Origin of the sequence: Streptomyces sp. NPDC046870, assembly GCF_040704595.1 — a bacterium.
GTDB lineage: Bacteria > Actinomycetota > Actinomycetes > Streptomycetales > Streptomycetaceae > Streptomyces > Streptomyces argyrophylli.
On sequence record NZ_JBEYXM010000017.1, the window covers coordinates 1 to 57,671 of the forward strand.

General features: G+C 72.5%; 40 protein-coding genes and 1 pseudogene (1 of these 41 running past the window's edge). 5 read left to right on the top strand and 36 right to left on the bottom strand.

Annotated elements, in window-relative coordinates; translation table 11 throughout:
* Positions 1-218 precede the first annotated feature (218 nt).
* From AB0946_RS28925 to AB0946_RS29000, 16 genes are all read right to left on the bottom strand, one after another.
* Entirely contained in the window at positions 219-1,127 is a 909-nt protein-coding gene (locus AB0946_RS28925; protein WP_366763607.1) for a helix-turn-helix transcriptional regulator, read from the bottom strand.
* Between the two features lie 242 nt (positions 1,128-1,369).
* Positions 1,370-2,077 (bottom strand): 4'-phosphopantetheinyl transferase superfamily protein, encoded by a 708-nt coding sequence (locus AB0946_RS28930; RefSeq protein ID WP_366763608.1) that lies wholly within the window; start codon positions 2,075-2,077, stop codon positions 1,370-1,372.
* A gap of 4 nt (positions 2,078-2,081) precedes the next feature.
* Positions 2,082-2,681: a nitroreductase gene (locus AB0946_RS28935; protein WP_366763609.1), complete on the bottom strand. Its 600-nt coding sequence runs from the start codon at positions 2,679-2,681 to the stop codon at positions 2,082-2,084.
* 40 nt (positions 2,682-2,721) lie between these two features.
* A complete protein-coding gene (ddaH, locus tag AB0946_RS28940) occupies positions 2,722-3,564 on the bottom strand; it encodes a dimethylargininase (protein ID WP_366763610.1) in 843 nt (280 codons plus the stop codon).
* The gene (locus tag AB0946_RS28945) at positions 3,498-4,070 is read right to left on the bottom strand and encodes a VOC family protein (protein ID WP_366763611.1); all 573 of its coding nucleotides are present in this window, start codon (positions 4,068-4,070) and stop codon (positions 3,498-3,500) included. The genes ddaH and AB0946_RS28945 overlap by 67 nt, the downstream gene beginning before the upstream one ends.
* A 39-nt stretch (positions 4,071-4,109) precedes the next feature.
* Entirely contained in the window at positions 4,110-4,370 is a 261-nt protein-coding gene (locus AB0946_RS28950) for an acyl carrier protein (protein ID WP_225808342.1), read from the bottom strand.
* The gene (locus AB0946_RS28955; RefSeq protein ID WP_366763612.1) at positions 4,363-6,288 is read right to left on the bottom strand and encodes an HAD-IIIC family phosphatase; all 1,926 of its coding nucleotides are present in this window, start codon (positions 6,286-6,288) and stop codon (positions 4,363-4,365) included. Before AB0946_RS28955 ends, AB0946_RS28950 begins: the two co-directional genes overlap by 8 nt.
* On the bottom strand, positions 6,285-7,331 hold the full coding sequence (locus AB0946_RS28960; RefSeq protein WP_366763613.1) for a ketoacyl-ACP synthase III family protein: 1,047 nt from the start codon (positions 7,329-7,331) through the stop codon (positions 6,285-6,287). Before AB0946_RS28960 ends, AB0946_RS28955 begins: the two co-directional genes overlap by 4 nt.
* A gap of 58 nt (positions 7,332-7,389) precedes the next feature.
* Positions 7,390-8,214, bottom strand: a complete 825-nt coding sequence (locus AB0946_RS28965; protein WP_366763614.1) for an aspartyl/asparaginyl beta-hydroxylase domain-containing protein — start codon at positions 8,212-8,214, stop codon at positions 7,390-7,392.
* 1 nt (position 8,215) lies between these two features.
* Entirely contained in the window at positions 8,216-9,058 is an 843-nt protein-coding gene (locus AB0946_RS28970; RefSeq protein WP_366763615.1) for a DUF6202 family protein, read from the bottom strand.
* A 15-nt stretch (positions 9,059-9,073) separates the two neighbouring features.
* A complete protein-coding gene (locus AB0946_RS28975) occupies positions 9,074-12,970 on the bottom strand; it encodes an amino acid adenylation domain-containing protein (RefSeq protein WP_366763616.1) in 3,897 nt (1,298 codons plus the stop codon).
* 225 nt (positions 12,971-13,195) lie between these two features.
* Positions 13,196-14,167, bottom strand: coding sequence for a hypothetical protein (locus AB0946_RS28980; RefSeq protein ID WP_366763617.1), 972 nt, complete (start codon positions 14,165-14,167; stop codon positions 13,196-13,198).
* Positions 14,164-18,921, bottom strand: a complete 4,758-nt coding sequence (locus tag AB0946_RS28985) for a hypothetical protein (protein WP_366763619.1) — start codon at positions 18,919-18,921, stop codon at positions 14,164-14,166. The genes AB0946_RS28980 and AB0946_RS28985 overlap by 4 nt, the downstream gene beginning before the upstream one ends.
* A 50-nt stretch (positions 18,922-18,971) precedes the next feature.
* Positions 18,972-21,371, bottom strand: coding sequence for a non-ribosomal peptide synthetase (locus tag AB0946_RS28990; protein ID WP_366763620.1), 2,400 nt, complete (start codon positions 21,369-21,371; stop codon positions 18,972-18,974).
* Positions 21,372-21,421: 50 nt separating this feature from the next.
* On the bottom strand, positions 21,422-27,955 hold the full coding sequence (locus tag AB0946_RS28995) for an amino acid adenylation domain-containing protein (protein ID WP_366763621.1): 6,534 nt from the start codon (positions 27,953-27,955) through the stop codon (positions 21,422-21,424).
* 34 nt (positions 27,956-27,989) lie between these two features.
* The gene (locus AB0946_RS29000) at positions 27,990-29,171 is read right to left on the bottom strand and encodes a cytochrome P450 (protein ID WP_171152077.1); all 1,182 of its coding nucleotides are present in this window, start codon (positions 29,169-29,171) and stop codon (positions 27,990-27,992) included.
* Between the two features lie 205 nt (positions 29,172-29,376).
* Between AB0946_RS29000 and AB0946_RS29005 the strand changes: the two genes are divergently transcribed.
* Positions 29,377-30,630, top strand: a complete 1,254-nt coding sequence (locus AB0946_RS29005; RefSeq protein ID WP_366763622.1) for an MFS transporter — start codon at positions 29,377-29,379, stop codon at positions 30,628-30,630.
* Positions 30,631-30,673: 43 nt separating this feature from the next.
* A complete protein-coding gene (locus AB0946_RS29010) occupies positions 30,674-31,588 on the top strand; it encodes an alpha/beta fold hydrolase (RefSeq protein ID WP_366763623.1) in 915 nt (304 codons plus the stop codon).
* 70 nt (positions 31,589-31,658) lie between these two features.
* Here the strand turns inward: AB0946_RS29010 and AB0946_RS29015 are convergent, their stop codons facing one another.
* From AB0946_RS29015 to AB0946_RS29080, 14 genes are all read right to left on the bottom strand, one after another.
* Complete coding sequence (locus AB0946_RS29015) at positions 31,659-35,555, bottom strand: amino acid adenylation domain-containing protein (protein WP_366763624.1); 3,897 nt, start codon at positions 35,553-35,555, stop codon at positions 31,659-31,661.
* Positions 35,556-35,640: 85 nt separating this feature from the next.
* The gene (locus AB0946_RS29020) at positions 35,641-36,741 is read right to left on the bottom strand and encodes a zinc-binding dehydrogenase (protein ID WP_366763625.1); all 1,101 of its coding nucleotides are present in this window, start codon (positions 36,739-36,741) and stop codon (positions 35,641-35,643) included.
* On the bottom strand, positions 36,738-37,553 hold the full coding sequence (locus AB0946_RS29025; protein WP_366763626.1) for a phytanoyl-CoA dioxygenase family protein: 816 nt from the start codon (positions 37,551-37,553) through the stop codon (positions 36,738-36,740). The genes AB0946_RS29020 and AB0946_RS29025 overlap by 4 nt, the downstream gene beginning before the upstream one ends.
* A gap of 30 nt (positions 37,554-37,583) precedes the next feature.
* Positions 37,584-38,408, bottom strand: a complete 825-nt coding sequence (locus tag AB0946_RS29030) for a putative 2OG-Fe(II) oxygenase (RefSeq protein WP_366763627.1) — start codon at positions 38,406-38,408, stop codon at positions 37,584-37,586.
* Positions 38,405-38,617 carry an MbtH family NRPS accessory protein gene (locus tag AB0946_RS29035; RefSeq protein WP_366763628.1) on the bottom strand — a complete coding sequence of 71 codons (213 nt, stop codon included), beginning with the start codon at positions 38,615-38,617 and terminating at the stop codon, positions 38,405-38,407. Before AB0946_RS29035 ends, AB0946_RS29030 begins: the two co-directional genes overlap by 4 nt.
* Entirely contained in the window at positions 38,610-40,706 is a 2,097-nt protein-coding gene (locus AB0946_RS29040; protein WP_366763629.1) for a SidA/IucD/PvdA family monooxygenase, read from the bottom strand. Before AB0946_RS29040 ends, AB0946_RS29035 begins: the two co-directional genes overlap by 8 nt.
* Positions 40,707-40,824: 118 nt before the next feature.
* Complete coding sequence (locus tag AB0946_RS29045) at positions 40,825-41,928, bottom strand: DUF6421 family protein (protein WP_366763630.1); 1,104 nt, start codon at positions 41,926-41,928, stop codon at positions 40,825-40,827.
* A gap of 103 nt (positions 41,929-42,031) precedes the next feature.
* Positions 42,032-43,054: an AsnC family transcriptional regulator gene (locus AB0946_RS29050; RefSeq protein ID WP_366763631.1), complete on the bottom strand. Its 1,023-nt coding sequence runs from the start codon at positions 43,052-43,054 to the stop codon at positions 42,032-42,034.
* 74 nt (positions 43,055-43,128) lie between these two features.
* Complete coding sequence (locus AB0946_RS29055) at positions 43,129-43,422, bottom strand: hypothetical protein (protein ID WP_366763632.1); 294 nt, start codon at positions 43,420-43,422, stop codon at positions 43,129-43,131.
* Positions 43,423-43,453: 31 nt separating this feature from the next.
* Positions 43,454-43,645 (bottom strand): hypothetical protein, encoded by a 192-nt coding sequence (locus tag AB0946_RS29060; protein WP_366763633.1) that lies wholly within the window; start codon positions 43,643-43,645, stop codon positions 43,454-43,456.
* Between the two features lie 240 nt (positions 43,646-43,885).
* Entirely contained in the window at positions 43,886-44,782 is an 897-nt protein-coding gene (locus tag AB0946_RS29065) for an LLM class flavin-dependent oxidoreductase (RefSeq protein WP_366763634.1), read from the bottom strand.
* Between the two features lie 503 nt (positions 44,783-45,285).
* Complete coding sequence (locus AB0946_RS29070) at positions 45,286-45,804, bottom strand: hypothetical protein (RefSeq protein WP_171152111.1); 519 nt, start codon at positions 45,802-45,804, stop codon at positions 45,286-45,288.
* A 206-nt stretch (positions 45,805-46,010) separates the two neighbouring features.
* Positions 46,011-48,359 carry a hypothetical protein gene (locus AB0946_RS29075; RefSeq protein ID WP_366763635.1) on the bottom strand — a complete coding sequence of 783 codons (2,349 nt, stop codon included), beginning with the start codon at positions 48,357-48,359 and terminating at the stop codon, positions 46,011-46,013.
* Positions 48,360-48,378: 19 nt separating this feature from the next.
* Positions 48,379-48,807, bottom strand: coding sequence for a hypothetical protein (locus AB0946_RS29080; RefSeq protein WP_366763636.1), 429 nt, complete (start codon positions 48,805-48,807; stop codon positions 48,379-48,381).
* A 366-nt stretch (positions 48,808-49,173) separates the two neighbouring features.
* Between AB0946_RS29080 and AB0946_RS29085 the strand changes: the two are divergent.
* Positions 49,174-49,466, top strand: a pseudogene (locus AB0946_RS29085) (IS5/IS1182 family transposase); the annotation flags it as partial.
* A gap of 245 nt (positions 49,467-49,711) precedes the next feature.
* Here the strand turns inward: AB0946_RS29085 and AB0946_RS29090 are convergent.
* Both AB0946_RS29090 and AB0946_RS29095 read right to left on the bottom strand, forming a co-directional pair.
* Entirely contained in the window at positions 49,712-51,040 is a 1,329-nt protein-coding gene (locus AB0946_RS29090; protein ID WP_171152116.1) for a TRAM domain-containing protein, read from the bottom strand.
* 97 nt (positions 51,041-51,137) lie between these two features.
* Positions 51,138-53,186, bottom strand: a complete 2,049-nt coding sequence (locus AB0946_RS29095) for an APC family permease (RefSeq protein WP_366763637.1) — start codon at positions 53,184-53,186, stop codon at positions 51,138-51,140.
* A 374-nt stretch (positions 53,187-53,560) separates the two neighbouring features.
* Here AB0946_RS29095 and AB0946_RS29100 point away from each other — a divergent pair, with 374 nt between their 5' ends.
* Together AB0946_RS29100 and AB0946_RS29105 are read left to right on the top strand one after the other, a co-directional pair.
* A complete protein-coding gene (locus AB0946_RS29100) occupies positions 53,561-54,232 on the top strand; it encodes a TrkA family potassium uptake protein (protein WP_089104280.1) in 672 nt (223 codons plus the stop codon).
* Positions 54,232-54,900 carry a TrkA family potassium uptake protein gene (locus tag AB0946_RS29105; protein ID WP_014675525.1) on the top strand — a complete coding sequence of 223 codons (669 nt, stop codon included), beginning with the start codon at positions 54,232-54,234 and terminating at the stop codon, positions 54,898-54,900. The genes AB0946_RS29100 and AB0946_RS29105 overlap by 1 nt, the downstream gene beginning before the upstream one ends.
* Positions 54,901-55,000: 100 nt before the next feature.
* On the opposite strand, the gene AB0946_RS29110 is transcribed toward AB0946_RS29105, so the two are convergent.
* The 4 genes from AB0946_RS29110 to AB0946_RS29125 form a co-directional block, all read right to left on the bottom strand.
* Positions 55,001-55,750: a DUF3159 domain-containing protein gene (locus tag AB0946_RS29110; RefSeq protein ID WP_366763638.1), complete on the bottom strand. Its 750-nt coding sequence runs from the start codon at positions 55,748-55,750 to the stop codon at positions 55,001-55,003.
* A gap of 3 nt (positions 55,751-55,753) precedes the next feature.
* Positions 55,754-56,152, bottom strand: coding sequence for an OB-fold nucleic acid binding domain-containing protein (locus AB0946_RS29115; RefSeq protein ID WP_171152122.1), 399 nt, complete (start codon positions 56,150-56,152; stop codon positions 55,754-55,756).
* A gap of 79 nt (positions 56,153-56,231) precedes the next feature.
* The gene (locus AB0946_RS29120) at positions 56,232-56,951 is read right to left on the bottom strand and encodes a response regulator (protein WP_366763639.1); all 720 of its coding nucleotides are present in this window, start codon (positions 56,949-56,951) and stop codon (positions 56,232-56,234) included.
* Positions 56,945-57,671 carry the end of a sensor histidine kinase KdpD gene (locus AB0946_RS29125; RefSeq protein ID WP_366763640.1) on the bottom strand. The gene runs 1,832 nt beyond the window's last position, so only the last 727 of its 2,559 coding nucleotides appear in the window; the start codon falls outside the window, past its right edge; the stop codon is at positions 56,945-56,947. Before AB0946_RS29125 ends, AB0946_RS29120 begins: the two co-directional genes overlap by 7 nt.

Below are 57,671 nucleotides of genomic sequence, written 5' to 3' on the forward strand. Positions count from 1 at the left end.
GGTGGCCGCCTCGGTCGGGCCGTACGGGGCGATGCTCGCGGACGGCTCCGAGTACCGGGGCCGGTACGGGCTGGGCCGCCCGCTCCGGCCGCACATCGTCGCCGGTCCCGGGTCGCCGCCCTCGGGGCGGCGACCCTCGCGCGTCGCCGTGACTCCTAGGGTCTTTCGTTCGGATCAGGCCGGTCCCCGCGAGCCCGGCATGATCCGAACGAGAGTCCCTAGGACAGCCAGCCCGCGCGGGCGGCCAGGACCCCGGCCTCGAAGCGGCTGCGGGCCTCCAGGCGGGCCATGAGGTTGGAGACGGTGCGGCGGACCGTACGGAGGGAGACGCCGAGTTTCTTGCTGATGGCCTCGTCGGTGTGGCCGCTCGCCAGGAGGTACATCAGTTCGCGTTCACGGCGGGAGAGGCCGGTGGGGTCGGGGCCGTCCTGTTCGTACCAGGGGAGGCCGGCGTCCCAGAAACGGGTGAAGAGGACGTGGAGGGCCTCGACGACACCGCGGCTGCGGATCTCCAGGGCGCCCTTGCGCACGTTCTCGGGGTCGAGGGGGACGAGGGCGATCTCACGGTCGACGAGGACCATCAGCATGGGAAGGCTGGGGACGGTGCGGGTCTCGCCGCCCAGGGTGGAGAGCCAGTGGACGTACTCCCGCGTGCCGGGGTCGTTGCGGAAACTGTCCTGGTAGAGCGTGCGGAGGGAAACACCGCGTTCCAGGGCCATTTGATCGAGCGGTTTGCTCGATTCCATGACATCGGGGCGCTGGGCCCCGCCGGGGAAGAAAGAGAGACATTCCGTGCGGGCGGTCGCGGCGAGCTGTTCGAGACGCAGACGCACCGCTTCCAGGCCGAAGAGCTGCCGAATGATCTCCGGCGCGTGCCGCTGCCGGCCGTACCGTGTGATCAGCGCGGCCACCGAGGAACGGGCCGTCTCCAGCTTGCGCTGTTTCGCGCCCAGTTCCAGCTCGATGCGGTTCAGCAGGACGCTCAGTCCGACCTCGGGGCTCACCGTCAGGTGCTGCTCGTCGCTCTCTCCCGGGCGGAGAAGGTGCAGGTCGGCGAGGTCGTCCAGCGCGTGGCGGACGGATTTCTCCGGCAGGCCCAGGTGCGCGGAGATGTCCCGCACTCCCATATCGGGCCGTTCCAGTAGCAATCGGTACACTGCCTCGACATCCGGCTCCAGACCGAGCACTTCCAGCAACAGCCACTCCTCCCCCTGGGATGGTCAAATGCCTTTCACAGCTCCCAGGGTCGAAGCGCGACCGGCCCCCGAAACTGGTCAGGTGTGAGACCATAACTGAAAGCGCATTTTATCGCTCCGCCAGAGAAACGTTCCTCCTGATCTCGCCAAAAATCGGGGCCCTTAACGGGACATCAGCGTGCGGATACGGCGACCGCGGCGCGATATCCCGCGAGCGTCCGCACATCCGCGAGACGCCAGCCCGCCACCGCTCCCGGCACCCGGCCGCCCCCCACCCACGGCTCCTCGATGCCGTGCGTCAGGCCCGCCCCCGATCCCTTCAGGCACGCCTCCTTCCGCGTCCAGCACCGCAGGAACGCCTCCCCGCGCTCCGCCGGCGGCAGCGCGGCCAGCTCCGCCCGCTCCCGGGGGTGCAGCATCGCCGCCAGTTCGCCGGCCGTGCCGGGGGGCGGCGCCGCCTCCACGTCCACCCCGACCGGGGCGCGGGCGAACGCGTACAGCGCCAGCTCACCGCTGTGTGAGAGCGAGAAATGCAGGTCCGTCCCGCGCAGCGCCGGCCGGCCACCGGGCCGCCCGCAGCGCTCGCACGGCAGGCGGACAAGCGCCACCCCGGCCGGATCCTGCCCCAGGTACGCGCCGAGCAGCCGGCGCAGGACCACATGGGCCACGGTGTAGCGGTGCCGGTCCGTCGCGTGCGCGAACCGCGACCGCCGCGCCGTCTGCTCCCCGGCGAGCAGACGGGCGGCGTCCGGCCCGACGGCGTAGGCGTCGGCCCGGACCACCCACAGCTGCGGCGGGCCGCCCGCCTCCGGCGGATCGAGCCCCCCGTCGGGGAACCCCTCCCCGACGGGACGCGGGACCAGCGGCGCGGGCGCCCCCATCGTCCTAGGCCACCGCGTGCCCGGCCGGCACCCGGCCCGCCGCGCTGCGGGACCGCAGGTCGGCGAAGGACGTGATCAGGCCCGATACGTCCTCCATCGGACGGCGGTGGCGCGTCGCCGTGGGGTCGGGCGTCCCGATGTCCAGGGAGCCCAGCAGTCGCTCCCCCGGCTCCAGGCAGAGCAGTCCGGCCGCCGTCGCGCTGCGCGCCAGCGCGCCGGTGCGCCAGATGCTCCCGTAACCGCGCGAGTGCAGCAGCAGCATCAGCGCGTGCGTCATGCACGTGGCGGCCGCCAGCTGCTCCCACTCCGGTATCCGGCCCTCGCGCGGCGAGAAGACCAGCGCGGCGACCAGCGGCGCCCGGCGCAGCTTGGCCCGCATCCGCTCCACCGTCACCTCGTCCCCGCCCGCCTCGTCCGCCAGGCAGCGTCCCAGGGCGTCGCGGTCCTCGTCCCGCAGCAGCACCCAGCGCCAGGGCCGCAGCCGCCCGTGGTCCGGCGCGGTGCTCGCGCCGCGGAGCAGATAGGCGAACTCCCCGTCGCTCGGGGCCGGGCCGTGCAGGGTCTGTTCGCTGCGCCGGGTCATGACCGCCGTCATCACGTCCATGGGGAATACCTTCCTGAGTCGGTACGGCTGGTACGGGTGCTCAGTGCCGGATCTCGAGGGTGCAGCACTTCACGCTGCCGCCGCCCTTGAGGAGTTCGGACAGGTCCATGCCGATGGGGTTGAAGCCGCGTTCGCGCAGTTGGCCGGCGAGGAGCCGGGCCGCCTCCGGGAGGACGACGTTGAGGCCGTCGGAGACCGCGTTCAGGCCGAAGACCTCCGCGTCCGCCGCCGAGACCTCCACGGCGTCGGGGAAGAGCGAACGCAGCACCTTGCGGCTGCCGGGAGCGAACGCCTCCGGGTGGTACATGATCTCGTCGCCGTCGAGCACGGCCAGCGCCGTGTCGAGGTGGTAGTAGCGCGGGTCGACGAGTTCGAGGCTGATGACGGGACGGCCGAAGAAGGACTGCGCCTCCTGGTGGCTGCGCGCGTCGCTGCGGAAGCCGTGGCCCGCCAGGACGAAGCGGCCGGTGACGAGGAAGTCGCCCTCGCCCTCGTTGACGTACGCCGGGTCGTGCCGCTCGGTGAAGCCGTTCGCCCGGAACCACTCCAGGTACGCGGGGCCCTCGGCGCGGCGTTCGGCGTTGCGGAAGCTGGCGCCGAGCACCCGGCCGTCCACGACCGTGGCACCGTTCGCCGCGTACACCATGTCGGGCAGACCGGGCACCGGGTCGATCAGGTCGACGGTGTGGCCGAGCTCCAGGTACAGCTCGCGCAGCCGCTCCCACTGGAGGACGGCGAGATGGGTGTCGACCGGCTTGGCCGGGTCCATCCACGGGTTGATGGCGTACACCACCTCGAAGTGGGAGGGGCGGCACATCAGGTAGTGACGACGGCGCTGGACGCGGGTCTTCGCGGGAGCGGCGGCGGTCGTGTCGGAGGACATGTTCTCCCCAGGGTGTGAAGGCCATGTGGTGGTGGCGGATGTACGGGAACGGGACGTGCGCGCCCCGCTTCAGCGGGGCGGGGCGGGGCGGGCGGCGCGTAGTGGACCAGCTCCACCAGGAGTTCGGCGGGCTCGGGCAGGTACAGGAACGCGACGCTCATACCGGGGCGGGCGCCCCGGCACGGCTCGGCGTCCAGGGCGAGGAAGCCGCTTCGGCGCAGGCGGGCGGTCTCGCCGGCGAGGTCGTCGACGACGAGGGCGAGGTGGTACAGGCCCGGTCCCTGCCCGGCGAGCCGCCCGTCGACCGCCGACCCGGCGCGCGTGGGCGACACCAGCTCGACGGCGGTACCGGCCCGGTCCCCGGGCAGAGTCCAGAACTCGCAGGCGACTCCGTAGGCATCGGCGTGCCCGTGGTCCGTGCGGACCATCCCGAGCGCGGCGAGCTGCTCCCCGGCCCGGGCGGGCTCGGCGGTGGCGAGGCCGACGTGGTCGACACCGAGGATCACGGCGGGCCGCCCGCGCGGGGGCCGGCCCGGCCCGCAGGCTCACCCCGCATGGGTCTCGGCCCCTCCGGAGAGGCGGGTGGAGATCTCCGACGCCAGCTCGCCGACCGTCTCCAGCTTCATGTACGCGCGCAGGTCCAGCTGCACGCCGTACGTCTGCTCGACGGCCGCCAGCAGGCGCATCGCCGCCAGGCTGCCCCAGCTGCCGAGGGCGGTGAAGCGGGTGTCGGGGGCGAGGGACTCGGCGGGGTGGTGGGAGACGCGGGCGACGAGGGGTCGCAGGGTGGTCATCGTGTCAGACATGGGCCGGGGCCTCCTTGGCGACCAGGGTGATCCAGTCGGGGGTCAGGGTGGGGAGCCGGTCGAGACGGGCCTCGTGGCGGACGGTCTCGTCGTCGCCGGCGGGTCCTTCGGCGCGGGTGAGGCCGGCGGAGGGGTAGAGGGTCGCGGCGGGCGCGTTGCGGGCGGTCGGACGGAACCGGGCCTCCAGGACGGCGGCCCCGGCGGCACGGGCGGTGTCGGCGACGTACTGCAGGACGGCCCGCTCGACGCCCCGGGCGAGGACCCGGCAGCTGAGGACCAGGTTGCGCACGGTCCACCGGTCCGGGCCCCGGTCCAGCCAGACACCGCCGACCACGCCCTCGCCGCCGAAGCGGTCGGTGACCTCGACGGCGAGCACGAGGTGCCCGGGGTCGCCGGCGAGCCGCCGGGTGAGGGCCTCTCCGTGGGCGCGGCCGGTCATGTTGAACTGGTTGGTGCGCTGTTCGAGCTGGACGAGCCGGGGCAGGGTGTACGCGTCTGCGGGACCGACGGTGACGTGGATGCCGAGGGCCCGCAGATACTCCTCCGCCGTCTCGTGCGTGGTGCTCAGCCGGTGGCGTTCGCGCCGGCCACGGTAGAGCGCGGTGCGTTCGGCGTCGGTGGCGGTGACGCCGAGCTGGGCGAAGCGGGCGGGTTCGAGGAGCCTGGCCGAGTGGCAGGCCGGGTCGCCGTCCAGGGCCACGACGTCGACCTGGGGCAGGGAGCCGGCCACCATGCCGCACTCGAAGGGGCTGTCGTCGGCGAAGACGAACGCGTCGAGCCCCAGGGCGAGTTCCTCGGCGAGGGCGGCGACGTGCAGGTCCTTGCGCTGCCAGTCGGCGACGACGGCGACGAAGTCGTCCGGACGCAGCACCATGTCCGGGTGGCCGGCCAGGGTCTCCTCCACGAGGGCGCGTTCGTTCTTGCTGCACACGGCGAGGAGCACGCCCTGGCGCCGCAGGGCCAGGGCCCGGCGCTGGAGGTCGGTGTAGCAGTCGCCGGGGTAGACCGTGCCGAGTTCGATGCCGGCGGGGCCGTCGTCGCCGAGGACGCCGCCCCACAGCGTGTTGTCGAGGTCGAGGACGAGGACCTTGCGGCCGAGGCCCGCGACGGCCCGGCAGAAGGCGGCGGCCTCACGGGCGTGGGCCAGTTGCGCGGCCGGTGTCCACGCCAGCCGGCCGAACCGGTACTGCCGTTCGTCGCGGACCGGGCCGGGCACGTCGGCGAGGAGTGCCTCCAGGTCGACGGTGTAGACCCCGTCGTGGGTCTCGCCGGCGGCGAGGAGCGCGATGTTCGCCTCGCGCCAGATCCGGCCGAGGGCCGCCCCGCCCCGGAAGCTGATGACGCTCCGCCGGTCGGGGCGGGGCAGTGGCACGGTGTGGAGGAGGACGGCGGAGCCGGTGCGGGCGGCGAAGCCGGCGGCGGCGGCCGTGTGGGCGTCGACGCGGTCGCACACGGCGGCGCGGACGCCGTCCAGGGCGGACGGGTCCCAGTCGCGCGGCAGCAGGGCCCCGGCGTCCAGGAGGCAGAGCGTCACCTCGGGCGCGAACTCGGCGAGGGCGGAGGCCGGGTCGGTGAGCTGGACGCCGAGCTGGTCGTAGGGGCACAGGTGGAGCTCCGCGTCGATACCGCCGGCCAGCAGCGCCGCGCGCAGCAGGGGGACGACGTCGTCGGCGGTGAAGGTGGCGGCGACGGCGACCCGCAGGGTGCTGACGCGGGTGGCCGGCGCGCGGGTCAGCCGGGCCGCCGCGACGCCCTCCAGCAGCCGGCCGGCCTCGTGCAGCAGCAGGGGGTCCGTGACGACGCCGAGCTCGTGCCCGAGTCCCGTGTCGGTGGCCGCGGGCGAGTCGCGCAGGGCGCGGATCCGGTCCAGAAGGTCGTCCCCGGGGAGGGACGCCGGGGCGTACGGCGGTCCGGTCATGACGCGGCGGCCTCCCACCGGGGCTGTTCGAGGATCTCGACGACGGCGCAGGCGTACGTGAAGCCCATGCCGATGCCGCAGAGCGCCACCCGGTCGCCGGGGACGACCTGGCCGGTCTCCAGCAGGTGGGTGAGTCCGGCGATCTGGTCGGCGGCGCCGATGTGCCCGACCCTGCGGCCCCACTCCCAGGTGGTCCTGGCGTCCTCGATGCCGAACATGGCCCGGAAGTCGACGTCGTCCAGGGTGCGGCCGACGTTGGTGAGGACCCAGCGGTCGATGTCGCCGGCGCTGAGCCCGGCGTCGGCGAGCGCCACGGAGACGCTCTCCTGCTGGCGTTCGGTGAGCGACTGGACGATCTTCAGGAGGAGTTCGCCGTTCTCCAGGAGGTACTCGTCGCGGCGGGCGCGGAGGTCGACCGGCCCGTCGCCGTCGGCCGGTGCGTCCTCGAAGGGCTTGTTGCCGAGGTAGACGGCCCCGTAGGTGCCGTCGCTGATGACGGCGGTGGAGAGCAGCCGGGCCACGCCGCCCCGCCGGGAGAGCACCAGCCCGGTGCCGCCGTCACCGAAGACCACGCCCTTGTCGGACCGGTAGCGGTCGAAGGCGGGGAGGGCGAACACGTCGCTGGTGGTGAGCAGGGCGGCGGACTTCTTCGGCCGGGTGGTCAGACAGGCCGCCGCGATCTCCAGGGCGGCCAGGCCGCCGTTGGAGTACTGCTTGACCTCCACGGCGGCGGCCCGGCCGCCGATGGTGCGGCCCTGGACGTAGGAGGCGGGGGCGAAGTGGTCGAGGCCCTGGTGATGGCAGCTGGAGTGGACGACGAGGTCGATGTCGTCGGGCTCCACGGTGGCGCGTCCCATGGTGAGGTCGGCGGCCTTGACCGCGAGTTCGACGGCGGGGCCGTCGTCGGCCACGCTGATGGAGAGGAAGCCGTCGGCCTCCGCCTCCGCCGCGTCGTACCGTCCCTCGGCCACCGCGACCGAGGTCTCCTCGCCGCGGCCGAGAACCGCACCGCAGGCGTTGAGATAGATTCCGTTCCACCGCATGGAGTGCGGTCCCCTTCCGTCGTGCGGTCCCAGGGCCTGGCGTGTGCGACGCGTCGGGCTACCGGCTGACCATGCAGTACTCCTCGTGGGCGGTGACGCGGCCGAGCAGGTCGTCCCGGCCGCTGCCGGCCGCGATCTCCTTCAGCAGTGCGAAGACGTCGTCGCCGGATATGCCGGTGGTGAAGTGCTGCTTGATCAGGAGGGTCTGGATCTCCTGGTAGTTGTGCTCGTCGACGACGTCGGCGAGGCCGAGCAGCGCCTTGCGGCCCGCGTCGTCGAGGGGCGGGCGCTCGGCGATGTTGCCCGCCGGGATGTCCGGCTCGTCCGGGGTGTCGAAGGCGAGGACCTGCCGGAGGCTGTCGGCGGTGAAGTCGCAGACGATGTGGACGCGGTCGCGGTCGGAGAAGGAGCCGACGGAGTGGGTCCGGGTGGCGTCGAGGCACCACAGCTCGCCCCGGCGCATCCTGAAGACGGTGTTCTCCTCGGAGGCGTAGACGTTGTCGTCGGTCTGGAGCGGGAGGTGGACCCGCACCATGTCGGCCTTCAGCTCCAGGAAGTCGCGGTGCGGCACGTAGAGGCTGCCGCCGGCGAGCCGCATGAAGCGCGCGTACTTGAGGTACCGGGTGTGGAAGAGCCGGCCGATGAGTTCGCTGACGTAGGTCAGCGCCTCGCCGTGGGGGGTGGGCCGCGCCGAGCCCTCGTAGTCGCCGAGGGAGTCCTCCTCCAGGCTGCCGCTGCGGTTCCACAGCATGGTGCTGCGCAGCAGGCCGGTGCTGACGAAGTCGGCGTAGGAGTCGTTGTAGGCGAACCCCTCGGAGACGGCGAGGTCGGCGGCGAGCCGCTCCTCGTCGAGGGTGAGCGCGGCGATGCGATGAGAGCGCATGTCAGGCCGCCCGGGTCGCGGCGACGGTGGGGGGCAGGCCGAGGGAGTCGGCGAAGGCGTTCAGCGCGCCGGCCCAGCTCGCGGAGTACTCGGCGGTCATCTCGGCGAAGGTGCGGGCCTCGGCCTTGGTGGTGACGAGGAAGGTCATGCCGGTCTCGTCGTCGCTGACCTGGGCGGCGTGCATCGTCTCGGCCTTGATGTGCGAGTCGATCCAGGCGAGGTCCTCGGTCTCGGGGAAGAGGCGCTCGCCGTTCACCTCCAGCTTGCCGTAGACGCGGCGGAAGGCGACGGCGATGTCCAGCGCGATCGTCTCGACGACCCGCAGCTGGACGGCGGCGCCGAGCGGCGAGTCCGCGAAGCGCTCCATGTTCTCGATGAGGCGCACGACGCCCTCGGGCAGTTCGGCGGCGGACTTCCGGCCGGCCTCGTCGACGTGCTCCGACAACGGCGTGATGATGGAGTCCTCCCACCACACGTAGTGGGCTCCGGCGGGCCCCTTGGGGGCGACCGCGCCGAAGACCGGGGCGAGGTTGTCCAGGTCGTCGCCGATGACGCGGAAGATGGTCTGGAAGGCGGCCAGGACGTCGCGGGACGGGGACTGCTGAGCGGTCAGGGCGCGAGCTGTCACGCCGAGTCCGGCCAGGGTGGTGAACATGAACGCCTTGGTCATCGCGCGCCACTGGTGGGCGACGGCGAGCGGGCCGCGGAAATCCTCCGTTTCGAATCCCCGGGCGAAGCTGAAGAAGCGGTTGTCGGCGCGGCCGAGTCCGGCCTCGGCGATCTCCAGATCGACTCGCTCGTCGAGTGCGCCGCGCGCGTCTGCGCTGATTTCGATATCAGTCACGACTACTCCAGATTCCTAGATTTCGCTGAACGAGAGCGTCTCGTCGACGATTTCGTGGATGACATCGGCGAGGTCCGCCGAATTCTTCTCGGAGACGAGGGTGAAGTGGTTCCCGGGGATCTCACGGAAGGAGAGCCCCGAGATCCGTTCCCGCCATCCGTGGTCCTCTCCGCGCAGGATCGCGGGGAAGGCGATCCGGGGATCGGGGTACGGGTCGGCCGCCCGCAGCAGACGCACCTCGCCCTTGTACGGCTCGGGCGCGTAGGCGAGGAAGGCGGCGCGGTGCCGCTCCAGGAGGGCGGGGATGTGCCCGGCCTCCTCGGGGAGCCCGGCCGGCCGGGCCGTCACGTCGCCCTCCCCCTTCAGCAGGTCCATGGCCGTGAAGGCGGCGCGGGCCTGCTCGGCGGCGGGCGGGTCGCCGATGGCGGCGGGCGGCAGCCAGGAGTCGAGCAGGGCGACGCCGGCGAGTTCCACGTCACGCTCCTGCCACCGCCGGGCCATCTCCAGGGCGACGCAGCCGCCGACGGACCAGCCGGCGAGGAAGACCGGGCGGGTGCCGCGTACGGCGTCGGCGGCGGCGACGTACCGGTCCGCCATCTCCTCGATGGTCGTGACACCGCGCGGGTCCTCGGCGGCCTGGAGGCCGTACACGTCGTAGTGGCCGGCGAGGCCCCGGGCGACCGCGTGGAAGGGCAGGACGGAGCCGCCGGCGCCGTGCACGAGGAGGACGACGGGCCGGCCCTGGGGGCGGACGAGCGGGACGAGCACGTCGTCGCCGGGGCCCTCCTCGCGGGCCGTGCCGAGGCGGACGGCGAGTTCGCGGACGGAGGGCGCGGCGAACACGTCGCCGACGGTGGGCCGGACGCCCAGCTCCCGGCCGCAGGCGGCGATGAGCTTGAAGACCAGCAGGGAGTGGCCGCCGAGGGAGAAGAAGCCGTCGGTGACGCTGAGCGTCTCGATGCCGAGCACCTCGCGGAAGACGGCCGCGAGCCGGGTCTCCGTCTCGCCCTCGGGCCCGACCAGCTCCGTGGAGCCGCCGGCGGCCTCGCTGCCGAGCTGTTCGAGCAGGGCCTTGTCGTCGATCTTTCCGTTGACGTTGTACGGGATGTGGTCGACGGTGACGACGGCCGCGGGCACCATGTGCGTCGGCAGGTGGTGGCGGGCATGCCGCTCCAGTTCGCGCGGGACGGGCTCGTGGCCCGGCTCGGGCACGACGAAGGCGGCGATGCGGCCGTCGAAGGCGCCGGGGGCCAGGGCGACGCAGGCGTGGACGTCGGGGTGGTCGCGGATGACCGACTCGATCTCGGAGAGCTCGATGCGCAGGCCCCTGACCTTGACCTGGCGGTCGATGCGGCCCAGGTGCTCGATCACCCCGTCCTCGCGGTAGCGGCACAGGTCGCCGGTGCGGTACATCCGCTGGCCGACCGGGCCGAAGGGGTCGGGCAGGAACCGTTCGGCGGTCAGGGCGGGGCGGTTGTGGTAGCCGTGCGCGAGGCCGGTCTCGCCGCCGATGTACATCTCGCCGGGGACGCCGACCGGGAGGACCTCCAGGTCGGGGCCGAGGATGTAGACGCGGAAGTTGTCGCAGGGCCGGCCGAGCGGCAGGACCGGGACGCCGGGCTCCCGGGGGATGACGCCCTCCACGACGGTGCCGGCCTCCGTGGGGCCGCAGCAGTTGACGAGGTCGGCGTCGAAGTGGGCGTGGAAGGCGTCGCGCAGCCGGGGCTTGACCTCCTCGCCGCCGATGACGACCCGGCGCAGGGAGCGGCAGCTGCCGGGCGGGGCGGCCGCCAGGAAGACCTCCATCATCGTGGGGACGAAGAAGAGGGTGGTGACCTGGTACCGCTCGGTCAGGTCGAGCAGGTGCTCGGGGTCGCGGTGGCCGCCGGGGCGGGCGACGACGAGGCGGGCGCCGTAGTACAGCGGCCAGTACAGCTCCCAGGTGGAGACGTCGAAGCCGTACGAGGTCTTGAGGATGTTGCCGTCGCCGGGGCCGAAGGGGTAGTACCGCTGGAGCCAGAAGATGTTGGCGAGGGCGCCGTCGACGGGGTAGGCCACGGCCTTGGGGCGGCCGGTCGAGCCGGACGTGTAGAGCAGGAAGGCGAGCGCGTCGGGCCGGGTCGGCACCGTGAGGTTGTCGCTCGGGCACTCCTCCCAGGGACGCTCGTCGCCGGTGAGGCGCAGCACGGGCCAGGGCCCCTCCGGGAGCTGTCCGGCGCCGAGTTCGTCGGCGAGGACCAGCTGGGGTTCCGTGTCGGCGAGCATGAACTCCATGCGGCCGTCGGGCAGCTCGGGGTCCATCGGCACGTAGGCGGCGCCGGTCTTGGCGACGGCGTACAGCGCGATCACCATGGCGAAGCCGCGGTCCATGCAGACGGCGACCTTGCCGCCGGGCCGTACGCCCCGGTCGCGCAGGTGGTGGGCGAGGCGGTTGGCGCGCGCGTTCATCTCCGCGTAGGTGACCTCGCCCTCCTCCCCGATGAGGGCGACGGCGTCGGGGGTGCGCAGGACCTGCTCCTCGAACGGCTCGGCCAGCGTCCGGTACGCGATGTCCGGCTTCGCGTACGCGTTGAGGCCGTGCAGGACGTGGCGGCGGCCGTCCTCGGTGAGCAGCGGGGCGTCGGCGACACTGGTGCCGGGTGCGTCGAGGAGGGCGTCGAGCAGGTCGAGGTACATCTGCCCGAACCGCTCGACCGTCGAGCGGTGGAACAGGTCGCAGGAGTACTCCAGCAGGCCGCGCAGGCGCCCGCCCTCGTCGGTGACGGACAACGACAGGTCGGTGCGGGCCGACTTGGTGTCGAGGGACGCGAGGGAGCCGCCGCCGGCCTCGGCGTCGACCATGACGCCGTCCTGGAAGCCGAAGATGGTCTGGAAGACGGGGTTGACGCCGGGGGTGCGGACGACGCCCAGCTCGGCGACGACCCGCTCGAACGGCACCATCTGGTGGTCCTGGGCCTCCAGCACGGTCCGCTGCGTCTGCTGGACCAGCGTGCGGAAGGCGGGCGCCGCCGACAGGTCGCCGCGGAGCGCGACCGGCTTGACGAAGCAGCCGACGATCTTCTCGGCGGTCTCGTCGTCGCGGCCGGCGAGCGGCGAGCCGACGACGACGTCCTGCTGGCCGGTGAGCCGGGAGAGGAAGGTCTGGTAGGCCGCGAGCAGGACCACGAACACCGAGGTGTTCTCGGCCGCGGCGAAGCGGCGCACCCGGTCGGCGAGCGGCGCCTCGACGTGGAAGCCGACCAGCTCGCCGCCGCGCGTCTCGGTGGCCGGCCGGGGCCGGTCCTTGGGCAGGTCGAGCACGGGCAGCTCGCCGCCGAGCCGCTCCTTCCAGTACGCCAGCTCGCGTTCCTCGCGGGCCGGGTCGAGGCTCCGGGCCTGGGCGGCGGCGTAGTCGAGGTAGCCGATGCCGTGGGCGGGCGGCAGCTCGTGCCCGGCCAGCAGGCGGGTCAGCTCGCCCATGACCTGGCCGACCGACCAGTGGTCGATGATCACGTGGTGGAAGCCGAGGGCGAGCACGGCGCGGCCGTCCGGCAGGAGCAGCGCGAGGACCCGGAACATCGGCGCCTCGTCCGTGCGCAGCGGACGCGCCGCCGCCTCCTGGACGATCGCGGCGGCACGGGCCTCGGCGGCCTCCTGGCCGAGGTCGCGCAGGTCGTGCCAGAGCACCGGCGGCGCGGGGACGCCGCAGTCCTCCTGCACGGGCTCGCCGTCCACCTCGACGATCCGCAGCCGCAGCGCGTCGTGACGCTCGGTCAGCGTCCGGACGGCGGCGGTCAGCCGCTCCCGGTCGGGAGCCTTCGCGAGGGTGACGGCGTCGAAGAGGTTGTATTCCGTGCTCTGCGGGAAACGCCTGGTGAAGTACCAGATACGAGCCTGTGCGGGAAGCAGCGGAACTCTGGCGCCCTGCTCCACTTTCGGAATCGAGACCTCGGCCTTTTCCGCTTTCCGATTGCGGAGCATTTCGAGAAGCTGGGCTTGTCCGGCACTGAGCTGACTCACCTGTTCACACCCCACACAGGAAACGGAAGCACTTCTGGAAGACGAGAAAGAAGCTATCCGATCCCCGGTCGAATTCGACTGGCCAAGCTTTTCAGTCGAACAGCGCGGACAGGGGGCGCCACGGCGCCGGCGGCGGAATCAGTGGTGTTTCACGGGAACGTCGCCGACGCGGAAGCGCAGGCGCGGCCCCTCACCGCTCCACCCGCCGCCGTCGAGGCGGCGCAGAGCGGCGAGGAGGTCGAGGGTGAGCCAGCGGCTCAGTTCCGGATGGGCCGGGTGCTCCCAGAGTCCGGCCGGGCCGCGCAGCCCCTCCAGGAAGGCCGTCAGGCCGGCGACCCGGGGGTCCCGCGCGGAGACGCCCGTACGGGAGACCAGCTCCAGGACGAAGGCGAGGTCGAAGCGGGAGTGCAGGGAGATGAAGCCCGCGGCGCGCTCCCGGCCGTGGAGCCGGGCGATCTCGGTGCCCAGCGCCCATTCGTCGCGGGTCTCGCGGCGCAGCAGCAGGTCGGCGGCGCGGCGGGCCGGTTCGGAGCGGGCGCGCCCGGGGTGGTGGACGAGGGCGGCGAGGGCGGCCTCGGTGTTGGCGCGGCAGCCGGGCGAGCCGGGCAGCCTGCGGTAGCCGGGGACGCTGCCGGGCTGGCCGGCGACGAGGCCCGTGGGCCACGAGCCGTCCTCGGCGCGCTGGGCGAGCAGCCACTCGTAGGCGCGTTCGGCCCGGGGGTCGGTCGCGGCGCCGACGGCGCCGAGGCCCCGCAGCGGTACGGACACCTGGAGCGGGATCATCGTGTAGCGGTCGTCGGTGCGGAACTCCGCCAACGGGAAGGAGCCGTCGGCGCTCTGCCGGGCGAAGACCCGCTCGACCAGCTCCGCCACCCGGGGGTGGCCCCGGTCGAAGCCGAGCCGGCCGAGGCGGCCGAGGAGGTGGGCCAGCGGCTGGAGCCCGTCGGGCTCCTCCGCCAGCAAGGCGCGCGCCTCCGGGTCCTCCGCGCGGCGCGGCAGCAGGTCGGCCAGCTCCGGGTCGTCGTCCGCCACGTCGAGCAGCTCGGTCAGGACGCGGCAGCGCAGCGCCGGGGAGGGGTCGCACAGCAGCGGCCACGCGCCTTTGGTCATGACAGCACCTCACGCAGGTACGGGGCGGTGGGCGTGTCCCCGGCGGCCACTTCCTCGGGGGTGCCCTGGGCGACGACCACGCCGCCCTCCGGCCCGCCGCCGGGGCCCAGTTCGAGCAGCCGGTCGCAGCAGGCGAGGAGCCGGGGATCGTGGTCGACGACGAGGACGCCGTGCCCCCGGGCCACCAGGCCGTCGAGGGCCTCCACCAGGAGTTCCACGTCGGCGTCGTGGAGACCGGTGGTGGGCTCGTCCAGGATGTGCAGGGCGGGCCGGCCGGGCGCGCCGGTGATCTCGCGCACCAGCTTGAGCCGCTGGCGCTCGCCGCCGGAGAGGGTGCCGGGGCCCTGGCCGAGAGTCAGGTAGCCGAGGCCCAGCTCCACGGCACCGCGCAGCGGGGCGGCGACCGCCTCCACGTCCGGCCACAGCCCGAGCACCTCCTCGATGCTCAGCCGCTCCAGTTCGGGCAGGCTGTGGCCGCGCACGGACAGTTCGCGCGCCTCGGCACGGTAGCCGGTCGCGCCGCAGGCGTCGCAGGGCCGGTGGACGGTCGGCATGAAGCCCATGTCCTCGGCGACGCTGCCCTTTCCCTTGCAGCCGTCGCAGCGGGGCTGGAGGTCGGCCGCGACCAGGCCGCGTTCCCGGGCCGGGGCACAGTCGGCGTACGCCTCGCGCAGCGGGCCGAGCACCTTCAGGAAGGCGCCGGGCGAGGTGATCCCGACGCTGCTCTGGTCGGTGTGCCGGACCTGCTTCGGGGCGCCGTCGATGCCCTCGTGCGCTCCGGGCGCCACGGGTGTCGCGGCGGCCGAGGTGGTCAGCCTCCTGGGGGCCAGCGCGCGGGCCACGATGCCGAGGGCCAGCGTCGACTTGCCGGAGCCGGAGACCCCGCAGACCCCGGTGAGCACGCCGAGCGGGATGCGCACGTCCTGGCCGTCGAGGTTGTTCTCGGCGGGTTTGCGGACGGTCATCCAGCCGGTGGGCTCGCGACGCGGCCCGGCGGCGCGTGCGGGCAGCGGGCGCTCCAGAAGGAGGCGCGCGATGGGGTCCTCGCGCACCCGGTCCGCGCTGCCGGCCGCGACGACGGTGCCGCCGTGCCGGCCGGCCCCGGGTCCCATCACGATCCGGTGGTCGGCCCGGGCGACCAGGCGCGTGTCGTGGTCGACCAGGATCACCGTGTTGCCGTGGTCGCGCAGCTCCTCCAGGACCGCGCCGAGCACGTCGACCTCACGCGGGTGCAGACCGCGCGAGGGCTCGTCCAGCAGGATGGTCATGCCGGTGAGTTCGGCGCCGAGGAGGGCGGTCAGCCGGACCCGCTGGAGTTCGCCGGCGGAGAGCGTGTTGGCCATCCGGTCCAGGTGGAGGTGGCCGATGCCGACGCGGCCGAGGAAGCCGAGGCGGCGCAGGACGACGGCGTGCGAGCGGACCGCCCAGCCCGGCGCGCCGTCCGGGAGCCGCAGCCCGGCGAGCGCGTCGCGTACGGCGTCGACCGGCTGGTGGTGCAGGTCGTAGCGGTTCATCCCGGCCACCCGCCGGTCGAGGAACTCCGGGCGCAGCCGGCCGCCCGCGCAGGAGGAGCAGGGCACCCGCTCGGTGTAGAGGCCGCCGACGTCCCAGCCGTCCATGATGCGGAAGACGCCGCGCCAGACGACCGTGGCCGAGGGGGTGACCCGGGCCTCGGAGGAGAGGGTGACCTCCTCCTGGCCGAAGAGGAACGCCTCCTGGGCCCGCGGGCTCATCTCCCGCCACGGTGTGCGCTCGGGGTCGAAGCCGTACCGCTCGCCGAGGGCGAGGAGCATCCAGTAACCGCCGTTGGCGGGCTTCGAGAGGTACGAGCGCGGATAGAAGCCCGGGGAGTACATCGCGCCGTCGCACAGCGCCCGTTCGGGCCGGTGGATCAGGCGCTCCACGCGGGGCACGGCCATGGTGCCCATGCCGTGGCAGCGCAGGCAGGCCGCCTCGTAGCGCAGGGGCGAGAAGTCCGGTGGTTCGGCCGGCGGGCCGGGGTGCCCGCAGTCCGCGCAGGTCCAGGGGCTGGCCGGCCGGTGACTCGAACGCCGTTGCTCACCGCCGCAGTCGGGACAGCGGCGGACGCCCGCGTAGGCGAGGAGCACGCCGAGGTGCGGGCTGAGGTCGGTGGTGGAGCCGACGGTGCTGCGCAGGCCGGGCGCCCGCCCGTCGGCGCCGACGGCGAGGGTGGGGCCGAGCCCGGTGAGGGAGGCGGCCCCGGCCTCCGGGCCCTCCCGCACCGACTGGCGCTCGTAGAGCGAGAGGGACTCCAGCAGCCTGCGCGTGGCCTCCGCTTCGAGGACGTCGCGGACGAGGGACGACTTGCCGGAACCGGAGACGCCGACGACGGCGGTCATCGCGCCCTTGGGGATGTCGACCGAGACGTCACGGAGGTTGTTGGCGCGGGCGCCCCTGATCTCCACGGCGGTACGGGCGGGGCGCGGGCGGCGGGCCGGGGCGGCCGGCGGGCGGACCGGCGGCGCGTCGGGCGGCTCGGGCGGTCCCGCGTGCAGCAGCCGTCCGCCGTCCGGGCCGCTGCCCGGGCCGATCCGGACGGACCAGTCGGCCATCGCCGCGATGTCGCGGTTGTGCTCCACGACGACGACCGTGCAGCCGCGGTCGGTGAGACGGCGCAGCAGGGCGGCGAGCCGGGGCACGTCGGCCGGGTGGAGTCCCGTGGTCGGCTCGTCCAGGTAGACCAGCTGCGCGGGGCGGGTGGCGGCGATCTGCTTGGCCAGCTTGACGCGCTGGGCCTCGCCGCCGGAGAGGGTGGGCGAGGGCTGCCCGAGCCGCAGGTAGCCGAGGCCCACGTCGAGCAGGGCCTGGATGATGCGGCGGGCGCGGGCGTCGTGGCCGAAGAGCGGCAGGGCGTCGCGCACGCTGAGGTCGTGGATCTCGTCCACGGAGTAGGCGTTCCCGTCGGGCAGTTCGGCGCGCACGGCGAGCGCCTCGGCGCTGAACCGGCGTCCTCCGCACGCCTCGCACAGCACCCATTCCGAGGGCAGGAAGCGCAGTTTGACCTCGACGGATCCCATACCGGCACAGGCGGGGCAGGCGCCCTCGGAGCGGTTGAACGAGAACGTGCCGGCGGCCAGCCCGGTCGCTTCGGCGAGCACGGCCCGCACGCGGTCCGCGAGCCCGGTGTACGTGGCCGGGTTGGAGCGGGGGTTGACCCCGATCGGCGACTGGTCGACGGTGAGCGGGACGATCGCCTCCCCTTCGAGGGCGGCGCACCCGCGCGGCTCCCCCGCCTCCAGGGAGGCGACGAGCACGTCCCGTACGAGCGTGGTCTTCCCGGCCCCGGAGGGCCCGGTGACGACGGTCAGGGCGCCGACGGGGAAGGCGCAGTCGAACCCGGCGAGATTGTGGTGGCGGGCGTCGCGGACGGTGAGCCACCGGGTGCCGGTCCCCGCCGCCTGAGGCGCCGTCAGGCGTTCGCGGCCCGAGAACCAGCGGCCCGAGACCGTGTCCGCGCGCCAGAGGTCGGCCGGAGTGCCCTCGAAGACGACGCGGCCGCCGCCGGAGCCGGCGGCGGGGCCGATCTCCACGACGTGGTCGCAGGAGGCGACGGCGGTGCGGTCGTGTTCCACCAGGACGACCGGGCCGGGGAGTCTGCACAGTTCGTCCATCAGGCGGGCGACCTGGGCGGCGCCGAGGCCGATGGTGGGTTCGTCCAGGATGTGCAGGAGGTCCTCGACGTCGTTGGCGAGGAGGACGGCGATGCGCAGGCGCTGGGCCTCGCCGCGCGAGAGGGTGGGCGAGGAGCGGTCGAGGGCGAGGTAGCCGAGGCCGAGGGAGACGAGCGCGTCGAGGCGGCGCAGGACGTGCCGCAGGGCGGTGCCCGCGTGGGCGGGGAGCGCGGCGCCGGCCAGCGCCTGCCGGGCCCGGTCGGCATCGAGCCGGAGCAGGGCGGGCAGCGTCAGGCCGGCCAGTTCGTACGCCTCGGTGTGCGGACCGCCGGCCCGGAAGTCCTGCGGCCGGACCGAGGGCAGCGGCGCCCCGCAGGAGGCGCAGAGCCGGGCGCGGGACAGCGTCCGCGTCCCGGCCGCCGTACGGAAGGAGACCTGGACGCAGCCGAGCGCGGCCACCTCGTCCAGGAGCCGCCGGGCGGCCCGGGCGTCGGCGGCGGCGGTGAGCGAGCCGACCCGGACGGCGATGTCGTGGGGCCGGCCGGGGTCGAGCGGGTCGCCGGACCAGGGCCGGCCGTCGACGGTGACCTCCCCGGGCCCGTACCGCTCGCGCAGCCCGGCCAGCAGGCGGGTGTGGGTGCCGAGGGCGCCGCGCGTGAGCGGGGCGACCACCTCGACGGGTCCCGACGCGGCGGTGGCCCGGAGTAAGGAGAGCTGTTCCTCGGCCGTCACCGTCTCGGTGACCTCCGCGCAGCCCGGGCAGCGCAGCACGGCGAACCGGGCGAAGAGCACCCGCAGGAAGGGGTGGACGCCGGCGGCGGTGGCGACGGTGGAGCGGGGGTTGCGGTTGAGGACGTTCTGGCCGACGGCGACGGCCGGCCGCAGCCCGTGGACGGCGCGGACGCGGGCCGCCCGGGCCGCGGCGGCGGCCGGGGCACCCGCGAGGGTGGCCAGGAAGCGGTGCCTGGCCTCCCGGTGGAGCGTGTCGAAGACGAGGGAGGACTTGCCGGACCCGGAGGCGCCGACGACCGCGGTGACGCCCTCGGACAGGGTCACGTCGATGTCGCGGAGGTTGTTCTCCGTGGCGCCCTCGATCCGGACCCCGGGCCCGTGTGCACTCAAGACCAAGCCCTCCCGGCCGTTCTGTCCGCCGCCCGTCGTTCGCGAGCCGCTCAGAGCGTGCCGAGCAGCATAGCGGCCTCTTCGTCGGAGAGCCCGGCGACCAGTTCGGTCAGGGCCCGTTCGACGCCGTCCGCGATGCCCTCGACCGTCGGCAGGGCGAAGAAGTCGCGTACGGAGACCTGCACGCCGAAGGTCGCGTTGACGCGGTTGAGGAGCTGCAGCGACTTCAGCGAATTGCCGCCGACGGCGAAGAAGTTGTCGGTACGGCCGATCCGTTCCACGCCGAGCACCTCCCGCCACAGCTCCGCGACCTGCTCCTCCAGGGGAGTGTGCGGCGCGTCGTCCCCGGCGCGGGCCTGCCGGTCGTCCAGGGAGCGCGCGGGCAGCCGCAGCCGGTCCAGCTTGCCGGACGGGGTGTGCGGGAGCGCGTCGAGGCGGACGTAGACGGCGGGGAGCATGAAGCCGGGCAGCCGCGCTTCGGCGAAGGCGGCCAGTTCCTCGACGGTTCCGTCGCCGCCGATGACGACGTACGCGGCGAGCTGGTTGTCGTCAGAGTCGTCCCGGAAGACGGTGACGGCGCACTCGCGGACGGCGTCGTGGCCGGCGAGCACCGCCTCGACCTCGCCGGTCTCGACCCGGCAGCCGCGGATCTTGACCTGGTTGTCGACGCGGCCGAGGTACTGGACGAGGCCGTCGGCGTCGACGGTCACCAGGTCGCCGGTGCGGTAGAGCCGTTCGCCGTCCGCCACCGGGTAGGGGTGCGGGACGAACCGCTCGGCGGTCAGGCCGGCCCGGCCGAGGTAGCCGCGGGCCAGGCCGCCGGTGCCGGAGACGCACAGCTCGCCGGGGACGCCGGGCGGCACCGGACGCAGCGCCTCGTCCAGGACGAACAGGCGGTAGATGCCGAGCCGGCGGCCGATGGGCAGCCCGCCGGTGCCGTCGTACGAACGGCCCTCCCAGCCGGCCACCTCGGAGGTCTCGGTCTGCCCGTAGAGGTTGTGCAGCTCCGCGTCGAACCGCTCGGCGAACCGTTCGAGGAGACGGGTGCCGGCCGCCTCGCCGGAGAGCTGCACCCAGCGCAGGTCGGGGCAGTCCACCTCGGGGGCGAGGTTGAGGTAGGCGTTGAGCATCGACGGGACGAAGTGCGCGAAGACGGTGCGCTCGGTGGAGAGCAGCCGGCTCAGGTGCACCACGTCGGACTCGGCGCCCGGGTCGGCCATGAGGATGGTCGCGCCGGCGGCGAGCGGGCCGAAGATCTCCCAGATCGCCACGTCGAAGATGAGCGGCGTCTTGTGGACCACGCGGTCGCCCGGCTGGAGGCCGTAGCGGCGGCCCAGCCACTCCAGACGGCCCGCCGCGCAGCGGTGGTCGAGGACGGCGCCCTTCGGGGTGCCGGTGGAGCCGGAGGTGTAGTAGACGTACGCCGCCTGGTCGAGGGGCACCTCCGCCTCGGGCGCGGCCGGGGCGGAGCCCTCGGCGGGGACCGGGATCAGCGGCACGCCGAGCCCGTCGAGCGGGCCGGTGCCGGAGCCGTCCACGAGGACGGCGGCCACCCGCGCGTCACCGGTGATGACGGCCACCCGCTCGGCGGGCAGCGACGGCACCAGCGGGACGAACGCCGCGCCGCGCTTGAGGACGGCGAGCAGGGCCACGACCAGGTCGGCGGAGCGCTCGACCCGGACGGCGACGAGGCTCTCGGCGCCGATGCCGGCGGCGGCCAGCGTGTGGGCGAGCAGGTTGGCGCGGCCGTCGAGTTCGGCGTAGGTGGTGGCCCGGCCGCCCGCCTCCACCGCGACGGCGTCCGGGTGGCGGCGAGCCGTCTCCTCGAACGCGCCGTGCAGGGTGCGCAGGTCGCGGTACTCCTCGAAGGTGGCGTTGGCCTCGGCGGCCAGCGCGGCCTGCCGCTGCGGCGACAGCAGCGCCAGTTCGTCGATGCGGGCCCCGGGGCGCCGGACGGCGTCCGCGAGCAGGGTCAGGAAGCGGGCGGTCCACTCCTCGGCGGTGCAGCCGGAGGGCAGTCGCCCGCAGGCCAGGGCCCCTTCGACCGCGGGCTCGACGGCCCGGACCACGCAGTGCAGGTGGTCGCCGCCCGGGACCGGTACGGCAGCCTCCTCGTACTGGAGGACCATCCGCTCGACCGCCCCGCCGGAGGCCGTGTCGTCGGCCGGCTCCGCCGTGGGGCCGTCGGTGAGGCCCTTGTCGGCCGCGCGGAGCAGCTCCGCGAAGGTCAGCTCCCCGGCGACGGTCAGCGGGACGGCCCGCTCCGCGTCGGGCGACAGCCTGATCTCGGCGTGCTCGCGGCGGGTGTGCCGGAAGCGGGTGGCGAGCAGGGCCGCGAGCAGGACGGCGCGTTCGCCCACGCCGTACCGGCGGGCCGTCTCCGACGCCTGCTCCCGGAGCTGCGGGCGGAGCCGGAAGGGCACCGCCACCGGGTTCTGGGCGGGCGTCATGACCGGAGTCCCTTCGATGGACACTGCATTCCCCTTTCGGGACGGGTGGGTCACGGCGTCATGCCGTTCGCGCGGGCGATGGTGCGGGCGAGTTCGCCCAGGTTCTCGGTGGTGTAGATGTCGAGCAGGCCGATCTCCACGCCCAGGCGCTGCCGGATGCGGACGCTCATCTGGGTGACGAGGAGCGAGTGGCCGCCGAGGGCGAAGAAGTTGTCGGTCAGGCCGACCCGCGGCCGGGACAGGACGTCGGCCCAGATCTCGGCCAGCTCCTTCTCCAGCGGGGTGACCGGTGGCACGTGGTCGCCGTCCGCACCGCCCTCGTCCTCGGGCTCCGGCAGGGCGGAACGGTCCACCTTGCCGTTGATGTTCAGCGGGAGCGCGTCGAGCCGGACGAACGCGCCGGGGACCATGTAGCCGGGCAGCCTGGCCTCCAGGTGCTCGCGCAGCGCGTCGGCGCCGACCGTCCGGTGGCAGACGACGTGGGCGATGAGCCGGCGGTCGCCGTTGGGGAGCCGCTGCACGCCGGCGACGGCCTGGTCCACGTCGGGGTGGTCGGCCAGGTGGGCCTCGATCTCGCCGAGTTCGATGCGGTGACCGCGGACCTTCACCTGGTGGTCGGCGCGGCCCAGGCAGAGCAGGTCGCCGTCCGCGGTCCAGCGGACCAGGTCGCCGGTGCGGTACATGCGGGTGCCGGGCGCGCCGTAGGGGTCGGGCACGAACCGGTCGGCGGTGAGGCCGGGCCGGTGCAGGTAGCCGTGGGCGAGGCCCTCGCCGGCCAGGTACAGCTCGCCGACCACGCCCACCGGCACCGGCTGCTGCGCCGCGTCCAGGACGTACGTCCGGGTGTTGCGCAGCGGGCGGCCGATCGGCGGCAGGCCCTCGACGCGGTCGCGGGTGAACCAGGCGGTGGCGTAGACGGTGGACTCGGTGGGGCCGTAGAGGTTGCCGAGGAGTCCCGCGCCGACGGCGCCGCCGATGTCGTTGGCGGCCTTCGCGGACAGTGGTTCGCCGGCCATGACGACGGTGCCGGCCTCGGCGTGCAGGCCGCCGGTGCCGTGGATCTGGGCCAGCGCGGACGGCACCCCGCTGAGCAGGGAGGCGGTGTACGGGCCCGCGGGCGGGTCGGCGAGGCTGAGCAGCGACGGCACGATCTCGACGGAGCCGCCGTTGAGCAGCGGGCCGAACATCTCGAAGACGGAGACGTCGAAGTTGAGCGAGGTCGCGGCCAGTACCCGTGCCAGCTGTGCCGGGGTGAAGGTCTCGCCCGCCCAGGCCGCCAGGTTGGCGACGCTGCGGTGGGCGACGACGACACCCTTGGGCCGGCCCGTGGAGCCGGAGGTGTAGATGGCGTACGCGGGGTGGAGCGCGCCCAGCGGGGCGGTGCGTTCCGCGTCGGTCAGGTCGTGACCGGGATGGGCGGCGACGGCGGCACGGGTGTCGGGTGCGTCGAGGACGAGACGGGCGGGGCCGGGGACGCGGTCCTTCGCCTGCTCGGAGGTGAGGACGAGCACCGGCCGGGCGTCGTCCAGCATGAGGGCGATCCGGTCGGCGGGGTAGCCGGGGTCGATCGGCACGTAGGCGGCGCCCGCCTTCAGGACGGCGAGGACGGCGACGAGGACGCGTTCGGTGCGCGGCAGGGCGATGGCGGCGAAGTCGCCGGGGCCGATGCCGAGGGCGGTCAGGTGGCGGGCGAGGCGGTTGCTCTCGGCGTTCAGCTCGCCGTAGGAGAGCGTGGTCTGTTCGAAGTGGACGGCGGGGGCGGCCGGGTCCAGCGCCGCGCGCCGCTGGAACAGTTCGGGAAGGGTGCCCGTGGAGACCTCGGCGGCGGTGTCGTTCCAGTCGTCCAGGACCCGGCGCCGCTCGGCGTCGCCGAGCATCGGCAGCGCTTCGAGCGCCGTGTCGGGGGCCTCGGCGATGCTCTCCAGGAGCCGTACGAAGTAGGCGGCGAACCGTTCGACGGTGGGCCGGTCGAAGAGGGCGGTGGAGAACTCCAGGTCGCCGAGGAGCTCGCCGTCCTCCGACTCCCGCAGGTAGAGCGTCAGGTCGAACTTGGCCGCCCAGGTGCCCGGCGAGGCCGACGACGGGGCGATCCGCAGGCCCGGGCCGGTGGTACGGGACTCCTGCGGGGCCGCCGCGTAGTAGCTGAAGGCGACCTGGAAGACGGGGTGCCGGGAGACGTCCCGGTCGGGCTGGACCTCGTCCACGAGCAGTTCGAAGGGCAGTTCGCGGTGGGCGTCGCCGAGCAGGACGGACTCGCGGACCCGCTCCAGGTGGGAGCCGAAGCTCTGACCGGGCACGACGCGGGAGCGGACGGGGATCGTGTTCACGAAGAGCCCGATGAGGGACTCGGTCTCCACGGTGGGCCGGCTGCCGGAGAAGAAGCCGACGCACACGTCGTCCTGGCCGCTGAGCCGGTGCATCAGGGCGCTGTACGCGGCCATGGTGGTCATGAACAGGGTGGCCCTGTTCCTGCCCGCGAGGGCGCGCAGCCGCGCGGTCAGACCGGCGTCGACGCGGAAGTCGACGGCGTCGCCGCCGAAGTCGGGCACGGCGGGCCGGGGCCGGTCGGTGGGCAGCTCGATGGCGTGCGGGGTGCCGGCGAGGTACTGCTTCCAGTAGAAGAGGTGGTCGCGCAGCGGGCCGCCCTGGAGGCGGCGGCGCTGCCATCCCGCGTAGTCGGCGTACTGCAGGACCGGCTCGGGCAGCGGCGAGGGCTCTGCGCGCAAGTACGCCTCGTACAGCGTGCCCAGTTCCTCGACCAGGACGGCCACCGAGTAGCCGTCGAAGACGATGTGGTGGGCGGTGAAGACGAGGAGGTGCTCCTCGGGGGAGGTCCGCACGGCGACGGCGCGGACGACGGGGCCGGTCTGGATGTCGAAGCCGGTCTCGCCCTCGGTCCGCAGCAGCGCCCGCACCTCGGCCTCGGGGTCGTCGGCGCCGCTGACGTCGCGGAACTCCAGGGGGAGGACGGCCTCGTCGGAGACGACCGGTGCGATGTTCTCGCCGGCGAGGTCGAAGGTGGTGCGCAGCACCTCGTGGCGCCGGACGATCTCGTCGAGGGCGGCACCGAGCGCCGTCCGGTCCAGCGGGCCGCGCAGGGCCAGCGGGATCTGGACGTTGTAGAGGCCGCCGTCGGGCTGGAGCAGGTGGAGGAAGACCATGCGCTGCTGGGCGTAGGACGTCTCGGCGGGCGCGCCGGCCGGCCGGGGAACGACGCTGTCGGGGACCGCGTCGGCCTCGGCGACCAGTCCGGCGAGGCGGGCGACGGTCGCCCCGGCGTAGAAGTCGCGCACGGAGAGGTCGGCGCCGGTGCGCTTCCTGATCCGGGCGAGGACCTGGGAGACGAGCAGGGAGTGGCCGCCGAGGGCGAAGAAGTCGTCGTGGGCGCCGACCTGTTCGACGCGCAGGACCTCCCGCCAGATGTCGGCGACGAGCTGTTCGCCGCCGGTGCGGGGGGCGAGGTACTCGGTGCCGGAGCCGAAGGGGGCGTCGTCCGGGGCGGGCAGGGCGTTGCGGTCCGTCTTGCCGTGGCGGTTGACGGGCAGCGCGTCGAGGACGACGTAACGCGAGGGCACGGCGTGCGACGGCAGCCGGTCGAGGAGCCAGCCGCGCAGGTCCGCGGGCGCGGGGGCCGTCCCGGCGGCCGCGGGGACGACGTAGGCGGTGAGCTGCCGGGAGCCGAGGACGTCGGCGTGGGCGAGCACGACGGCGTCGCCGATCCCCTCGTGCAGCCGCAGCGTCGCCTCCGTCTCGCCCAGCTCGACCCGCATGCCGCGGATCTTGACCTGGTGGTCGGTGCGGCCGAGGTACTCCAGGCTGCCGTCGCGGCGGCGGCGGACCAGGTCGCCGGTGCGGTACATGCGCGCGCCGGGCGGCCCGTAGGGGTCGGGCAGGAAGCGCTCGGCGGTCAGGGCGGGCCGGCCGAAGTAGCCGCGGCCGACGCAGGCGCCGGAGACGTACAGCTCGCCGGGGACGTTCGGCGGGACGAGGCCGAGACCCTCGTCGAGCACGTACGCGACGGTGTTGCGCACGGACTGGCCGAGCGGCGCGACATCGGGCCAGCCGTCGATGCCGGGCTCCATGTCGTGCGCGGTGACGACCTGGACCTCGGTGGAACCGTAGTGGTTGTGGAGCCGGCGGCCGGGGGCGGCGGCGGTGAACCGGCGCAGGGTGTCGCTGAGGACGAGGCCCTCGCCGACCTGGACGACGTGGGTGAGGGCGGGCAGCGGGCGGCCGGCGGCGAGCGCGGCACGGGCGGTCAGCTCGAGCACGACGTTCGGCGCGAAGAGGTCGGTGACCCGCCGGTCGTCGAGCCAGGCGGTGAACTGCTCGGGGCTGCGCCGCAGTTCCTCGGGGACGATCGCCAGGGCCGCTCCGGAAAGGAGGGTGAAGAGCATCTCCTGGACGGAGACGTCGAAGCTGAGGGCGGTGAACTGGGCGGTGACGCGGCCGGGTCCGGTGGGGAGGGTGGTGAAGTGCCACTCCATCATGTTCAGCATGGCACCGGTGGTCATGACGACGCCCTTGGGGCGCCCGGTCGAGCCCGAGGTGTAGAGCAGGTAGGCCGGGGTGGCGTCGGTGACGGGCGTGGTGCGCTCGGCGTCACGCAGGTCGGCGGTGCTCTCCCCCGCGTACGCCGACAGCTCCTCGTCGACGAGGAGGACGGGCACGTCGTGGCCGGACAGCAGCGCCGCGCCGGCCACGTCGGTGACGACGACCCCGGGCCGGGCGTCGGTGAGCAGCACCGAGACGCGCTCGGCCGGCAGGGCGGGGTCGACGGGCAGGTAGACACCGCCGCTCTTGAGCACCGCGAGGAAGGCGGTGACGGCCAGGTCGGAGCGGGGCAGGAGCACCGCGCCGATCCGCTCGGGGCCGATGCCGTGCCGGACCAGTGCGCGGGCGAGCCGGTTGGCCCGGGCGTTCAGCTCCCCGTACGTACGGGTGAGTCCGCCGTCCACGACCGCGGGGGCGGTGTGCGCGGCGGCGGCCCGCTCCTCGAACCAGCCGGCGAGGGAGCCCTCGCGCAGCCGGCCGGTGACGCCGCCGGTCACGAGCTCGGGCCGCTCGGCCGGGGTGAGCAGCGGCAGGTCCAGGATGCGGGCGCCGGGGTCGGCGGCGATGCCTTCGAGGAGGCGGACGAAGAGCCGGGACAGCTCCTCGACGGTGGGGGCCTCGAAGAGCGAGGTGGCGTACTCGAAACTGCCGTAGAGGCCGTCGTCGGTCTCGGAGACGAAGAGGGAGAGGTCGAACTTGGCGGTGGTGCTGGGCTGGTCGACGAAGGTGACGTCGAGCCCCTCCAGGCTGAAGTCCTGCTGCCCCTGGTAGGAGAACATCACGTCGAAGAGCGGCTGCCTCACCTGGCTGCGGTCCGGCCGCAGCGCCGCCACCAGCCGGTCGAAGGGCAGCTGGCGGTTGTCGTAGGCGCCGATGACGCTCTCCCGCAGCGAGTCGAGCAGCCGCGTGAAGGGAGGGTTGCCGGAGAGGTCGGCGCGGACGACGACGGTGTTGGCGAAGTAGCCGATCATCTCGGCGGTCTCGGGGTGGGCGCGGCAGTCGACGGGGGTGCCCACGCACACGTCGTCCTGCCGGGACCAGCGGCCCATCAGGACGTGGAAGGCGGCCAGCACGACCATGAACGGGGTGGCGCCGGTGCGGGCGGCGACCTCGCGCAGCCGGTCGAACAGGGCGGGCGGCAGGGTGAAGCTCACGTTGGCGCCGGCGAAGTCGGGCAGCTCGCCCCTGGGGTGGTCGAGCGGCAGGTCGATCCCCTCGGGGGCGCCGGCGAGCCGCTCGCGCCAGTACTCCAGCTGCCGGGCGTGCTCCTCGGCGACGGCCGGGCCGCGCTGCCACACGGCGTAGTCGGCGAAGTGGGCGGCCGGTTCGGACAGCGGGGAGGGCCGGCCGGCGCGGAGCGCCTCGTACAGCTCCTTGAGTTCACCGAAGATCCGGCCGATGGACGCGCCGTCCACGACGATGTGCTGGGCGTTGACGGCGAGGATGTGCGAGGTGGCCCCGAGCGTGATCAGCTGCGCGGTGACGAGCCGGTCCGCGGCGAGGTCGAAGTGGGTGGAGAAGTGCCGGTCGAGGTGGGCCTGGGCGCGGGCCTCGCGCTCCTCGGCGGGCTCGGCGGTGAGGTCGATCCGCTCCAGCGGCATCCGCGCGTCGTCCGTCACGATCTGGGTGACCACGCCGTCGTCCTCGCGGAAGCGGGTGCGGAGCACCTCGTGCCGGCGCATGATCTCGTCGAGTGCCCGCACCAGGGCGGGCGTGTCCAGCTCGCCCTCCATCCGGAGCGTGGTGCCGACGTTGTAGCTGGCCTGGAGGCCGAGCCGGTCGAGGAACCAGAGGCTCTCCTGCCCGTACGACAGCGGCAGGGCCTCCGGGCGCGGGGCGTCGAAGAGGCCGCCGGGCGCGTCGGCCGGCCGCGTCAGCAGGCGGACGACCTCGTCCTTGTGGGTACGCAGTTCGGCGACCTGGTCGGATGTCAGGGCGCCGGTGGGCCGGAAGCGCAAGCGTCCGTCCTGGACCCAGAGTTGTATGCCGTCCGCGGTCAGCCGGTCCAGCAGTTCGCGCACTGCGGTCATGTTCGGCCCAATCTCCCCATGGTTCGGTCGGTGGTCAGTGCGGACGGAAGGCGAGCGGGAGCGAGGTGAGGCCCCCGAGGATGTAGGAGGCGATCCGCTTCGGCTCGCCGCACACCTCGATCTCCGCGGGCAGGTGGGCCAGTTCCTCGAGCATGACCCGGATGGTCAGCCGCGCCAGGTTGGCGCCGACGCAGAAGTGGCCGCCGCCTCCGAAGGAGACGTGGTGGTTGGTGGTGCGGTCGAGCAGAAACCGCTCCGGCCGGTCGAAGACCTTCTCGTCGCGGTTGAGCGACGGCAGCCACACGGTGACGGCGTCGCCCTCGCGGATCTCCACGCCCTCCAGCACCGTGTCGTGCTGGGCGGTGCGCAGGATGTGGGTGACCGGGGCGGTCCAGCGCAGGAACTCCTCGGCGGCGGTCTTCAGCTTGAGGTCACCAGCCCGCAGTGCCCGCCACTGCTCGGGGCTCTCCAGGAGCGCCAGCATGCCGGCGCCGACCGCCTGCCGGGTGGTCTCGTTGGCCGCCACGATGACGTTGTCACAGGTGAGGATCACCTCGTCGTCCGTGATGTCGAGCCCCTCGGCCTGTGCCGTGGTCAGCGCGGACACCAGGTCGCGGCCGGGATTCCGGCGCTTCTCGTCGATGATCTCGGAGTAGTGGCGGAGGATTTCGAAATGCGCCTGCTGCGCTTCGATCCCATCGATGTCGGTGGAATTCTCGGCGGCCTCGGTGGTGACTTTGGCCAGCATCTCCACATCGTCCATGGAAATGCTGAGCAGCTCCGCCGAGACGGCCAGGGGTATGCGCGCGGCGATGTCCTTGACGAAATCACAGGTGCCGGCCTCCACCACGCCGCGCAGCGCGGACCGGACGACGTCCCGGGTCCGCTCCTCCATTTTCGCGATGGCCCGTACGGTGAAAAGGCCCATGATCGCCTTGCGCAGCTGGTCGTGGCGGGGCGGGTCGCTCAGCGCCATCATCTTGCCGGCGCCGGGGTACGGGTCCTTGAAGTTGGGGCGCAGGAAGATTCCCTTGGTGGAGGTGAACCGCTCCCACTCGGTGAGCACTTCGAGGCCGGCCGCGTGCGTGGTGACGGCCCAGTAGCCTCCGTGCTCGCCGTACTCGTGCCAGGAGACCGGGCTTTCCTGCCGCAGCCTCCGCCATACCTCGTGCGGGTCGCCCTCGGAATAGAGAAGCGGATCTGTGAGTGCGGGCATATCCTGCAGCACGGCGCCTCGAATTCTTCGTCGTAGGTGTTCCATCTGCCTCCGGAACGAGAATATCCGGTGTTCGATGGCGCCAAGTGTTCAGTCGAACGCGGGGGTAGCAGGGGAGTTCCGTGCCGGTAGATTGTGCGCCGAACCCGGCGCGGCCGGACCGACGACTTCGGTAGCCGCCTCTCCACGACCGAAATGGTTATCGATGGCCACTCAACTGATGGACCGCATACCTCGACTGCTCCAGCAGGTCACGTTCCGCAGGTTCTGGACGGCGCAGACCATCTCCTTCCTCGGCGACCAGGTCTCCACCGTGGCGCTGCCCCTCACGGCCGTGCTGGCGCTGGACGCCTCCGCCGCGGAGATGGGCGTCCTCGGCGCGCTGGCCTCGCTGCCCAACCTGCTGTTCGCGCTGCACGCCGGGGGCTTCGTCGACCGGTACGGCCGGCTGCGGCACATGATGATCCTCAGCGACGTCGGCCGCGCCGCCGTGCTGCTCACCGTGCCGGTCGCCTACGCGCTCGACGCGCTGACCCTCGCCCACCTGTGGGTGGTGGCCTTCGTGACGGGCGTCCTCGCCATGCTCTTCAACGTCGCCAGCAACAGCCTGTTCGCCGCGCTCGTGGACCGCGAGGACTACGTCAACGGCATGTCGCTGTCCCGCGGCAGCTTCTCCTTCTCCTGGGTGGCGGGCCCCGGCCTCGGCGGCATGCTGGTACAGGCGCTGTCGGCGCCCGTGGCGCTCCTCGCCGACGTGGTCTCGTTCCTCGGCTCGGCGCTCCTGCTGCGGTCCGTCTCCCTGGAGGAGCCGGCGCCCGAGAAGGAGAGGTCGTCCTCGCACATCCGGGACGGGCTGCGCTTCGTCTCGCGGACCCCGGCCCTGCGGGCCAAGTTCGTCGGCGGCGGGCTGCTCAACCTCTGCTACACGGTCTACTTCACCCTCTTCCTGCTCTTCATCGCGCGCGAACTCGGGCTGACCCCCGGGATGATCGGTGTCGCGCTCGGACTCGGCGCCGTCGGCGCCCTGTTCGGCTCGTTCATCACCGGCTGGGTCAGCCGGCGCGCCGGCATCGGGCCGACGTTCCTGCTCGGTTCCGTCCTCTTCCCCGGCGCGCTGGCGCTCGTGCCGTTCGCGACGCCGGACAAGTGGGTGGCGTTCGGCCTGGTGGTGGCGGCCGAGTTCGTCTCCGGCATGGGCCTGATGCTCTGCGACATCGCGGGCTCCTCCATCCAGCAGGCGCTCACCCCGGACCGCTTCCGCTCCCGCGTGCAGGGCGCCTACCTCGGGCTCATCCACGGCGTGCGGACGGCCGGCGCGCTGGTCGCCGGCGCCCTGGGCACCCTGATCGGCCTGCGGCCCGCGCTCTGGCTGGCCGTCATCGGCGGCGTACTGAGCTGCCTGCCGCTGCTGTTCGCCCCCGTGGCCCGGATGCGCACGCTGCCGGAGCAGGCCGAGTGAGCCGCCGCCCGGCCACGACAACCGAACGAGAAGGAGGACCTCCATGTCATTCCTGGCCGACCAGCTGATCGGCGAGGCCCGGCGCCGTCAGGTGCGGCTCTGGGTGGACTCGGCGGGCCGGCTCCAGTTCGCGGGGGACGCCCCGGCCCTGGACGACCGGTTCGTCATGCTGCTGCGGACACAGGAGCGGCCCATCGCGGCGAAGATCGGCGCGGATTCCGGGGACCGCTGGTTCCGGCGCCTCACCCGGGGCGACGGTGACGTCCTGCTCTATCTGATCCCCGCCGCGGGTGCCGGCCCCGGCACCTACCGGCCGTGGTCGGCGGCCGCCCCGGCCGGGCTGCGGATCGAGGCCGTCCTCACCCCCGGCCGCGAGGAGCGCTTCGGCGAGGCACCGTTCACCGATGTCGCCGCGCTGGCCGACCGGATCGCCGAGAGGATCCTCGGCCACGCGGACCGGCCCTTCGGCGTCTTCGGGCACAGCACCGGCGCCCTCGTCGCCCGCGAGGTCACCCGCCGTCTCGGCGGCTCCACCACCGAGCAGCGGGCGCTGTTCGTGGCCGGTGCGCTGCCACCGCACCTGGTGGCCGAGCCCGGCCCCGACCCCACCGACGAGGAGCTGCTCGCGCACCTGAACGCGTGGCAGGGCACCCCCTCCGAACTGCTCGCCGACCCCGCCTTCCTGCGGACCTTCCTGCCGACGCTCCGTGCGGACATGCGGCTCTACCACTCCTGCCGCCGGGAGGTCTCCCCGGCCGAGCGGGTGAGCGTGCCGATGGTGGCGCTCGGCGGGCTCCAGGACGAGACGGCGCCCGAGGGCCACTGCGAGGCGTGGCGGCCGTGGGCGGGCGGCCCGTTCTCCGTCCGCCGCGTGGCGGGCGGTCACTTCTTCCCCGTGACCGCCGCCGGGGAGGTGCTCGCCACGGTCGCCGGGAGGCTGGGCGTCCCGGCCGGCTGAGCGGTCGTCCCGTACGCACCGAGGGCCACGGCGCCGGCGCCGTGGCCCTCGGTCGTGTGCCGCCGGCGGCTCAGGCGGGGCCGGCCGCGCCCGCCTCCAGGAAGCCGACCAGGTCCGCCGCGAGGGCGGCGGCCGTCTCCGCGTCGAAGACGTCGGTCGCGTACTCCAGGAGCCCCTCCACCCCGGCCGGCTCGCCGTCCGCGGTGAACCGCTCCACGACCTTGAAGCACAGGTCGAACTTGGCCACGCCCAGCTGAACCGGCTCGTGCCGGACGGTCAGCCCGGTCATCCGGGGCGGCTCCGCCTCCTCGACCTGGAAGGCCAGCATCACCTGCGCCAGCGGGTGGCAGTCGAGCGAGCGGGCCGGGTTGACCAGCTCCACGACGTGCTCGAACGGCAGGTCCTGGTGGGCGAAGGCGGCCACGTCGGTCTCCCGCACCCGGTCGAGCAGCGCCGCGAAGTCCGGCTCCCCCGAGGCGTCGACGCGCAGGACGAGCGTCCTGACGAAGAAGCCCACCAGATCGTCCAGGGCCGCATCGCCCCGGTCGGAGACGACCGCCGCGACCACGATGTCGTCGCCCGCGCCGCGCTCGGCGAGGAGCGCCGTCAGCGCGGCGTGGACCACGGTGAACGTGGTGGTGCGCCGGCCCTGCGCGAGGGCACGGACGGCGCGGTGGAGGGCGGCCCCGACGGAGAACGGCACGGCCGCGCCCTCGCCCGAGCGCATCGCGGGCCGCGGCCGGTCCAGCGGCAGCGGGATCGCGGCCGGCAGCCCGGCGAGCTTCTCCTCCCAGTAGCGGTACTGCCGGCGCAGCGCGGCCGCCGGCCCGGTCCCGTCGGAGGCGAACAGATCGCGCTGCCAGACGGCGTAGTCGGCGTACTGCACGGGCAGCGGCGCCCAGTCGGGGGCACCACCGGCGGTGCGCGCGTCGTGGGCGGCGGCGAGGTCGCGCAGGAAGGTGGGGAGGGAGACGCCGTCGCAGGCGATGTGGTGCATGACGACGAGCAGGACGTACGTGTCCTCCGGCACGTCCTCCAGGTGGAAGAGTGTCGCCCGCACGGGCAGGTCGCGCGCCAGGTCGAACGGCACACGGGCCGCGGCGAGCAGCGCCGCGTCCAGGCCGTCCGCCGCGACGGCGGTCTCGGCGAGCGCGGGCACGGCGGCCGGTCCGTGAAGGACCCGCTGGACGATCTGCCCGTCCTCCATGGTCAGGACCGTGCGCAGGACGTGGTGGCGGTCCAGTACGTCGGCCAGGGCGCCGCGCAGCGCGGGTGTGTCGACCCGCCCGGTCAGCCGCAGGGCCAGCGGCTCGTTGTACCGGGGGCTCGCACCCTCCAGCTGGTCGAGGACCCACAGGCTCTGCTGCGCGAAGGAGGCGGGCGCGGGCGCGTCGCCGGTGCGCGGCACGACCGGCGGGCGGGCCGGCTCCACGCGGGTCAGGAGCGCGCCGAGCTCGGCGACCGAGGGGTTGCCGAGGACGTCGCCGAGCGACAGCTCCACCCGGAACTCCTTGCGGACGCGGACGGTGAGTTCGGCGGCGAGCAGCGAGTGGCCGCCGACGTCGTAGAAGCTGTCGTGGACGCCGACGGCGGGCAGCCCGAGCACCTCGGCGAAGATCGTGGCGAGCCGCTCCTGCTCCGGGGTGCGGGGCCGGTCCGCCTCGTCGGGACCGCCGAACGCCGGCTCGGGCAGCGCCCGCCGGTCCACCTTGCCGTTGGAGTTGAGCGGGAACTCGGGCACCACGGTGAACGAGGCCGGGACCATCGCGGGCGGCAGCGTCCGGCGCAGCTCCGCGCGGGTCGCGGCGCCCAGGGCCCGCGCGTCGGCGCCGGGAGCGGGGACGAGGTAGGCGTCGATGCGCCGGGCGCCGCCCTCCCCGGCCGTGACGAGGACGGCGTCGCGCACCCCGGGCGCGGCGCGCAGCGCGGCCTCGATCTCGCCGAGTTCGACGCGCATCCCGCGGATCTTGATCTGGTGGTCGGTGCGGCCGAGGTACTCGATGGCACCGTCCGGCCGTCGGCGCACCAGGTCCCCGGTGCGGTACATGCGCGCGCCGGGCGGGCCGTACGGGTCGGGCAGGAAGCGGTCGGCGGTCAGGCCGGGCCGGTCCCAGTAGCCGCGCGCCAGGCAGACCCCGGAGGCGTACAGCTCGCCCGCGACACCGGGCGGCACCAGCCGCAGCGCCTCGTCCATCACGTACACGGAGGTGTTCCACACGGCCGTCCCGACGGGCGCCGCCGCCGGCCAGGCGGCCACGTCCTCCGGCAGGACGTACGAGGTGACGGCGTGCGTCTCGGTGGGGCCGTAGTGGTTGTACAGGCGCCGCCCGGGCCGCAGCCGGAAGAACTCCCGTACGGCCTCGCTCAGGACGAGCGCCTCACCCGCCTGTGCGACATGGGTGAGGGCGGGCAGGGTGCGGCCCTGTTCCAGCGCGGCCTGGCAGACCAGCTCGATCACGACGTTGGGCGCGAACAGATCCGTGACGCCGTGCTCCTCCAGCCACCGCGCGAAGTCCTGCGGGCTGCGCCGCACGTCCTCGGGGACGATGGCGAGCGTCGCGCCGGACAGCAGCGCCGAGAGCATCTCCTGGACGGAGATGTCGAAGCTGACGGAGGTGAACTGGACGGTGACGCGGCCCGGTTCGCTGGGGATCTCCTCCAGGTGCCAGGCCATGAGGTTGCGCACGGCCTCCTGCGTCATGAGGACCCCCTTGGGGCGGCCCGTGGAGCCCGAGGTGTAGAGCAGGTAGGCGGGGGTGGCGCCGCCGACGGGGGCGGTGAGCTCCGCCTCGGCCGGGTTGTCCGGGCCCTGCCTGGCGCAGGCGGAGAGTTCCGTGTCGAGGAGCAGCGGCGGGGCGGCCCCGGCGGGCAGCGGGCCGGCGTGTCCGGCGTCCGTGACGATCACCACCGGCGCCGCGTCCTCCAGCATCAACGCCACGCGCTCGGCGGGGAGTTCGGGGTCGACGGGCAGGTAGGTGGCACCGGTCTTGAGCACGGCGAGGAACGCGGTCACCGACAGCTCCGAGCGGGGCAGGACCAGCGCGACGACGCGCTCGGGGCCGGCCCCGGCCGCCGTCAGTGTCCGGGCCAGCCGGTTGGCGCGCGCGTTGAGTTCCGCGTACGTCACGCGCCGGGGGCCGTCGACGACGGCGACGGCGTCGGGGCAGCGCGCCGCCCGCTCCTCGAACCACCCGGCGAGGGTGGCGTCGGGCACGGGGCCCGCGTACCCCTCGCCGATCAGGCCGGCGGCCTCGCCGGGCAACAGGCAGTCGATGGTGTCGAGCCTCGCGCCAGGCGCGCGCACGGCGCGGGTGAGGACCCGTACGAGCCGGTCGCACAGGGCCTGGGCGCCGGCGCGGCCGAGCGCGGCGACCGGGTAGGTGAGCCGGACGTGCGGCCGGGCCCCCGCGGCGCCGTCCGTGGTGTGCAGGGAGAACCACAGCTCGCCCGCGTCGCGGCCCGGCACCGGGACGGGCGGCGCGGCGTCCACGGCCGTGCCGACCTGGAAGAGGGGCAGGCCGGGCGTGCCGCGGGCGGTGTCGACGGCCCGTACGATCTCGACGAAGGGGACGCCGTCCTGGGCGGCGGCGGCCCGTTCTTCGGCGCGGACGGCCGCCATCAGCGCGCGGAAGTCCGTCGCGGCCGGGGCGGCCACCCGCAGCAGCCGGACGCCGGTGGGCGTGGCCGCCGCTGCGGTGGCCAGCGGCAGATCGGCACCGGCGCGCAGCAGGGTGAGCAGCGCGGCGACGCCGGCCGTGAAGACGGTGGCGAGGGTCGCGCCGCCGTCCGCCTCCCCGGCGAGGCGGGTCATGGCCCCGCCGAGCCCGGGGTCGAGCCGGCACTCGACGGTGGCCGTCCCGGGCGGGCCGGACTCGTCGGGCCGGCGCAGGCCGGGCAGGTCGATCTTCTCCGGCAGGTCGGCCAGGGCCGCCTGCCAGGGCTGGTGGGTGCTCGGCGGGGTCGCCATGCGTACTTCCCTCGTTCCGGGCCGCGGCACCGCGCCGCGGCCGTGGGTGGGCTGCGTGGGGTGGGTGCGGTCCGGCCCGGCCGGCTCAGCTGACGAGGACGGCCTTCATCACGGCTCCGGCGGCGACGTCCGCCAGCGCCCTGCCGTGGTCCTCCAGGGGATAGCTGGTCACCAGGCGCGCCAGGTCGAAGCGCCGTACCAGCGCGGGCAGCAGCGCGACGTACTGCACGAGGTGGGCGCCGGTGAACGCCCAGGAGCCGACCACGTCCAGCTGGCGGTGGACGATCTGGTGCGGGTTGATCGTCGTGTCCCCGCTGTCGGTGTACTGGCCGACCACCAGGTAGGAGCCGCCGCGCCGGGCCAGGCGCAGGCCCTGGTCGATCGCGGCCGGGGCGCCGGTGGCCTCGATCACCAGGTCCGCGCCCCGGCCACCGGTCAGTTCCATGACCTCGGCGAGTGCGGCGGAGGGATCGGCGGCCTGAACGATGTTCACGTGGTGGTCGCCGACGCGCGCCTCGGCGGCGGTGGCGAGCCGCTTGTCGGGGCCGCCGACGAGGATCACCCGCGCGGCGCCGGAGAGCTGGGCGAGGGCGGCGGCGGCCAGGCCGACGGGGCCGCTGCCCTGGACGACGACGGTCTCGCCGACGCGGACCGGGCGCCGCTCGTAGAGGGCGTGGACCATGGTGGGGCCCGCGCAGGCGAAGGACATCGCGGCCACCGGGTCGACGCCGTCCGGGACCTTCACCACGGTCGTGCCGGGCCGCAGGCAGATGTACTCGGCCCAGGAGCCCGACAGGCCCGGCTCCTGGTCCGTGGGCCGGTTCACGCCGTAGGTGCGGCGGTACTCGCACAGCGTGGGCTCGCGGTGGATCCGGCAGGGCACACAGCTGCCGCAGGCGATCGAGGACGCCCACATCACCGTGTCGCCGGGGCGCAGCGGCGTGCCGTGGACGTCGGTGCCGGCGCGGGCGCCGAGTTCGTGGACGGTGCCGAGGCCCTCGTGACCGAGGACCAGCGGCGTGGGGACCTCCAGGTGGCCCTGCTGGAGGTGGAGGTCGGTGCCGCAGACCCCGCCGTACCTGCTGGCGACGATCATGCCGCCCTCCGGCGCCGGCGGGACCGGGAACTTCCTCAGTTCCAGCGGGCGGCCGAACTCCGTCAGGACGACGGCGCGTCCGACGCTCATACCATCACCTCCAGGGCCGGGACGATCTCCTCCTGGTCGGTGAGCTCCAGCGGGGCGGTGTCGCGGCCGACGACGTACTCGGGGCGGGGCTCGCCGACCGGCTGCGGCACGTTGGTGACGTCGTTGTACGTCACGATCAGCAGCCGCCGCCGGAAGGGCGCCATGTTGGGCGCGGAGCCGTGCACGATCTCGGGGTCGAACAGGACGACGGTGCCGGCGGCGCCCTTGGCGCTGACCAGGCCGTGGCGCTCCACGAGCCCGGTCATGTCCGCCGGGGTGAGGGCGATGTCCTCCGGGTCGACGTGCTGCTCGGAGGCGGTCGGGCCAGCCGCCCGGCCCCTCTTCACCAGCCCGTCGCGGTGCGAGCCCGGGCAGAAGATCACCGGCCCGTTGAACTCGTTGACCTCGTCGAGGAAGACGCCGACGTTGACGAGCCGGGGCAGGCGCAGCTGGTCGGCCATCTGCCAGGCGGCGAAGTCCTGGTGCCAGGACCACCCGGCGCCGGAGAAGGGCGCCTTCGCGTTGATCTTGAACTGGTAGATGTACGCCTCGCCGCCGAGGAGCTGGCGCACCGGGCCGAGGACCCTCGGGGTGCGGATCAGGGCGGCGAACTCGTGCTGTCGGGTGTGGGAGGCGTAGACGGCGCGCACCTCGCCGCCGTCCTGCTCGGCCACACGATGGTCACCGGGTATGAGGGAGTCGCGCTGGAAGGCGTCCTGAAGGGCCTCGGCCTCCTCCGGGCCGAACAACCGGTCGAGGATCAGGTAGCCCTGAGTCCGGAATTGCCGCACCTGCTCTTGGCTGAGTCGCATGTGATCACTCTGCTCATGGGTAGGGGTGTTTCAGGACCAGACCTGGAGCGGGCCGCGCCCGGTCACGCCCAGGAAGAAGGAGAGACTGACCCGGCGGCCCTCGCCACCGATCTCGTTCACCGCGTGGAGGTTGCGCGAGTCGAAGATCACCGCGTCGCCGGTGCGCGGGCGGACCACCGCCACCGGCTCGTCCTCGACCACCTTCTCGTCATAGCCGTAGCCGTCGCGGAAGGGCTCGTCGGCCGGCCGCCAGCGGCGCCGGTAGACACGGGTCTCACCGCCCTGCTCGGGCATGGAGAGGTACCAGTTGAGGGTGAGGAAACTGGCCGGGGTCTCGTCCAGGATGCCCGGGAACTCCCGGACGACCTCGTCGAAATGGAGCTTGGCGCCGTTCGGGATCTCCCGGATCATCCCCGCGAACATGTCCCGGCCCCCGGACCGGGCGGGCACGACCTCGTCGTCCCAGGCGCGGCTCACCCGCTCCACGGCCAGGTCCATCGGGTCCGAGCCGTGGTGCAACCTCCCGCGCAGGCCGCGCGCCTCGTCCGCGATCTTCCAGTACTCGTCGGTCAGCGTGTGCGCGCCGTAGAAGTCGTACGCGGCAGGGCCGATCTTGGCGATGGGCGGGAAGATCAGGTTCTCGTCGTAGGCCCCGAACTCGCGGTGGTCCAGGCCCTCCATGATGTCGGCGCACTCCTCCTCGGAGGAGAAGCCGCGGATCCGTACCGCGCCGAGCACCCCGACGGCCAGCCGCAGGATGTGGTCCCGGGTCAGCTCGTCGACCGTCTCGGCGTCGAAGAGGGTGAAGATCGGCGAGGCGTTGGTGGAGACGTCCCGGAGCTCCGTCCCGCTCATCGTTCCCCCTCCATGAAGGTCCGGAGGCTGAGCGGGCGCATGTCGGTCCACAGCTCCTCGATCCGGCTCAGGCACTCCTCCTTCGCGGCGGCCTCGCCGACGGGCTCCCAGCCCTGCGGCAGCTCGCGGTCGGCGCGCCAGACCGAGTACTGCTCCTCGTGGTTGCGGACCACGAGGTAACGCTCCTGGGTCAGTGTCGTGTCACTCATGAATGCCTCCAATGGCGATGGGGAGGAGGGGCCGGTCGGCCAGGTCCCGGGGGGCGTCCTCGGTGATCAGGCTGAGCCCCACCGCGTACTCGATGAAGTCCCGTTCGCCGCGTTCGGTCGCGCGGGCCAGGGCCACGGCGGCGTGCCGGCGGTCGGTCTCGTCGCGGTCCTGCGACAGCTTGAAGCGGCCCACGATCTCGTCGATCTCGAACTCGAAGCCGACGATGCCGCCGATGATGCGGTCGATGCGCGGGTCGTCGCCGCGCAGCCGGTTGTCGGGCTCGGAGTGCTCCGCGATCCCGATCAGACCGCGCACCAGCGTGTCCCGGTCCTCGACGACCCGGACCCGGCCGCGCACGTGGACGGACATCGAGTTCCACGTGGGCAGCGGGTCGCTCGCGAAGAGGGCGGGCGGCATGTAGGCGTTGGGGCCGTGGAAGACGGCGAGCATGCGGCGGCCGTCGACGAGCGAGGCGTGCTCGTTCGCCCGGTCCAGGTGCCCGAACAGGACGCCCTTGGTGCCACGGGACCGGTCGAGGATCAGCGGCAGGTGGGTGGCGAACGGCTCGTCGCCGGAGCGCGCCGAGATCAGCGTGGCGAAGCGGAACCGCTCCATCAGGGCGTAGAGCTTCTCCCGGTCGTGCTCCAGGTACCAGTTCGGCGGGTACACGGCGGTACCGGACACCCCGGCCGGGGCGGAGACGGCCGGGCGGCCGGACGCGCCCGGCGACATCACCGGGCAGCCGCCGATGCCCGCCGGGGCCGGTACCCGGTCGGCGATGTCGTCCACGATCTCCTTGGAGCGGAACGGCAGCAGTGACAGCAGCGTGTCACCGAGGCCGAACTGCGCCTCGCCGAAGCCCTGGAGGTACAGCCCGGCCCGCAGCCCGGAGCCGGTACGGGCGCGGTAGCTGCGCGTGAGGGAGACACCGGTGCCGGCCTCCTCCGCGACGAGGTGGGGCAGCACGTCCGCGAAGATTCCCGGATCGAGCGAGCGGTCGTAGCCGGTCGCCAGGACCACGCCGTCGCAGGCCAGCACCTCGTCCGGGCGCTCCTCCAGCCGCCCGTGGAGGGTCGCGGCCAGCCCGTCGCCGTCCTCGCGGACCTCGCCGAGCCGGGAGAAGGAGTGGATGTGCAGCCGGCGGCGGCCCTTGACCTCGTCGAGGTAGTCGGTGTTGAAGAGTCGCTCCAGCAGGTCCTCGCGGACCACGCCGTAGTTGGCGTCGCGCAGCTGGGCGGCGACGACCGCGCGGTGCTCGGGCGCCATCCGGTAGAAGGAGTCGGCGCCGCCGGAGTAGAACTGCTCGTTGACGAAGGGGCTGTTGTCGGTCGGCTGGAGGCTGTACCCGGAGACGACGAGGTGGATCTCGGCCCGGTCGTAGTGGTGGAGGAGGTACTCGGCGATCTCGCCCGCGCTCTGGCCGCCACCGGCGATCACGAACCGGTACGGCGCGTCGTGGTCCTTGAACCGCTCCGGGAAGCGGGTCAGGAACTCGCTGGAGTGAATGACGGCGGAGACGTCGGCGACACCGTCCGGCCGGCCCGCTCGCCCGCCGCCCGCGTGGACGACGTTGCGGGCGTAGTGGGTGGTGCGCCGGCCGGTGGCGACCTCCTCGGTCTCGACGCGGAAGAGCGACAGGGTGCCGCCGCCGGCCGTCACCGGCGTCACGCGGTGCACCCGCGTACCGAAGCGGACCTGGTCGGCGAAGTCCTCGGCGACCCACTTGAGGTAGTCGTCGTACTCGATCCGGGTCGGCCGGAACTCGTTGAGGTTGACGAACCGCTCCAGCCGCCCCTTCGCCTTGGTGTACTGGAGGAACGAGTAGGGGCTGGCCGGGTTCCGCAGCGACACCAGGTCCTTGAGGAACGAGATCTGCATCCGGGCGCCGTCGATGAGCATGCCGGGATGCCAGGCGACACCCTCGCGGCGCTCGACGAACAGGCAGGACAGAGGCAGCCTCTGCTCGCGCGCGCACACGGCGAGAGCCAGATTGGAGGGGCCGAATCCTATGCCCAGGAGGTCGTAGGGGCGTTCCGCGGTCGTTCCCACCAGGTCCTCGCCCTCGGGGGCCGCGCCTTCGTTTCTCACAACTACTCCTCTAGAACAGTCGGCTCTTACGCAGGGCGATTTCCTGATGATGCCCGCACTGATCGGCCGGCGTGATCGACTGTGCTGCACGGTCGAACACCCCGGCCCGGTGACGTCGTCAGACGCCGAGTCGGGTCTTGACCTCGGCGAAGTAGGGAATGTGCCGGTAGTCGCGCGACTCGGTGTCGTAGTCGGTGTACCGGTTGGTGAAGTCGAGAAGGCGCTGCTTCACGACGTCGACCGGGTCCTGGTGGATACCGGATTCGATCCGCTCGATCTCCGTGAGGAAATCGCGCAGTACGTCGGGCAGCTTCTCGGTGAGCCGGATGCGGCCGTCGACGAGACCGATTCCGCCGTTCCCCTCGAGGTAGTTGAAGAGCAACTGGGAGGCGACCGCGTCGTAGTTCGGGCGCGGAATGCCCTCCACCGCGTAGCGCAGCAGACGCTCGGCGAGGATGAACTCGTACGCGGCCCGCGCCTCCTGGCGCGGCAGTTTCGTGTCGTGCAGGCAGACGAGCATGCCGGAGACGTCGACGCGCAGTTCCTCCAGGCCGGCCAGCGGCTTCAGCTTCTTCGCCGCGAGGTACTCCGGGATCGGCATGTCGCCCTGGCGGTGGTGGTACTCGTGCAGGCGGACCCACCAGGACGAGGCCTGCTCGACCTTCCGGTCGGAGGCGCCCTGGATCAGCGGGAAGCTGCCCGGCTCCATCACCTCGTCGATGAGGAGACGGGTGATCCTGTTGTGCCGCTCCAGGAACTTGTCGATGAAGTAGAAGATTTGGTCGTCCGGCTTCTGGATGCCGTCGATGTGGTTCTCCGGGAACAGCGCCACGACGACCCGGGAGCCGAATCCGGTGGTCTTTCCCGTGATGTTCACGGGCATGGTGTTGCTGGCGTAACGCTCGGCCAGATACGGGTCGGTCGGCAGCGTGTCGTACGTGAGGCAGTCGAGGTTCAGACGCGGGAAGTACGAGGCGTCGAAGAGCGAGAAGATGACGTTGTCGCGCCGGTTGTTGATGTGTTCCTTCGTCGCCTCCAGACGCTTTCCCGGCTCGAAGACGGCGAGGTCCTCGATGAACGCCTCGACCGCCGGCACACCGCGCAGCGCACGGCTGGAACCGAGCTGACGGGAGAGTTCCTTGAGTTCGGTCTCGTCCCGCAGGAACTGTCGTTCGGGGAGGCTCGCCCTGATGTCCTCTATTTCGGCGAATACCTCGGTCATGTCAGCCATGGAATACCCTTCCGAGAATGCACCCCGGCGGCCTGTCGGACCGGTCACGGGATGGTGAATGGCCGCCGCGGACGTGCGCCTGCAGGACGGCGGGTCAGCAGGCGTCGCGGTTGCGCTCTTCCAGCGCGGTGGCGAAGTCGAGCCACGCGTGGGCGTACTCGCGGGCGAGCGCCGCCACCGGGTCGATGTTGTGGGAGGGCACCCGCTCGGCGATCTCCGGGCACTCGGCCACGCCGCGCCGGCACCCGTCGAGCCAGCGGATCAGCCGCCGGCCGATGTTGTTGTAGCGCAGGGACGGGTCCTTGGTGAGCGCCGCGATGATCGCCGCCGGATCGGCGGGCGCCTCCCGTTCCGGCTCGGGCTGCGGGCGCGGCGGAGCGGTGCGGTCCTGCTCGGTCTCGTCCTCGGCCTGCGCCCGGCGGCGCCGGGAGACCGGCTCCTCCCCCGCCAGGACGCGCTTGCGGACGTCGTGCACGGTCGACGGGGAGACGCCGACACGCTGCGCGATGTCGCGGATGGACGCGGTCGGATCGCTCATCAGCAGCTCGTAGACCTTCATCCGGCCGCTGGAGCCGTCCACGGGCCGCGCCCGCCCGTCCTTGCCGACCCGTACGACCGCGCCGCCGGACTCGGCGGTCAGCTGGCCCCGGATGCGGCCGATGGTGCCCGCCGACAGGCCGGTCAGCGAGGCGATCATGCGGTTGGACCAGTGCGGGTGGGTGGTGACCAGGCGCGCCGCCGCGGCGGTGCGGTCGGTACGCGACAGGAGCAGGCCGCGGCCGTGCAGGGTGTTCAGCCGCACGGCCAGCACGAACGCCTCGTCGGCCGTGCCCTCGAACATCCGGGCCGTGATCTCCTGCCGGCCGCGGAGCACGGCGGCCCGCACCCGGTGGTTGCCGTCCACGACGCGCATGGTGCGGCTGTGCACGACGACCGGGGGCAGGGTGTCCCCGGCGGCGGCCAGCATGCGGCAGTGCGCGTCGTTCAGCCCGCCACCGCGCGGCGAGTCCCCGAACCGCAGCGCGCGGACGGGGAGGCAGACCGTCGGCGCGTCGTCGGCGTCCGGGTCGAGGACGTCGAGAGAAAGGGATTCCGGCAGATTCAGGGAGATGCTCACTCTTCCTCCGGGCAATTCTGCTGCGGCGCCGACCCGGTCGGAGTCGACGGAATTCCGCATCCGTGTGGCCGCCGTTATCGCCAGGCGCCGCGCACGACACAGGAATCGACATACCAGCCCGCCAGGGGCGGCATGACCATCACCAGGCGCCAGCACAGGGCGAGCGCGGATGTGGCCACCTCGGTCTGGTCTCCCCCGTGCATGAAGAGCACCACCGAGAAGCCGTCGGCGCGGTCCGCGATCCGTACGTGCTCCATGCCGTCGCCCTCTTGCGCGTGCGCCCAGAACGCGTCGGTCAGCGAGGCGCTGTCGACGGGGGCTTTGACCTGGTCGGCGCCGGCTTTCAACACGACGACGGCGGCATACATGGACGTGCTTCGCTCGGTGGCGGGGTACCGATCAGCCCCAGCCGAAGCCGGGCTCCGGGCTCTCGGTGACGCTCGCGTCGGAAGCCGGGCCGTCGGTGGTGACGGTCACCGCGGCGTCGGCGCGGCCGGTGCCGCCGGCGACGCCGGCGACCGGGACGGCTACGGCGGCGACCGCCGCGGCGGCGACGACAAAACGGGCGACGGAAAGCCGGGAATTCTTCACGTTATTCCTTCGGGGAATCGGGAACCAGCGGTGACGAGGGCCGTATCGGATGAACCGGCCGCTGTGGCGCTCGTAAGAAATACTGGCTCGCCGCCATGTCACTGTCAGTAGATGCCGCGTTGCACCAACAGGCCAGGCCGGATGGGGCCTCCCGTGCACGGGAGGCACCCCCGGCCCACCTCGGACGTTGCGGCGCTGGCCACACCCGGCCAAGCACGTTCGTGCCAGCCCCCGGAATCCCTAGTTACCGCTGAGTTGAGCGAGCCCCTCCGTCGCGATCCGCTCGAAGACCTCCTCCGAGGTGTCGAACATCGAGTCCGGTACGGGCGCGTGGACGACGATCTCGGTGAAGCCGAGCGCCTCGTACTTCCCGGCGAAGTCCACGAACGCGTCGAGGGAGGCCAGCGGCCGGTCCGGGGTAAGCCCCGTGAGCAGGACCCTCTCCAGCCCGGCCGGGTCCCTGCCCTCCGCCGCGCAGGCGTCGTCGAGCCGGGCCGACTGCTCGCGGATCGCCTCCATCGACTGCTCGGGCGTCCCGGTCTGCCAGAGCCTGATGTCGCCGATCGTCACCCACGCCTGACCGTGGCGGGCGACGACCCGCAGCGCCCGGGGGCCCGCCGCCGCGATGGCGAAGGGGAGACGGGGGCGCTGGACGCAGCCGGGGATGGTGCGGGCCTCGGAGGCCGAGTAGTGCACGCCGTCGTGACTGACCGCGTCCTCGGTGAGGAGCCGGTCGAGCAGCGGTACGAACTCCTCGAACCGCGCGGCCCGTTCGCGCGGGCTCCACGCCTCCTGGCCGAGCGCGGTCGCGTCGTACCCGGCGGCGCCGGCGCCGATGCCCAGGGTGATCCGGCCGCCGGAGACGTCGTCGAGCGTGATCAGCTCCTTGGCCAGGGTGACCGGATGCCGGAAATTGGGCGAGGTCACCATGGTGCCGAGACGCAGCCGCTCGGTGACCCCGGCGGCGGCCGTCAGGGTCGGTATCGCCCCGAACCAGGCGCGGTCGCGCAGACTCCGCCAGGACAGGTGGTCGTACGTGTACGCGGCGTGGAAGCCGAGCCGCTCGGCCCGTACCCACTGCTCACGGCCCCCGTCGTGCCATCGCCGGACGGGAAGGATCACAGTACTCAGTCGCATGCGCCGACCCTAAGCGCGCGCCCCTCCGGGCCGCCGGGGAATCAGCGAGCGGTGTCTCGGGCCCTCCGCGGGGCGCGGCCGGGCGTACGACCAACAGCGCGGCGTGGGCCGGGGGATGCGGCCGACGTGGGCGTGCACCCTGCACCACCGGCAACGACGCCGACCGGGTAGACGCCGCCACCTGGATCACCGACCAGACCGGCTACACCACACCACTGCGAGCGTGACCATTCCGGCCGACTGGGACAACGGCATGCCCGAGGCCGAGTGGAAGCTCGCTGCCGACGGCATACCCCGACCGGGTCCCCACCGGGGAAGGTTTCTCCTCACCGCCCGGTACGGGGGGCGGACCGGGTCGAAGTCGTTGGGCGAGCGCGAGGTCGGCGTGCCCTGGAGACGGGGCCCGTGCACCGCTCGTCCGCGGCACACCGCATACGGCAGGCGGCCCTCCTCCGGACAGAGCAGGCCTCCTGATCGTGCTCGTCTCCGCGTTTCGTCAGCGGCTACGCGGGATCCAGCACGGGCTTCGCGGGGAGCCCGCCGTTCTTCTCGCAGCGCAGTTCCCTGGCCATGGCCAGCGAGAAGGAATGGGCCACGGTCGCGTAGGCGTCCTTCAACGTCTCCCCGTCGCCCTCGGGTGGCTTGGGCATGCCCCCGCGCTCCACGCCGACGATGATGTGGGCCACTTCCGAGGAGGCGGACAGCCTGTCGCTCCGGCACGCGAAGAAGACGTACGCCTTGTCCGCCGCGGCCACGGCCCGCTCCCCCATCTTCAACTCGGTGAACTGCGGGGCCGAGGGGCCCGTCGGGGCGTTGTCGGCCAGGTCCCAGGTGATCCTGAGCTCGAAGTCCGGCGTACCGATGGGCGTGTAGACACGGCAGGCGTCCTTGGGCACGGTGGAGCCCGGGAACGTTCCGACAAGGCTCGCCGCGGCCTTCGCCACGGTGTACTTCTCCGCCGACGCCTCGAACCGCGACGACCCCGTGATGACCTTCAGTGCCTTGGACGCGTCAGCGGACATGGCATCGCCACCGCAGAGTTGTCTCCCCGCAACGACCTTGTAGTCCTGCGGAGTTTTCGGAGTCCCGTCCGCGTCTCCGCCCCCTCCACAACCCGTGGCCCCGAGAAACAACGAGCCGGCCACGGCCGCCGGGAAAAGCCCCCCGCGTACCGACCTACGACTGATCACTGTCCGCATCCTCACGTGTCCTCGGCCGTCTGCCGGCCTCAGCCCGTCTCCGGGTCGTTTCCCTGCTGGTTCTCCCGGTCGTTGCCGACCCCGTAGCCGATCAGCAACGATTCGTGCAGGTCCTGACTGAAAACGCTGTCCCTTCCCACACCGCGACGCTCCAGGAACTCCTCCATCGGGGCCTCGGCCATGCCTTCACCAGCGGAGTAAACCTTGGTCTTCTCCTCTCTTGTGAGGTCCTCCATCTTCTCCTTGTGCTCATCCACCGAGTTGTCGGAGACGTCGCCGACCATCTGGCCGATGAGCTGTTCGGCGGCACCACTGGCGGTGTCGGTCGCCAGCGGAATGAGAACCGCGGCCGTTCCCACGGCCGCGGTCGCGGGAAGGAAGGCGACGCCCGCCGCGATGCCCGCAGTGGCCCCGAACTCGACCCAGCCCGACCGCTTGGCGACCGCCTTCTCGTAGTCCTCGTGGGTCTTGAGGTTCGTCGCCTCCACCTGGTCGGCCCGGGACTGGTCGAGCATGCCCTGCACCTCGGCACCCACGCGCACGGTTGCCCTGGCAGCGCCCTCGTGAATCCTTCCGTCCGGGCCCACCGTCTCTTCCAGCGCACTGCGGGTGTAAACCTGCTCCGCGGTCGAGACCGTCGCGTAGGCGTCCGGGTGCTGGCCCAGGGTACTGAGGAAGCCCCGGACGACGCTCCGCCCGTTCCCGTCCGCGGTGTCCGCGAAGTCGAGGTGCCCGTCCGGATTCCTGCCCGGCGCGAACACGCTGTCCGGATCGTTCTTGTCCAGCGCCCAGTTGATGTCGTCGATGTAACCGGCGCCCATGACGCCCAGGCTGTCGGCCATCGCCTCGTGGTGCTTCTTGAGCAGACCCGGATCCGCACCGTACTTCTCCATGACCTTCTGCATGACCGCGGCGTTGTCCGCGTCCCGCACCATGCCAGCGTCCGGGTGACCGGCCGGGTAACCGAGAGTCGCTGCCTCCAGGGCGTGGCCGAGGGCGTCGGGCATCTGGTCGAGCGACGCCTTGGACTCCTTCTGATCAAGCGAGTTGACGTCGGGGAAGGACTCCCACTTCTCGTTGCTGAAGAAATCGAGGTAATTGTCGATCGCCTTGCCGTCCTTGTCCTTGCCGAGACCGGCCGCGGCGCCGTGGTTGACCGTGCCGTCCTCGTTGTACGCGGTCGGGGGGTCGGTGAAGAACTTCTTCGCCGCTTCGGGACTGTTGCCGAGCGCTTCCAGCATGGCGGTGGCCGGGTCGTAGCCGGCTCCGTTCACGCCGGAGGGGTTGAAGGGGTTCTTGAACGGACTGTTCACCACCTTGTTGTCGGCGAACATGTACGGGTCCTTCGCGTGGAGCTGTGCCACGTGTTCGGCGATCGGGTTGAGGAACCTCGCGTCGTAGTTCCCGTACCGCATGATCCCACCGAGCAGCTGGTATCCGAACGGCCCGCCGTAGTCGTTCTTGGCCAGCGGAATGCGCTCCGTACCCAACTTCCGAAGCTCCGGGCCCCACTTATCGGTGAATTGCTTGTCGTGGGAGGCGGTGGCCAGGTTGAGGCCGAGGTTCTTCTGGAGCTCCTGGACGTCCTTGAGGCGCTCCGGGTCGACCTTGCCGTACTCGTACGTGTCCGTGGAGAGCTGGCCGAAGAACGCGAGCGACTTCTCGGGGCCGAGCTTCTCGTAGAAGTCCTTGGAGAACTCCACCGACGAACTGTTGTCCTTCAGCAGCTCGTTGAGCTGCTGCAGTTCGGCGTGGGTGATGTCCCGGCCCTTGGCCGCCAGAGCGGCGGCGCGGGCGGCCTCCTCCTGGTCCAGCTTCGTGTACGTCGGAGCGCCGAAGTCCTTACGGTCGGTGACGTTGGCCTCGAGGGTGTTCTTCAGGGCAAGGTCGGTGTCGTTGCAGTTGTCGACGATGAGGTCGATCCTCTTCTGCCACGACTCGATGTTCCGCCTCTCCTGCTGCAGAAGTTCGCTGTAGTCGGGGTCGTGCCGCGCCGCGGGGATCTCGGACAACGGGTTCCGCGCCGTGACCCTGCCCTTGCCGTCCACGCGGATGCCGGCCGCGGGCCCCTCGTGGTCCCGGATGCTGACCAGGTCGTCCTTGGCCTTCTTGATGGCCGCGTGACCCTCTTCCAGGATCAGCTTCACACCCCTGGCCTCGGCCGCGGCGTCCGTGAACTCCTTGGCTGTCTTACCGATGAACGCTCTGGTGACCCCTGCGTTGACGCCCTCCCAGGCCGCCCTGTCCGCCTTCGCCTTCATCCCGTCGGCGGCGTCGGTGGCGAGCTTTTCCAGCTTCCCCGCCATCTCGGACCAGTCGTCGGCGGCGGCCTTCAGCTTCGCCACCGGGGCGTCGATGATGTCCTCGTACTTCAGCATGTGGTGCGTCCCCCGAGCCCTATTTCAGGTATTCCGTAAGCACGGAAATCCGCATCAGATCTCCCTCGATCTTCGCCTCGTCCTCGGCGTGCCGGGCCTGGCTGTAATCGAGGTGGTTCGAAATCTGCGCGCAGGCATCCAACAGCGTCTTCAGGTGCGTCTGCCAGAAATCGTGCACCTTCAGCACGGCCGAACCGCTCACGAAGTTTCCATTGGTCAGTGCCGTCGCCGCGTCGAACGTGGAAGAACGGGCGATGTCGCCCTCCTTGCCCAGCCGGCCCAGCAGGTCGTACGCATCATTGCCGATAGCACCGAGGTCGTCCCGATTGACCACCAGCTCCCCGACGCCACCACCTCCGCCACCGTCGGCCGGAACGCTGTCGATCCGCAGGGCAGTTCGTTCGGCCGCCGCCGCGCGCAGTCCGGCCCACTCTTGCTCGAACGTCATAATTCCCCCAAGTCCATCCGGGCAGGCCGTTCCACCGTACTCGCGCGGCCACCACCTGATCGGCTGTCACTTGTACCATCACCAGCCCACGGAGCGGACGGTAGTCGCTCCCTCCAAGCCCGGACGCCACACCGATCGGGCCACCGAAGTGCGCTGACCGAGCCGGCGTCGCGGCGGTACCCCGCCGGTCCCCGGACCAGTGGCTGAAGTCCGCTTCTTGCCGTGGTGAGGGCGGATCCACCGGTCCACGGCCGACCCCGCCCCTGTCGCTCTCAGCCCGTTAGACGCCCCTGCGTTCGTGCCGTGGGCCATGTCTGTGCGGCAGGTTTGGCCGTTGCGGGTGCGTGGGGGTATCACCGTGGGTCGTCGGATGAGTAGTGGGAGCGGATCGAGCCGCTGTTACCGAGGAAGAGGGTGCCGGTTCCGGTATCCGGGCCGGAAGCCGTTGCCGGCTGGCAGCAACCGCACGAGGTGCTGCTGACCGAGCTGAACGCGGAACGGAAGCTGGACTGCTCCCGCTGCGTGCTCGACTCCTCGGAAAAGGGAGCTTCACCGGCCCCTCGCCGGTCGACCGGGGCAGAGTCGGCTCCCAACACCACCTGATCACCGACGGACACGGCACCCCGCCCCCGATCATCTTGACCGGGGGAAGCCGCAACTGCGCTAGCAGACGAGGGCGCAACCGCCATTCGGTCCGTCGACATCGGACCGCCTCAGCGCCGCCATGCCACCTCCGAGCGCGGCGATGGACGCCCGCGCGGAATGACGTGTCCATCTCCTCGTCACCGACCGGGACCATAGGTCACGCCCGTACGTCGGGCATGCTGCCTGCCCCACGTCATGCCCCCGTGGAAACAGGTCGGCAGGACCGGCAGAGACCCGGCACTCCAGAGGAACGGGCAGGTCAGGAGCCCTTTGCTGCGGGCTCCAAAATCGCCACGCACTCCACATGATGCGTCATCGGAAACAGATCGAACGCCCGCAGCGTCCGCACCCGGTAGCCGCCCTCCCGGAAGTACCCCAGGTCCCGGGCCAGCGCAGCGGGATCGCAGGCGACGTAGGCGATGCGGCGGGCGCCGAGGGAGGACAGGTGGGCGACCGTGTCGCGGCCGGCGCCGGCGCGGGGCGGGTCGAGGACGATCAGGTCGACCTCGGTGATGCCGGTGCGCGGCAGGACCGACTCGACCTTGCCCTGCTCGACGCGGACCCGCGGGAAGTCGGCCAGGTTGTGCCGCGCGTCCTCGACCGCCCGCTTGCCGGACTCGATGCCGAGGACCGCGCCCTTCTCGCCGAGACGGTCGGCGAGCGCGCCGGCGAAGAGGCCGACGCCGCAGTACAGGTCAAGGGCCGTCTCGCCCTTGCGGGGCAGCAGGCCCTGCATGACGGCGGTGACAAGCGTGTCCGCCGCCTTCGGGTGGACCTGCCAGAAGCCGCCGTTGCCCACCCGGTGCGTACGGCCGTCCGCGCGTTCGCGGACGAAGGGACGGCCGTGGACGCGGTGCACTCCGCCGGACTTCTCGTCGACCCGCAGGACCGACACCGGCCGGTCCAGTTCGACCAGCGGCAGGCGGGCGCCCGGGCGCGGGGTGAGAATCACCTGGCGGTCCTGGGAGCCGGTCGCCGCGACGGCCTCGACCGAATCCATGCCGGTCCAGTCCCGCTTCTCGATGCCCAGCTCGCTCACGCCGGCCGCCGCGATCATGCAGTGGTCGATGCGCTCGACCTCGTGCGAGCGGTGCCGGCGCAGACCGGCGTGGCCCTCGGCGTCGACGGCGTACTGGACGCGGGTGCGCCACTGCGGGACCTGGCCGGCGGGCAGCTTGTCGCCCTCGGCCGGGACCACGGTGCCGTCCCAGCCCGCCTCCTCGGGGGTGAGGCCGGCGAGCCGCTGGAGCTGCTCGGCGATGACGTCGGCCTTCAGCCGGCGCTGGGCGCCCGGCTTGGCGTGCTGCCAGTCGCAGCCGCCGCAGCGGCCGGGGCCGGCGAAGGGGCAGGGGGCCTCGATGCGGTCCTTGGACGCCTCCAGGACCCGTACGGCGTCCGCGCGCAGGAAGCGGGCGCCTTCCTCCCCCTCGGTCACCCTCGCCACCACCCGCTCGCCGGGCAGCGCGTGCCGGACGAAGAGCACCTGTCCCCCGGGGGTACGGGCGATGCAGTGGCCGCCGTGGGCGACGGGGCCGATTTCGACCTCGTACTCCTCGCCCACCAGAGACTTGGTCGGTTCTGCCTGCATGGTGGGGTGACTCCAGACCGGGAAATCGGGGAACGGGGGCGGCCCGCACCGGCGGGCCCGACAACAGCCCACCAGTCTACGGCCTCCCCATCGCGCCTCAGTCCTTGGCCGACGGCTCCTTCGGCCGCTCCACGGCCGGGCCCCGCCGGACCGCGCCCGGCGCGTTCCACTCCTGCCGCCTGCGGGCCCGCAGCTTGGCCGCCTCCGAGGACTGCAGCTGGTACGGCACCGAGGTCACCATGATCCCCGGCGTGAACAGCAGGCGCCCCTTGAGCCGCAGTGCGCTCTGGTTGTGCAGCAGGTGCTCGTACCAGTGGCCGACCACGTACTCGGGGATGATCACGGAGACCGCGTCGCGCGGGGACTCCTTGCGCAGTCCCTTGACGTACTCGATGATCGGCCGCGTGATCTCGCGGTACGGCGAGTCCAGGACCTTGAGCGGTACGTCGATCCCGCGCCGCTCCCACTCCTCGCGCAGCGCCTTGGTCTCGGCCGGGTCGACGTTGACGGTCAGCGCCTCCAGGGTGTCCGAGCGCATCAGCTTGGCGTAGGCCAGGGCGCGCAGCGTCGGACGGTGGATCTTCGAGATCAGCACCACCGAGTGCACCCGGGACGGGCGGACCATGTCGTCGGCCGGACCCTCGGGCGCGGCGATCTCCTCGGCGACCCGGTCGTAGTGCTTCCGGATCGCGGTCATCGTCGCGTAGAAGATGCACATGCCGAGCAGCGCCACCCAGGCGCCGTGGGTGAACTTGGTGACCAGCACGACGACGAGCACCAGGCCGGTGAAGAAGGCGCCGAACGCGTTGATCGCGCGGGAGCGGACCATGTGGCTGCGCCTGGCCGGGTCCTTCTCTACCCGCAGGTGACGGTTCCAGTGCCGGACCATGCCGGTCTGGCTGAGCGTGAAGGAGACGAACACGCCGACGATGTACAGCTGGATCAGGCGGGTGGAGTCGGCGCCGTAGATGAAGACCAGCAGCATCGCCGCGCCCGCGAGCAGCACGATGCCGTTGGAGAAGGCGAGCCGGTCGCCGCGGGTGTGCAGCTGGCGCGGCAGGTAGCGGTCCTGGGCGAGGATCGAGCCGAGCAGCGGGAAGCCGTTGTACGCCGTGTTCGCGGCCAGGAACAGGACGAGCGCGGTGGCGGCGGCGAGGAGGACGAACAGGAAGCTGCCCTTGCCGAAGACCGCCTCGGCGACCTGGGAGATCACCGGGTTCTGGACGTAGCCGGGGCCGAGCGGGACGCCGTTGTGCAGCAGATCGGTGGCCGGCCTCTCGGCCATGCGGACCTTGGTGGTCATGGCGAGCGCGATGATGCCGCAGAACATGGTGACGGCCAGCAGGCCCATCATGGCGAGGGTCGTGGCCGCGTTCTTCGACTTGGGCTTGCGGAAGGCCGGGACGCCGTTGGAGATGGCCTCGACGCCGGTGAGGGCGGCACAGCCGGAGGAGAAGGCGCGCAGCAGCAGGAAGACGAGCGCGAAGCCCGCGAGGCCCTGGTGCTCGGCCTTGATGTGGTAGGCGGCGGTCGGCGCCCGCATGGTGTCTCCGAGGACCAGGCCGCGGAAGGCGCCCCACGCGATCATGATGAAGACGCCGCCGACGAACACGTAGGTCGGGATCGCGAAGAGCTTGCCCGACTCCTTCACGCCCCGCAGGTTCATGAGCGTCAGCAGCACGATCACGGCGGCCGCGCAGAAGACCTTGTGCTCGACCACGAAGGGGATCGCGGAGCCGAGGTTCTCGATGCCGGAGGAGATGGAGACGGCGACGGTCAGGACGTAGTCCACGAGCAGGGCGCTGGCCACGGTGAGGCCGGCCTTGGGGCCGAGGTTGGTGGTCGCGACCTCGTAGTCGCCGCCGCCGCTCGGGTAGGCGTGCACGTTCTGCCGGTAGGAGGCGACCACGGTGAACATCAGCACCACGACCGCGACCGCGATCCAGGGGCTGAAGTGGTACGCCGACACGCCCGCGATGGACAGGACCAGCAGGACCTCCCCCGGCGCGTAGGCGACGGAGGACAGCGGGTCGGAAGCGAAGACGGGGAGTGCGATGCGCTTCGGCAGGAGCGTTTCGCCCAGCCGGTCACTGCGCAGTGCGCGCCCGATCAGGATCCGTTTGGGCACGTCGGTCAGTTTGGACACGAGAGAGGATCGTAAGCCTTCGAACTGGCACCCGCCCACCCGGCGTGCTGGATCTGCCTCACGAGTGAAATCGGGGGCGCACGGAACTACGGAATCCGTGCTTCGTGTGCCCGCCGTGCCTAGATGGCAAACCCCGCCTGTCATCGCACTTCGGAGGTTCCATGCCCGCGACCGCGGAGCTGATCGGGGCGCTGCTCGCCCTCGGCGGCCTCGGAATCCTGACCTTGTGCAGCGTGCGCAGCATCACTCGCCGGCGGCTCCCGCCACCTCCCGCGGCACAGGGGTGCCCGCCGCGCGGCGCCCGTGTGTAGCTTTGGGCGTCGGTCTGAGACCCTGATGCTGAGCAGTAGCTTTTGGACACCGGAAGGACGGTCGTGCACATCGTCATCATGGGCTGCGGAAGAGTGGGTTCCGCTCTTGCCCAGACCCTGGAGCAACAGGGACACACGGTCGCCGTGATCGACCAGGACCCCACCGCCTTCCGCCGGCTGGGCCCGGGATTCGGGGGCCGCCGGGTCACCGGGGTCGGCTTCGACCAGGACACCCTGCGCGAGGCGGGCATCGAGGAGGCCGGCGCCTTCGCCGCCGTCTCCAGCGGCGACAACTCCAACATCATCTCCGCGCGCGTGGCACGCGAGATGTTCGGCGTGGAGAACGTGGCCGCCCGGATCTACGACCCCCGCCGTGCCGAGGTCTACCAGCGTCTGGGCATCCCCACCGTGGCCACGGTGCGCTGGACCGCCGACCAGATGCTGCGCCGGCTGCTGCCGTCCGGGGCCGAGCCGCTGTGGCGCGATCCCACCGGCGGGGTGCAGCTGGCCGAGGTGCACGCCTCCCCGAAGTGGGTCGGCCACAAGATCAGCAAGCTCCAGGAGGAGACGGGCGTCCGGGTGGCGTTCCTGACCCGCCTGGGCGAGGCGATGCTGCCCACCTCGCAGACGGTGCTGCAGGAGGGCGACCTCGTGCACGTGATGATGCGGACGGACGACGTGGACAAGGTCGAGGCGGCGTTCGCCGGTGGCCCGGAAGAGGAGGGCGGTCACTGATGAGGGTCGCCATTGCCGGGGCCGGTGCCGTCGGCCGCTCGATCGCGGGCGAGCTGCTGGAGAACGGCCATGAGGTCCTGCTGATCGACAAGGCGCCGACCGCCATCTCGGTCGAGCGCGTCCCGCAGGCGGAGTGGCTGCTCGCCGACGCCTGCGAGATCACCTCCCTGGACGAGGCGGCGCTGCAGCGCTGCAACGTCGTGATCGCCGCGACCGGCGACGACAAGGTGAACCTGGTCGTCTCCCTGCTCGCCAAGACTGAGTACGGCGTTCCGCGCGTCGTGGCCCGGGTGAACAACCCGAAGAACGAGTGGCTGTTCAACGAGGCCTGGGGCGTCGACGTCGCCGTCTCCACCCCGCGCCTGATGTCCGCCCTGGTCGAGGAGGCCGTGAGCGTCGGCGACCTGGTCCGGCTGCTCCGCTTCAGCCACGGTGACGCCAACCTCGTCGAGCTGACCCTGCCGGAGGAGTCGGCGCTGGCCGGCACCCAGGTCGGGGACGTGCAGTGGCCGGAGGACACCTCCCTGGTCACGATCATCCGCGGCACCCGTGTGCTGACGCCCTCCAAGGAGGACTCCCTGGAGCCGGGCGACGAACTCCTCTTCGTGGCCGCGCAGGCCCGGGAGGAGCAGCTGGAGGACCTGCTGTCGGTGCGGCGCGAGGACTGACCGCACGACGACGAAGGGCGCCCCTGTCGCCGGGGGCGCCCTTCGTCGTGCACGCGCTGAAGTCACCCGGCGGAGCCTGTCCGGCCCCTCCGGGGCCCGCTCAGCCCTCCCGGCGGTGCCGGCCGCCGGCCGCCTCTGCGGCGGCCTTCCTCTCCTCGGCCGCCTTCTCCTCCGCCTCCATCTCCGCGAACACGTCGATCGGCGCGGGCGCCTTGACGAGGAAGACCCAGGTCAGCCACACCGCCAGCAGGAACGGTGGGATCTTGAGGATGACCAGGACCCAGCCGAGCTGCGTGGTGTCGGCCCACCAGTACAGCGGGAAGAGGATCGCGCACTTGGCGAGCAGGATCAGGCCCCAGGCCCAACTGGCCTTGGCGTACGCCTTCTTGCGGCCCGGGTTGCGGGTGCGCCAGGAGAGGTTCTCCTTGAAGACCGGGCCGAGGATGAGCCCGAGCAGGGGCACACCGGCCAGCGTCGTGACGATGTACGCCAGCGCCAGGCCGAGCGTGTAGAGCATGCCGGGGAGGTAGAAGTCCTTGGCGTTGCCGGTGAACATCGCGAACACGACGCCGAAGGCCACGCCGAAGACGCCGCTGAAGGCGTGCTTGACGGTGTCCTTCATCGCCAGCCGGACGACCACCAGGATCAGCGACAGGGCCAGCGCGGCGATCGCCGCCATGTGCAGGTTCTTGTTGACCGTGAAGATCGCGACGAAGAGCAGGCCCGGCAGGACCGTCTCGACCATGCCGCGGACCCCGCCGAAGGCCTCGAACAGCGCCGCCTCGGTCACCGCGCGGGCGTCGGGCTGAGTCTGGTCGGTGTCTTGGGTCGGCTTGTCGAGGGACGTCACCGGCTACTCCCGTCCGAGGGGTCGCAGTTCGTATTTGGGGTTGAACAGCACCCGGCGGCCCCGGCTCATCGAGATCCGGCCCGATGCGATCAGCTTGCGCCCCGGTTCTATCCCCACGATGGAGCGCCTGCCGAGCCACACCACGTCCAGCGCGGCGGTGCCGTCGAACAGCTCGGCCTCCAGGGCCGGGACTCCGGCACGCGGGCGCAGGGTGACCGTGCGCAAGGTACCAGTTACGGTGACGATCTGCCGGTCGTGACAGTCACCGATCTTCGTGCACCCGGCCGTCTCCGCGTCCTCGCGCAGCTCCTCGGACTCCAGGTCCTCCTGCGACGAGGAGAGCCGGTCGAGCATGCGCCGGAACCGGCCGGCCGGCTTTTCGGAACGAGGAACAGCAGTCATACCTGAAGCGTACCGGGGTGCGCCGACGGGGCCGTAGCGCAGCTCACGTCCACAGCGCGCCTCCTCCCCGCGGACCGGTTCAGGTCTCGAACCGGTATCCCATCCCCGGCTCGGTGATGAAGTGCTTCGGGTGCGACGGGTCGGACTCCAGCTTCCGGCGCAGCTGGGCCATGTAGACCCGCAGGTAGTTGCTCTCGGTCCCGTACGACGGCCCCCACACCTCCTGGAGCAGCTGTCTCTGGCTGACCAGCCGGCCGGTGTTGCGGACCAGCACCTCCAGCAGGTGCCACTCGGTCGGGGTGAGCCGGACGTCCCTGCCGCCCCGGTTGACCTTCTTGGCGGCGAGGTCGACGGTGAACCCCGCGGTCTCCACGGTCGTCACATCGTCCTCGCCCGGCCCGGCCGGCTCGGCCCGGCGGACGGCGGCCCGCAGCCGCGCCAGCAGCTCGTCCATGCCGAACGGCTTGGTCACGTAGTCGTCGGCGCCCGCGTCCAGCGCCTCCACCTTCTCGTCGGAGGAGTGGCGGGCGGACAGCACCAGGATCGGCACCCGGGTCCAGCCGCGCAGCCCCCTGATCACCTCGACGCCGTCCATGTCGGGCAGTCCCAGGTCGAGGACGACGACGTCGGGGTGGCGGGAGGCGGCGAGTTCCAGCGCGGTCCTGCCGTCGGCGGCCGCGTCGACCTCGTACTTGCGCGCCTTGAGGTTGATCACGAGGGCGCGCACGATCTGCGGCTCGTCGTCGACCACGAGCACCCTCACGGGGGCCTGGGGGGTCTCCCCAGCCGGGCTCACCATGTGGCCTGCCTTTCGGGTTCGGTACGGGGCTCCCCGGCGGGGAGCGGCTCGGGGCGCGGTCCCGCCGCGCGCAGGCTCAGCACCATGGTGAGCCCGCCGCCCGGCGTGTCCTCGGCCGTGAGGGTGCCGCCCATGGCCTCGGCGAAGCCCCGGGCGACCGCGAGGCCGAGCCCCACGCCGGCGCCGCGCGGTGCGTCACCGTACCGCTGGAAGGGCTCGAAGATGCGGTCCTTGGCCTCGTCCGGGACGCCCGGGCCGCGGTCCACCACGCGCACCTCCACGCGGTCGGCGATGGCGCTCGCGGCCACCAGCACGGGCCGCCCGGGCGGGCTGTACTTGACGGCGTTCTCCACCAGGTTGGCCACCGACCGCTCCAGCAGCCCGGGGTCGACGGCGACCATGGGCAGCGTCTCGGGCACGTCCAGCTCCACGCTGTCCTCGGGTACGCCGCCCAGGGCCATCGGTACGACCTCGTCGACGTCGATCTCGCGGATCAGCGGGGTGACCGTGCCCGTCTGGAGGCGGGACATGTCCAGCAGGTTGCCCACGAGGTGGTCGAGCCGGTCGGCGCCCTCCTCGATGCCCTCCAGCAGCTCCGCCTGGTCCTCCTCGGACCAGGCGACGTCGTCGGAGCGCAGGGAGGACACGGCGGCCTTGATGCCGGCCAGCGGGGTGCGCAGGTCGTGGCTGACGGCGGCCAGCAGGGCGGTGCGGATGCGG

Coding starts and splice junctions, on each gene's coding strand:
- AB0946_RS29065 (WP_366763634.1), bottom strand. CDS start 44,782: ATGCGACTGAGTACTGTGATCCTTCCCGTCCGGCGATGGCACGACGGG.
- AB0946_RS28930 (WP_366763608.1), bottom strand. CDS start 2,077: ATGGGGGCGCCCGCGCCGCTGGTCCCGCGTCCCGTCGGGGAGGGGTTC.
- AB0946_RS28990 (WP_366763620.1), bottom strand. CDS start 21,371: ATGACGCCCGCCCAGAACCCGGTGGCGGTGCCCTTCCGGCTCCGCCCG.
- AB0946_RS29045 (WP_366763630.1), bottom strand. CDS start 41,928: ATGACCGAGGTATTCGCCGAAATAGAGGACATCAGGGCGAGCCTCCCC.
- AB0946_RS29020 (WP_366763625.1), bottom strand. CDS start 36,741: ATGAGCGTCGGACGCGCCGTCGTCCTGACGGAGTTCGGCCGCCCGCTG.
- AB0946_RS28950 (WP_225808342.1), bottom strand. CDS start 4,370: ATGTCTGACACGATGACCACCCTGCGACCCCTCGTCGCCCGCGTCTCC.
- AB0946_RS28965 (WP_366763614.1), bottom strand. CDS start 8,214: ATGCGCTCTCATCGCATCGCCGCGCTCACCCTCGACGAGGAGCGGCTC.
- AB0946_RS28980 (WP_366763617.1), bottom strand. CDS start 14,167: ATGACCAAAGGCGCGTGGCCGCTGCTGTGCGACCCCTCCCCGGCGCTG.
- AB0946_RS29105 (WP_014675525.1), top strand. CDS start 54,232: ATGAGGGTCGCCATTGCCGGGGCCGGTGCCGTCGGCCGCTCGATCGCG.
- AB0946_RS29025 (WP_366763626.1), bottom strand. CDS start 37,553: ATGCGACTCAGCCAAGAGCAGGTGCGGCAATTCCGGACTCAGGGCTAC.
- AB0946_RS29010 (WP_366763623.1), top strand. CDS start 30,674: ATGTCATTCCTGGCCGACCAGCTGATCGGCGAGGCCCGGCGCCGTCAG.
- AB0946_RS29080 (WP_366763636.1), bottom strand. CDS start 48,807: ATGACGTTCGAGCAAGAGTGGGCCGGACTGCGCGCGGCGGCGGCCGAA.
- AB0946_RS28960 (WP_366763613.1), bottom strand. CDS start 7,331: ATGCGGTGGAACGGAATCTATCTCAACGCCTGCGGTGCGGTTCTCGGC.
- AB0946_RS29055 (WP_366763632.1), bottom strand. CDS start 43,422: ATGTATGCCGCCGTCGTCGTGTTGAAAGCCGGCGCCGACCAGGTCAAA.
- AB0946_RS29075 (WP_366763635.1), bottom strand. CDS start 48,359: ATGCTGAAGTACGAGGACATCATCGACGCCCCGGTGGCGAAGCTGAAG.
- AB0946_RS29115 (WP_171152122.1), bottom strand. CDS start 56,152: ATGACTGCTGTTCCTCGTTCCGAAAAGCCGGCCGGCCGGTTCCGGCGC.
- AB0946_RS29070 (WP_171152111.1), bottom strand. CDS start 45,804: ATGTCCGCTGACGCGTCCAAGGCACTGAAGGTCATCACGGGGTCGTCG.
- AB0946_RS28995 (WP_366763621.1), bottom strand. CDS start 27,955: ATGACCGCAGTGCGCGAACTGCTGGACCGGCTGACCGCGGACGGCATA.
- AB0946_RS28925 (WP_366763607.1), bottom strand. CDS start 1,127: ATGGGAGTGCGGGACATCTCCGCGCACCTGGGCCTGCCGGAGAAATCC.
- AB0946_RS29005 (WP_366763622.1), top strand. CDS start 29,377: ATGGCCACTCAACTGATGGACCGCATACCTCGACTGCTCCAGCAGGTC.
- AB0946_RS28935 (WP_366763609.1), bottom strand. CDS start 2,681: ATGGACGTGATGACGGCGGTCATGACCCGGCGCAGCGAACAGACCCTG.
- ddaH (WP_366763610.1), bottom strand. CDS start 3,564: ATGTCCTCCGACACGACCGCCGCCGCTCCCGCGAAGACCCGCGTCCAG.
- AB0946_RS29030 (WP_366763627.1), bottom strand. CDS start 38,408: ATGAGCGGGACGGAGCTCCGGGACGTCTCCACCAACGCCTCGCCGATC.
- AB0946_RS29120 (WP_366763639.1), bottom strand. CDS start 56,951: ATGGTGAGCCCGGCTGGGGAGACCCCCCAGGCCCCCGTGAGGGTGCTC.
- AB0946_RS28955 (WP_366763612.1), bottom strand. CDS start 6,288: ATGACCGGACCGCCGTACGCCCCGGCGTCCCTCCCCGGGGACGACCTT.
- AB0946_RS29035 (WP_366763628.1), bottom strand. CDS start 38,617: ATGAGTGACACGACACTGACCCAGGAGCGTTACCTCGTGGTCCGCAAC.
- AB0946_RS29000 (WP_171152077.1), bottom strand. CDS start 29,171: ATGCCCGCACTCACAGATCCGCTTCTCTATTCCGAGGGCGACCCGCAC.
- AB0946_RS29090 (WP_171152116.1), bottom strand. CDS start 51,040: ATGCAGGCAGAACCGACCAAGTCTCTGGTGGGCGAGGAGTACGAGGTC.
- AB0946_RS29015 (WP_366763624.1), bottom strand. CDS start 35,555: ATGGCGACCCCGCCGAGCACCCACCAGCCCTGGCAGGCGGCCCTGGCC.